We start from the raw sequence: 57,671 nt of genomic DNA on the forward strand, positions 1-57,671 counted from the left end.
CTTTGACTTCGACAGAAGAAGCGAAGCAGCCGTAGGATATGGCTTCTGGAGCTAGACAAATCACTTCAAATGAATGTATGAACGTTATCTAGTTTTGAAGGAATGAATCCTTCATCATAGTCTAGTGGCGATAGCGAAGAGGTCACACCCGTTCCCATACCGAACACGGAAGTTAAGCTCTTCAGCGCCGATGGTAGTTGGGACTTTGTCCCTGTGAGAGTAGGACGTCGCTAGGCACTAAAAGATCAACCAATATGGTTGGTCTTTTTTGTATTCATAGGAGTTTTGATGTGTGAAGGTATATCACGAGGTTAAAAAATGATAAATGATATACCGCAAAAGAGTCTAACGGTATATCACGAAGCCGAAAAACGATAAATGATATACAATAAATGCTTTATTTTCAAGTTTATCTCATCTAAATTTCTTACGGATCCTTTTATTTACCTTAAACCAACAAAGCCCCAAGTAACGGTAAAAGAAGCGCAGCAACCCAGAGTGGCGGGAATAGTTTTCTTGATTTTTTTACTTTTTTTGACGGTAGACTAATTTTATATATACTTCTATGTAAACAATTCATGACTGCAAAGATGATGGAGGTTCCAATAAAACTATATAATAGTGTGACCATGTAATAGGCTATTTTTTTATCCGCAAACGGGATCTTAGTTATTAAATATGTCAAAACCAAGGATACCAGGGCGAGAAAAAGCAATGTGCATATGTTCTTTATAAATAGTTTTGGCGACTTTGCAATTGCGTCGCTAACAGTAGTGTCTTCTATAACGATTATGTATGGGGTTAGGCTGTAAACTAGTACAATTAGAATACCTAATAGGGTTAATGGCCAAAAAACATGTGAAAGAAAGTAAAGTATTCCCCCGATTATAAATTCAATTATCGAGAATTTCACCATTCTATCGAAATAGTAAGGGGCTATTTTTAAGATTGAATATGTATTATCTGGTCCTTCTAAAAAGCATTTCATAGAGCCAAGATACATGCTGAGTGCATAGCTTTTTAAGAGAAGCATAGCAATGGTGGCTATGCTAGTAAGCACCCAATTTGAGGCTGTTCCCTGAAAAGTAAAATTTACCTTATCTATTAATGGGATCCCATAGGGTATTGGGAAATCGGTGAATTGAAAAGAAAAAAGGGTGAAACCAATATATACTCCTGTCACTCCGATGAATGTGAGAATTACGTTTACGATGAGTGGGATGAAGATTAGTCTTGGGTGGTAGATGGTATGATAAAGTCCTTTTGAAATATTCAAAGTATCACCTCAGGTTATTCTTTCCATATTCTATCATAATGGACCATGAAAAAACCTATTCCAATGAAGGAATAGGTTATTTTTTCTTTATTTTACCTGACCATTTTTTAAAGCCACCTTGGAGTTGGTAAAGTTCCTTGTAGCCTTTTTTACGAAGTAATTGTGCTGCACGACCACTGCGAACAGTGTTTTGGCAGTATAGGTAGACTGGTTTGTCAGGTCTGATTTCTGTTAATCGTTGTTTCATCTGGGATAATGGGATATTACGTGCTCCCAGAATATGACCCCCGTCAAATTCGTTTGGTTCACGCACATCGATCAGTTGTGCTTTACGGTATCCTTCACGAAACTGTTCCTCGGTTAAAACAGTTACTATTTTCTTTTGGTAGAAGAATGTGAAAAGTGCGTACGCGATGAGTGCACCTAAAACAATTAAAAGTATTTCCAAAATCAATCTACTCCTTTTTCTATCTCTCATTTTCTATTATATTCGTGTGGTCAAAAAGAATCAAAGGAATTCTCTGGAGGTTTTGATTTTGAAAATTAATATTTGTTCTGATAGACTAAGGAATGGCAAATAATATAGAACAAAGAGGGTTTCGTATGGAAAAAGAGGTATGGAGATTTATTGACTCTGGTCATTGTTCGCCGGAGTTTAATATGGCATTAGATGAAGCATTGCTTGATTGGAATAGCGAAGGAAAAATTCCGCCGACGATTCGTTTTTATGGTTGGAATCCCGCGACTCTTTCAGTTGGTTATTTTCAAAAAGTAGAAAAGGAAATAGATTTGGATGCTGTGAAAAAATATGGCCTTGGATTTGTTCGTCGTCCGACAGGCGGAAGAGGGGTCTTACATGATCAGGAACTTACTTATAGTGTGATTGTGTCGGAAGAGCATCCTGAAATGCCTAAAACGGTAACTGAGGCGTACCGTGTTATTTCTGAAGGTGTTTTGCAAGGCTTCCGTAAATTAGGACTTGATGCATATTTTGCGGTTCCTAAGACAGCTGAAGAACGTGAAGGATTAAAAAATCCGCGATCAGCCGTGTGTTTTGATGCGCCTTCTTGGTATGAGCTTGTTGTCGAAGGCAGGAAAGTCGCTGGGAGTGCGCAAACGAGACAGAAGGGTGTTATTCTTCAGCACGGATCAATCCTACTAGATATAGATGAGGATAAATTATTTGATCTATTTAAATATCCTAGTGACCGTGTCAAGGAAAGAATGCAGCGTAATTTTAAAAATAAGGCAGTTGCCATAAATGCATTAAGGGAGATTCCGGTTACGATCGAAGAAGCGAAGAAAGCTTTTAAAGAAGGTTTTGAGGAAGGACTAAATATTGTGCTCGAGCCTTATCAATTGACAGACGATGAAATGGACTATGTTCACGAAATTGAAGAAAGACGATATAAAACAGATGAATGGAATTTTAAAAGATAACGACTTTTTTTAGTCGTTATTTCCTTTGTAAAACGGAAAACTTTGGTATTACTGAGTTTGTTCTATTATAGCTAAATAGCAACCGACAAAATTCTTCAAAAAAGACGAAATAATTTAGTTTACCTAGTTTTTCCTCTGTTTTTCTTTGTATATTATACTATTTTTAGTTTGACAAAATAGATTTTGTTTTAACTGTTTATCAACATGTAGTAGTGTCGAAAATTATTTTAACACTATATATTGATTTTTGTGTTGTCTTTCATATGGATATATGATACTTTAATTTTATCACATTAAATTAAACATAATTGAATTAATAGATTTAAAGGGAGATGTGGGAATGACTGTTGTGCTAGAAAAAATGAATATTAATGTTGAAAGGTTGAACCAGGATATACGCCTTTTTCCTCAGGTCCATCCAATTACGGATGACATGAAGATTACGCATAAGGGCGTATCTAAGCTTGTAATGCTTGATCGGTATACCTTTAAGGATACTGAAAAGCTTACTCTTGCTGAAGGCGACTTTGTTGTTCTAACGATCAAAGAGGATCCAAAGTTTCCAGCACGTGGTTTAGGTTTCATCGTTGACATCGATTGGGAGCAAAAGACAGCACGGGTGCTAGTAGAAGAAGAGTATCGTGGTGTGCTGGACAACCCTGAGGAAGTGGAATCAGGGATTGTAAATCGTTCATTAGATGTTATTGAGAAGCCGCTTGAAATCTTCTATGAGCAAATCGCTAAGAGAAATGCGACTGGTTTGGCTTCTGTTGAGAAAACGGAGGAAAAGCGTCAGGAATGGTTTGAAAAGTTCTATCAAGAGCTAGTGAACCTAAACTTCATTCCAGCTGGCCGTGTTCTCTATGGGGCAGGTGCGGATACAGATGTAACATATTTTAACTGTTACGTAATGCCGTATGTTCAGGATTCTCGCGAAGGTATCTCCGAGCACCGTAAGCAGGTCATGGAAATCATGAGCCGTGGTGGCGGTGTAGGAACGAACGGTTCTACATTACGCCCACGAAACACACTAGCACGCGGTGTTAATGGTAAGTCATCTGGTTCAGTTTCATGGTTAGATGACATTGCGAAATTAACACACCTTGTTGAACAGGGTGGATCCCGTCGTTAACAGCTCGGCGACGTAATCTCGTGAATTGCTGGAACACCCTAAAGCTTTATCAGCTACAACGTGACTGGCAACAGTGAGCGTGAATGCTTGAAAATGATAAGGATGAAACAATGGGCAATCAGCAGCGAAGAGCCTTTGGAAACAAAGGTTAACGTTCAACGACTATTGAAACTTCCTAAAGTTTCCATTGTGATATCTGAATTAAGTAAGGAGGATTACGATTGGGAACAACGGAGGGAGTAAACCACATTCGACGGCGACGTAAATATGGGGCACGAGACAAAGAAAAATTAATCGAATTAATTATAAAACTTCATGACGAAGGCTACAGCCAAGTGGATATTGCAGATATGCTAAGTATTAATAGAGGAACAATTAAGCGATGGAATGATGAACTTCACTTTATCAATTCAAGGTTACCTGGGGAAGCGGGAAAATTAAAATCAAAAAAATATAATTACGACGAAAATTATTTTGCAACAATTTGTACCCCAAATCAGGCTTATATTGTAGGGTATATAACGGGAGATGGGACTATCTTCGATCGTAATAGTTCTAAAAGATTGGTTTTAGCTCTTGCTGAAACAGATAAGCAATTACTTTTTGATATTAGTGAAGAAATGAATATGAGAGAAGTTGTTAAATTCAGAAAGAAAAATGCTGAAAATGAACAAAATAAATTCTCATTGACCATCAATTCCACAAAAATGTGTGATGATTTAATAGCATTAGGGATTGGCCCAAGAAAAACTGGAAGTGAATCGTGGATTGATTTTGGAAACCATGAACTTCAATGGGCATATCTGAGGGGATTCTTTGATGCAGATGGCCATATAAGGGTATATCAAAGAAATGGTTATCAAAAAGCGCGAATGGGCTTTACCGGAAATCCTATTATGCTAAAATCAATTCTTAATTTTCTAAAGGCACAAGGGTTTGCAAAGAAAGTTAACTCTATCTCACACAAACAAGGTTGTTCTGATCTATATCTAAGTAGCATAGAAGAGTTACGCAATATTGGACAACAGCTGTATAGTCATGGTGATATAATATTATTTCGAAAGTATGAAAAATTTCTTTCTTTGATGATATAGTCTGATCTCATGTGAAAGCATGAGAGGATGGCAGAAATGACCATCCCCCTCAAAAGAGGAGTAACAAATCGGGAGCACAAATGATCATGTTACAATCGGATCACCCGGACATTATTGAGTTCATTATTTCAAAAATGCAAAATCCAAGAATACTTCGTTATTTAATGGAAAATACAGAAGATGAAACAATCAAAAAATACGCACAAGAAAAACTTAAATTCACTCCATTTACAGAGCAGGAAGTTCAAATGTACCAAGGTATTGTGAACTATAAACAAATTCCTGGTCTAGGTGGATTTAGTGAAAAAATCATAAAAGACGCTGAACAAAAATTAGTAACAGGCGGAACTTATAGTGTTCATAATTCTGAGTTTTTAACAGGTGCAAATATTTCAGTTTGTATCACAAAGGATTTCATGCAAGCTGTTGAAGGAGATGGCTTATATGAACTAAAATTCCCAGATGTAGAAAGCTACAATGCAGAAGAAATGAAACACTACAATGAAGAATGGCATAAGGTTGGGGACGTACGTGAGTGGGAAAAGCTTGGTCATAAAGTACGTGTGTACCGTAAGATTAAAGCAAAAGAACTTTGGAACCTAATCAATATCTGTGCAACTTATGCTGCAGAACCAGGAATTTTCTTCATTGATAATGCTAACGACATGACAAATGCACAAAGCTACGGTCAAAAAGTTGTTGCAACAAATCCGTGTGGTGAGCAACCTCTAGCACCTTACAGTGTTTGTAACCTCGCAGCTGTTAACTTAGCTGAAATGGTGGATAAAGACACAAAAACAGTTAATTTTGATAAACTTAAGCAAACTGTTGAAGTTGGAATTAGAATGCAGGATAACGTTATCGATGCAACTCCATACTTCTTAGAAGCGAATAAAAAGCAAGCATTAGGTGAGCGCCGTGTTGGTCTAGGTGTTATGGGATTACACGATCTGCTTATCTATTGTGAGACAGAATATGGTTCAGAAGAAGGAAATAAGCTGGTTGACGAAGTGTTCGAAACAATTGCAACTACTGCTTACCGTGCTTCAATCGAGCTAGCAAAAGAAAAAGGAAGCTTCCCATTCCTAGAAGGTAATTCACCAGAGGATGGCAATCGTATCAGAGAAGCTTTAATCAAAACTGGATATATGGAAAAGATGCCGGAAGATATTAAAGAAGGAATCATAGAACACGGTATTCGTAATTCACACTTACTAACCGTTGCTCCTACGGGTAAACAACTTGCCCCCTATATTCGTAAGAATGTAGCGTAAACTTGGCTGTATGCGGGAAACTCCGAGTATCCTTTTGTACCTGTGTGCCGACACGAAAAGGTAAAAATCAAAAGGTGCGGAAAATCCGCAGGGAAGGCGTGGCTGCCCCCTCAACGACTACACGCCGAGCAACCCTGTACAAAACGGGGTTGGTGATATAGTCTGGCCCATATGGCGACATATGGAGTGGGTACTAATAGTCCCACCCTCTATTGATGATAGAGAGTAACAAACGTGAGCACAGGAACAATGGTTGGCGTCTCTACAGGGTTAGAACCTTACTTCTCATTCTCATATTTCAGAAGTGGACGCTTAGGTAAGTTTATTGAAGTAAAAGCAGATATCGTTCAAGAATATTTAGATCAGCATCCAGAAGCAGATCCAAACAATTTGCCTAACTGGTTCGTTTCCGCAATGGAACTTTCACCAGAAGCACATGCTGATGTACAATGTGTCATCCAACGCTGGATTGACAGCTCCATCAGTAAAACTGTTAACGCACCAAAAGGCTATACAGTTTCACAGGTAGAAGCTGTATACGAGCGCCTCTACAAAGGTGGAGCAAAAGGCGGTACAGTCTACGTTGACGGAAGTCGTGATTCTCAAGTTCTTACATTAAAAGCAGAAGAGAATACTTTTGAAGATACAGAAGTGACAACAGAGCAAGAAGAAAAGCCAAAAAGCCGTGTAGTTCTAATGGATACAATCATGGATTTACGTCAAACTGACGTTACAATCGGATCAGAAGTGGGCGATACATGTCCAGTATGTCGTCAAGGGACTGTTGAAGACCTTGGTGGATGTAACACATGTACAAACTGTAATGCACAACTTAAATGTGGACTATAAGTAAACACGAAGAGGGAATCAAATCGATTCCCTCTTTTTTTATGCTCAACAATATTCGAACGTACTAATTCCCAAGCTATCTGATTACAAATGTATAAAGGCATTGTTTTTCTGCAGAACTCCCTTACATTTAAAAAGTAGGGGATTGGGAGGGGTTCCATGTTAATCGATGGCGTTTTTTCGGGTGGCGGCATTAAAGGCTTTGCGCTTATTGGCGCTTATCAAGCAATTGAGGCTAGGGGATTAACCTTTAAACGAATGGCTGGAACGAGTGCAGGTTCATTAATTGCCTCCTTGATTGCAGCGGGTTACACAAGTAGTGAGATTATTGACCTCATGGAAGAATTAAACCTCAGTGATTTTTTAGATCAACGAAAAGCCCTCTTACCCACACCTTTGGCTAAATGGCTTCTTTTATATTGGCGGCTTGGTTTATATAAAGGCGATATGTTAGAGAAATGGATTTATCAAAAGCTCCGCGCAAAGGGTGTCGTGACCTTTCAAAACCTTCCTCAAGGTCGTTTAAGAATAATTGCCTCCGACTTAACGAATGGACGAATCATGGTGTTGCCCGATGATTTAGAACGTTATGGCATTCATCCAGCATCGTTTCCAGTTGCTAAAGCGGTTCGGATGAGTTGCAGCCTCCCTTATTTTTTTGAACCTGTCCGTTTAAAAGACTATCAAGGAAACTCAATTGTTGTGGATGGCGGGGTATTGTCCAATTTCCCAATTTGGCTTTTTGATGAGGAAAAAAAGCTAAAAAAACGCCCTGTCCTAGGAATCAAGCTGAGCGGAAATAGTCAGCAGCAAAAACAAAATAAAATTAATAATGCCTTCGATATGTTTGGAGCCCTTTTCGAAACGATGAAAAATGCCCATGATGGACGCTATATTTCACGTCGGCATGAAAAAAATATCATTTTTATTCCAATTGAAAGTGGTTTGACTACAGAATTTGGTGTCACGGATGAAAAGAAGCAGGAACTTATTCGAGTTGGGAGAACCCGAGCAGAATCGTTTTTACGCACCTGGGGTTACTAAAAGAAGAATCAAAAAAACTTTATTCAGCCTATTGCTGAATAAAGTTTAAAACAATGCACGATTCTTCTTTTTTCCCTTTTTTCCTTCAATTACGGTTAGGTGTGTCGGATTCGTTTTTCGCTTTTTATGAATAGACGCTACATTCGACCGTTTTGTCGAACTTGTCGTAGGTTTCTTATTGCCCGCTCCCTGTGCCTTTCTGATACTTCCTGTTTTAAATCGCTTCCTTGATTGTTTAGCTGCGCGTAAATAAGCGGAATGTTCCATTCCTCCCATTCGTCGACTAATCACAAATTTATATAGAAGATAGATAATACCTATGAATAGGAAAATCATGCCTGCCTGCACGAGTAATGAACCCGGACGAGTGAAAAGAGTGTAAACAAATCCAAGTGCACCTAATCCTAGTAAAACCATGACGACTATATTTGATTTACGACGATTCATGAGATACACCTCCTGAAAACTATACTTATATTGTATTAAAAATCAATATTGTTGTTGCTCGTCTATTTCAATTATTAATTAATAATATAAAAATAATAAGTGCTTCTTCTATATATATTCTACAAGATATGTTAATAAACCTCTATGTTAACAACATCATTTATGACAATTTTATTTTTTATTCACTTAAACATTTACTATTGTAACCAGCAATTTCCAATGCTACACATTTTTCAGTAAAATAGATTAAAAAAGTTCTGGACATACTACCAAATGGAGGTGTTATCTGTGGCAGATGCTGAAAAAAAGAATCCAGAACTTGAACAAAACAAAAAAGAACGTGAGATGCCTTTGATTGGTAAGGTTGTTGTGATTGGTTTGTTCGGGGGTATTTTTTGGAGCCTGTTATCTTATTTTACGTATGTTTTTCACTTTACAGAACTGAGCCCTAATCTTGTCCTTAAGCCATGGATCCTTGGTGACTGGAAAAATCGTGTGTTAGGTCAGTTTATTGGAGTTGTAGTGATTGGTATTATATCAATCGGTGTAGCACTTTTATATTATGCTTTTTTAAAAAAATTTCAATCGATTTGGGTTGGTGCCGGGTTTGGTATTGTTTTATGGCTAATTGTCTTTTATGTGTTTAATCCAATCTTTCCGGATATTAAAACCGTTGCAGAACTAAAACGGGATACAGTTATTACTACAATATGCTTTTATATTCTATATGGTGTCTTTATTGGTTATTCGATTTCATTTGAGCATAATGAAATGCGGGATGAGAGGCAAGCAGAGGCCGTCTCTACAAATGAGTAGGTGATAATGGGAAAATTATGATAGAATGTTCTTGTTCGAACATTCTATTTTTAAGGGAGTTTTGACTCCTTGGCAATTGTACGAATTGTCGTAATAGGTGTTTGCGGCTACAAACTTGCTCTTTGTCGAAGTTAGAGCACTTAGGGGGAAAGCTAGATGAGTAAATTAGAAAAATTACGGGAAAGTTTTTCTGGCTTTGGAATCGATGGATTATTAGTTGCCAATAGCTACAACAGACGTTACATAACAAATTTCACTGGTACAGCTGGAGTAGCTCTCATTTCTGAAAATGGGGCCGTTTTTATTACCGATTTTCGCTATGTTGAGCAAGCAAATGAACAAGTAAAGGAATTTGACATTGTGCAGCACTCAGGTCCGATTATTGAAGAAGTTGCTAAACAAGCTGAAAAATTAGGAATTAAAAAGCTTGGCTTTGAGCAAGAGGACCTATCATATGCGACATTTACCGCATATGACAAAGAAGTGAAAGCCGAACTTGTTCCAGTTTCGGGTGCAATTGAAAAGTTACGCTTGATTAAGACAGAATCAGAGATTAAGATATTAAAGGAAGCAGCGGAGATAGCTGACGCCGCCTTTACATATATCTTAGATGTGATTCGTCCTGGTATTACAGAAATTGAAGTTTCAACTGAGTTAGAATTCTTTATGCGAAAACAAGGAGCCACTTCATCTTCATTCGATACAATTGTTGCATCAGGCTTTCGTTCAGCCTTACCGCATGGGGTAGCAAGCGACAAAGTAATTGAAAAAGGTGATTTTGTAACCCTTGATTATGGTGCATATTATAAAGGATATTGTTCTGACATCACTCGTACCGTTGCAGTAGGTACTCCTAGTGATGAACTGAAAAATATTTATGATGTGGTTTTAGAAGCTCAACTTCGTGGCATGGCAGGTATCAAGGCTGGCATTACAGGTAAAGAAGCCGATGCACTTACTCGTGATTATATTACGGAAAAAGGCTATGGCGAATATTTTGGTCATTCAACTGGCCATGGACTTGGTATGGAGGTTCATGAGCAACCTTCGCTATCTTTCCGTTCTGATAATGTGCTTGAGCCGGGCATGATTGTTACATGTGAACCAGGAATTTACATAGCAGGATTAGGTGGCGTGAGAATTGAAGATGATGTAGTTGTTAAGGAAAATGGAAACGAAACGCTCACTTTCTCTAAAAAGGAATTAATCATTCTTTAGACAAAGTTTTCGGAATTGAATTAGGAGGAAATAGTATATGATTTCAGTTAACGATTTTCGTACAGGTTTAACAATTGAAGTAGATGGCGGAATTTGGAGAGTAATGGACTTCCAACACGTGAAGCCTGGTAAAGGTGCCGCATTCGTACGTTCAAAGCTTCGTAATTTACGCTCAGGTAATGTGCAGGAAAAAACATTCCGTGCGGGAGAAAAAGTGGCAAAAGCGCAAATCGAAAACCGCAGAATGCAATATCTATATGCAAATGGCGATTCTCACGTATTTATGGACAATGAATCTTATGAGCAAATCGAACTGCCAGCATCAGCGATTGAGTATGAATTAAAATTCTTGAAAGAGAATATGGAAGTGCACATCATGATGTTCCAATCTGAAACACTTGGGGTTGAGCTTCCAAACACAGTTGAGCTTAAAGTTGTTGAAACAGAGCCTGGTATTAAAGGGGACACAGCTTCAGGCGGTTCCAAACCAGCTAAACTTGAGACAGGTTTAATTGTACAGGTTCCTTTCTTCATTAATGAAGGCGATGTGTTAATCATCAACACAGATGAAGGATCTTACATTTCACGTGCATAATAATAAATAATGATGAGGACTCACCGATTTCGGTGGGTTCTTTTTTTATTTTTGGATGCATCTTCGCAACCGCCCTATTCGGTATATCACTAAATCGAGAAACGATAAATGGTATACCGCAAATGCTCCTATCGGTATATCATTGAGTCGAGAAACGATAAATGGTATACCACAAATGCTCCTATCGGTATATCACAGAGTCGAAAAACGATAAGTGCTATACCGCAACCGCTTCTAGCGGTATATCACGGAGTCGAAAAACGATAAGTGGTATACCGCAACCGCTCCTATCGGTATATCACGGAGTCGAAAAACGATAAATGGTATACCGCAAACACTCCATTCAAGCAACTCCTCAAAATTTCTTCTTCTGAAAATCCCCCCACAAGCATAGGTTGTACAAAAGAAAATGAAATTGGGTGGGGACTTCAATGAAACGAATGTTTTCGATGTTTGATTCTACTGTACTGACGATGGCTGGACTAAGGATCCTATCTGGATGCTTAGAGATCACGGCGGCCATTTTAATGCTGGTTTTTAATGATGTGAAAAAAGCCTTAGCTGTTAATGCGACACTTGCCATTTTCGGACCGCTTATTTTGATCGCGACGATGTCGATTGGTCTAATTGGCTTAGCGGATCAGTTGTCTTATTCAAAGTTACTATTCATAGGGCTTGGAGTTGCGTTTATTTTGTATGGAATCTTCCGGTAGAAATCTGCCTTCGTAGGCATAATGTGTCCAAGCTAGCATACATTGAATTATGAGAGAGAATATGAGGAGTTTACTATATGAAAGAAATAGTCGAGGTTTTACCGAAATCAATCGCTAATCTACTAGCTAAGTATCCTCCAGAACGAACAGACAAAATGGAAGAAATCCGAATCAGGGTCTCACGTCCGCTTGAAACCATTGAGAATGGAGTTCCGATTTTTCACAATTATAACGTCACTGGTGAAGACGCCATTCAGCTCCTGAACAAGCTTGGGCAATACTCCATATATACGCTTGAGGAAGAGCTGAAACGCGGCTATGTCACAATCCAAGGCGGGCATCGAGTGGGACTGGCTGGTAAGGTCATCACTGAAAATGGAATGGTTAAAGCCATTCGCGATGTAACATCTTTCAATATTCGGGTTGCCAAACAAAAAATCGGTGTTGCTGAACCACTTGCACCTTATCTCTATAACTCATATTGGAAAAACACGATTATCATTGGTCCGCCGCAAACCGGTAAAACAACGTTATTAAGGGACCTTGCAAGGATGATCAGCTCGGGAATTGAAACAAGACGTATTCCCGCAATGAAGGTAGGAATTGTTGATGAGCGTTCTGAGATTGCTGGATGTGTAAAAGGCGTTCCACAAGCATCTCTAGGACCAAGAGTGGATGTCCTGGATGCCTGTCCAAAGGCAGAAGGCATGATGATGATGATCAGATCAATGAGTCCTGATGTTCTAATAGTGGACGAGATTGGTAGAGAAGAGGACAGTCAGGCAATTTTGGAGGCTGTAAATGCTGGTGTAAGTTTAATTGTCACAGCACATGGTCATCAAGTTTCCGACCTCTTAAAGCGACCGTCTTTAGAAAAAATAATTAATGCAGGAGTTATTGAGAGATTTGTAGAGTTATCACGCACAAATGGTCCAGGTACTGTAAAAGCCATCCTTGGTCCAACTGGAAAGCAACTTTTACCAAAAGCGAGCGTGAAATAAATGATAAAAATATTTGGTGCTATTTTAATATTACTTGCAACAACATGGGCTGGGTTTGAAGCAGCGCGAAAGTTAAGTGAGAGGCCACGCCAGCTGAGGATGCTAAAAACCGCTTTGCAATCACTAGAAGCGGAAATCATGTATGGGCATGTCCCGTTAATTGATGTTGCTACACATCTATCACGGCAAATCCCTAAACCGATTTCCTATTTTTTCGAGGGGTTTGCAAAACGGCTTCAAACTGGCGAGGTTAGTGTAAAGGTAGCATGGGATGAGAGTCTGAAAGAAGTGTCCAAGCAGACTGCATTTCACCAAGGAGAAATTGAGATTCTTCAGCAGTTTGGTGAGACGCTTGGGCAGCATGACAGAACCTCACAGCAAAAACATATTAAACTTGCGATTACCCATCTTGAGAGAGAAGAAAGCGATGCAAGAGATAGACAATTCCGGTATGAAAAAATGGTGAAAAGCCTGGGCTTTTTGTCAGGATTATTAGTAGTCATTTTATTGATTTAGGGGGAGAAGAAGCGCATGGGAGTGGATGTAAATATTATTTTTCAAATAGCCGGTGTAGGAATTGTGGTTGCCTTTCTCCATACAATCCTAGATCAGATGGGTAAAAAGGAGTACGCCCAGTGGGTTACATTGTTGGGCTTCATCTATATTTTGTTTATGGTTGCAACAATCGTAGAGGACCTCTTTAAAAAGATTAAAGCTGTATTCCTCTTTCAGGGATAAGGAGGGGATGAGCGATTGAGATTATACAAATCGTTGGATTAGGTTTAATTGGAACCTTTCTAGCACTCATTGTAAAAGAACAGAAACCAACCTTTGCCTTTTTGCTAGTCGTGTTTATCGGATGTGTCATTTTTCTCTTTTTAGTCGGAGAAATTGCAGATATCATTCGGATGCTCGAAAAGGTCGCGATTAACGCAAATGTGAACACTGTGTATGTGGAAACCATTCTCAAGATCATTGGAATAGCGTACATCGCTGAATTTGGAGCACAAATTACCAAAGATGCAGGTCAAGGATCCATTGCCTCAAAGATTGAACTTGGAGGAAAAATTTTAATTTTAGCAATGGCGATACCAATTTTAACAGTATTAATAGAAACAATCATTGGACTTATTCCTAGTTAAATCATTGGAACAAATGTTTCAAGGGGGGTGATTGGCGTGACTGGTACCAGAGTCTTTTCTTTCCTGGCTTTATTGCTTTTCTTTTTTTCTTTGCCTCAATTTGTACAAGCATCACCCTCACAACAAGAAATCATCGACGAACAAATTCAACATCAGGTTGAGGAACAGCTCGAAACCCTCGGCATTGATGAAATAAAACAATACTGGGATGAAATCGTAACCGAATACGGGGGGTATCTCCCTGAAAGTCAAAAGGGCAGTTTGCTGGATTTCATCCGGGGCGAGAAGGAGCTATCACTGAAAGAATGGCTGCTTGGACTCGTCAAATTCGTGTTTCACGAGATAATTGCAAACGGAAAACTTTTGAGCACACTGATTATGCTTACGATTTTTAGTATGTTTTTACAAACCCTGCAAAATTCATTTGAAAAAAGTGCTGTCAGCAAGGTGGCGTATTCGATTGTCTACATGGTGTTAATCATCATCGCGCTAAATAGCTTCCGCGTTGCCATTATGTACACGGAGCAAGCAATCCAGTCGATGATCAATTTTATATTAGCGCTAGTGCCGTTATTGCTTGCCTTAGTAGCATCCTCAGGAGGAATTACGTCTGCGGCATTTTTCCACCCGCTCATTTTATTTTTAATGAATACAAGCGGGTTGTTGATTCAATATATCGTGTTACCGCTGTTATTTATGTCGGCCCTGCTGAGCATCGTGAGTACATTAAGTGACCAGTACAAGGTGACAAAGCTTGCCCAGCTGCTTAGAAATGTGAGTATTGGAATCATTGGTGTCTTCCTGACCATCTTTCTTGGAGTGATATCCGTACAGGGGGCCACCACAGCAGTTGCGGACGGGATAACGATACGGACAGCAAAATTTATTACCGGTAATTTTATCCCTGTCATTGGCCGAATGTTTACAGATGCCACAGATACGGTTATAAGCGCCTCGGTCATTTTGAAAAATACAGTAGGGATTTTTGGGTTAGTCATTTTACTATTAATTGCTGCATTTCCGGCGATTAAAGTGCTATCCCTGGCAATTATTTATAAGCTGGCAGCAGCACTCTTACAGCCGCTTGGCGGTGGGCCGATCATCGCCTGCTTGGATATCATCAGTAAAAGTGTGATTTATATTTTTGCAGCATTAGCTATCGTGTCACTTATGTTTTTCTTAAGTATCACGGTTATTATCGCTGCTGGAAACCTGACCTTGATGGTGAGATAGAAAAGTGTAAGGCGCCTGCTTATCGGCGACAAGCATAAGACGAGCGCTGACAGAAGGTATTTTTTACCTTCCGAAGCGATTGGCTTATGACCTCGAGCCCATGGCGCCTGGAACTAGACAAAAGATTTAGGAGGTGAGGACACTGAGTTTTATTGCCGAATGGGTCACAAATATTATTTTATTTATTTTACTTGCCACAATTATGGACATGCTGTTGCCGAGTTCGAGTATGCAAAAATACGTGAAAATGGTAACGGGTCTGTTATTAATCCTAATTATCTTAACTCCATTGTTCTCCCTGTTTAAATCTGATTTGGATCAGGCATTGTTAAATATGAACTTAAAACCGGTTCAAACTGAAAAAAATCTAGAAAATTTAATAGATTTGAAGAAAAAAGAAATACAAGCCTCACAACGTGCATATGCTTTAGAAACAGTGCAAGTCCAAATGAGAAACGATGTTGAAGAGGAGTTGATGACGAAACAATCCAATCTAACAGTTCAAAAAGTTAATATACTCCTAAATAGTGAAATCGAAAACAATGACACTGTTACTTATGATGACATTCAATCAATCGAGGTGGTGTTATCAGAAGAGACTGCCGAGCCAGATGATGTCCCAGTGGTCAAACCGGTTGAGATTAATACCTCCAAGCAGATTAAACCAGTGTATAAAAAAGCAGATCAAACCAATGTCAAAGCAATCGCAAAATCATTATCCACCAGATGGGAAATGGACTCAGAAAAGATTGTAGTCACTGTGGAAGGGGGGAAAGAGTCGTAGATGGAAAAGAAAAAAGGAATTTTGAACACACTCAAAGGGATATTCCCTGGGTCCAAGGATGACCCGCCAGATAAAAAGGGAAACAAGAAAAACCAATATTTATTACTTTTATTAGCAGCTGGAGTAGTCTTTATGTTAATTAGTAATTTATTCGGTGACAAACCATCATCTTCTGTTTTGCCTGCTTCTTCGCAAGAAGTGAGCAGTAAAGATGAGCCAACTTTTGGACAGCAGAAGGATGATGACCTGACAATGGCGATCTCCAAATATGAGGATCGTTATGAAAACGAGCTCAAGGAGGCGCTTGAAGCGATTGCGGGGGTAGAGGATGTCATCGTTTCGGTGAGTGTAGATGCTACTGAAACAAAAATACTTGAAAAAAACACCGTCACCCAAAGCCAAATCACAAATGAGGAGGATAGGGATGGCGGAAAACGACAAGTTGAGGACATTACAACAGATGAGCAAGTTGTCATCATCCGCAGTGGAGATTCAGAAACGCCAATCATCCTGAAGATTGAAAAGCCGGAAATTCGAAGTGTTCTAATCGTTGCTAAGGGTGTTGAGAACGCGAAAATAAAACAAATGGTAGTTGAGGCAGTTACAAAAGGATTTGATGTTCCAAATCATAAAGTAGCAGTTGTACCAAGGAAAACGAAGGGGGATTAATAAAATGTTATTGAAAAAACAAACGGTATGGTTATTAACAATGTTAAGTCTAGTTGTTGTGTTATCTGTGTATTATATTACAACACCTGAAAACAACAATAATGTGGCAGTAGAGCAGGATGAGCAAAAGGATACTGAAAAAGAAAATGTGGAAACAGCCACTGAAGATAAAAATGTAAGTAAAACTGAAAATAAAGAAGGTGCAAGCGTTACTGTTGAAGAGGATGAAAATGGCAATGTGATTTCATCGATTGCAGATGATGAAATGTTTGCTGAGTTACGTCTGCAAATTGATGAGTATCGCAGTAAATTAAGAAGCAATTTGGAAGCACAAACAGCTTCTACTGAGCTTACAGCTGACCAAAAGCTTAAGGCTTATGACGAAATCACGAAGCTAGAAGAAATCAAAACAAAAGAGAAAATTATTGAAACGATGATTAAAAGTAATAACTACGAGGACGCTCTAGTTCGAGTAGAGGGTGATAAAATTAGAATTATAGTTAAATCAAAGGATAGCTCTAGTAAACAGGCCAACGATATTTTACGTCTTGTTCGCAGCGAGATAGGTGACCTTCAAAATATGGCAGTACAATTTGAATTAACTGGTGAAAAAGAAAAGTAATCCATATCTTCAAAGCACGGTAATATCCGCCGTGCTTTTTTTGTTTTCATAAAACAATGAAATTCAGGGAAAGTTTTGTTATGATTTGTATATCGATGATAACGTTTTCGATAAAAAATCTGCACAATATATTGAAATGAACCTTTTAAGTATCGTATCATATTAGTATGTGGTACTAATACTAGCAATAAAATGCTACCTATAACATTATTCTGAAGAAGTCTCCCACTTCTTCAGAATAATGTTAAGTCTCCGGCGGATGTCACAGATTTTCAAAGGTATCTTTTCGAGCTTGCTCGAAAAAATCTGGGCACAAATCCGCCAAGGCGCATTTGATTAGGAAATATATTTTGAGTTATTCACAAGGAGTGTAACGAATGTATAAAATTCAAGAGCTACGCGAGCTTATTAAGTTAGTTGATCAATCAAATATTGACGAGTTTACATTTGAGAGCGAAGGCTCAAAAATTAAAATGAAAAAAAATAAAGAAACAGCTGTTCAAACAGTTGTTGAAAGCAAGGTGCAAGCACAACCTGTTGCTCCAGTTGTTGCTGAAGCAGCTCAACCTGCTGTACAACCTGCACAACCGCAAGCCCAGCCGGCAGAGCCCGTTGCAGCTGCACCAACAGTTGATGAAAACTTACATAAAATTGTTTCACCGATGGTTGGTACTTTCTATGCATCTCCATCACCAGATGCTGATGTTTATGTTCAAAAAGGTGATAAAGTAAAAGAAGATTCTGTTGTTTGTATCGTTGAAGCAATGAAGCTATTCAACGAGATTGAAGCAGAAGTGAATGGAGAAATCGTTGAAATATTGGTAGAGAATGGTCAGCTTGTGGAGTATGGCCAACCATTATTCTTAGTAAAAGCATAAATCCTTGTTCAAAAGGAGGGTGAAGAGGACCGGGTCGACAAAAACGCCACGTCCTGTGGCATTATCGACACTAGCACATCCTGTGCGTCGAAATTTCAAGGCGGCGCAGCTTTGAGTACCGGAGCGTATGTAGTTAATACGCGAGGAACGGAGAAGCAAGACAACGCGGAAATTCGATGCGTCATATTCGGCCGATTTTTTGAACATCACATAAATGAGGAGCGACCGTATGTTAAAAAAGATCTTAATAGCAAACCGTGGAGAAATAGCTGTTCGTATCATTCGAGCATGTAAAGAGCTTGGAATTGAAACGGTAGCTGTTTTCTCGGAAGCAGACCGTGAATCACTCCACGTTCAATTAGCAGATGAGGCCTATTGTATTGGTCCTAAATCATCAAAAGATAGCTATTTGAATTTTACAAATATTATTAGTGTTGCAAAGCTAACAGATTGTGAAGGTATTCACCCCGGATATGGCTTTTTAGCAGAAAATGCAGATTTTGCAGAGCTTTGCCGTGAAGTTAACCTAACGTTCATTGGTCCAAGTCCTGAAGCTATAAACAAAATGGGAACAAAGGACGTTGCTCGTGAAACGATGAGAGAAGCGGGAGTACCAATCGTGCCTGGTTCTCAAGGAATCATCAAGGATTCGGGTGAAGCGATCGCCCTTGCAAATGATATGGGTTATCCTGTCATTATTAAAGCCACAGCTGGTGGGGGCGGAAAAGGGATTCGTGTTGCGAGAGATGAGGAAGAACTCGTTAAGGGAATCAACATCACTCAGCAAGAAGCGGCAACTGCCTTTGGTAACCCTGGCGTGTATATTGAAAAATATATTCAAGATTTCCGCCATGTCGAGATTCAAGTATTAGCCGATAACCATGGAAATGTGATACATTTAGGAGAGAGAGATTGCTCCATTCAACGTCGTTTGCAAAAACTTGTTGAGGAAACTCCATCACCTGCCCTCAATGAAGCAACAAGGAAAAAAATGGGTGATGCTGCTGTTAAAGCGGCAAAAGCTGTTGACTATTCAGGAGCGGGAACAATCGAATTCATCTATGATCACATTAATGACAAATTCTATTTCATGGAAATGAATACAAGAATCCAGGTTGAGCATCCCGTCACAGAGATGGTAACTGGAGTGGACTTAATTAAAGAAATGATTTACGTAGCATCTGGTAAAGAGCTTTCATTAACTCAAGAAGATGTAACATTTAATGGTTGGGCAATTGAATGTCGAATCAATGCGGAAAATCCAGAGAAGAATTTCATGCCTTCGCCTGGAAAAATCGAAATGTATTTACCACCAGGTGGTCTTGGGGTAAGAATAGACTCAGCAGCGTATCCTGGCTATTCAATACCTCCGTATTACGATTCCATGATTGCAAAGCTCATTACTTATGGGGCAACGAGGGAAGAAGCAATTTCAAGAATGAAGCGTGCCCTTAGCGAATTTGTAATTGAAGGTGTGCACACGACAATTCCTTTCCACCTCCGACTTATGAATCATGAAAAATTTGTAGGCGGGGACTTCAATACAAAATTTCTTGAATTGCATGAGGTTATGTAGTAGTACAATTAAGTATAGATCTATTATAGGAGGTGCTTGCTGATGACAGCGGAAACGAATATTTTAGAAATGGATCAAGGCAGCAATGGTCTTGGTAAGGTTGAAATCGCACCAGAGGTAATTGAAGTGATTGCAGGTATTGCTTCTTCAGAAGTTGAAGGAGTCGCATCAATGAGAGGGAATTTTGCTTCAGGTGTTGTTGAGAAACTTGGAAAGAAAAATCATGGAAAAGGTGTTAAAGTCGAATTAACAGAAACAGGCATTATTGTTGATGTATTCTGTGTCATGAACTTTGGCGTTTCCATTCCCAATGTTGCTCGTCAAATTCAGGACAATGTACGTCAAGCTTTATTGAATATGACTGCTCTAGATGCAAATGAAGTAAACATCCACGTTGTAGGTGTCTTATTTGAATCCCAAAAACCTGAAGTTCAGGTGGAAGAAGAGATGTAATGAAAAAAGTGTCTGATGGCAAACGCTATCAGACTTTTTTCTTTTTTATCCTCTATATTAGGGTTGGTTTTTATTTTGAAATTATTTTATGATATTATCATGGTATTAGACTGTTAGTGGGACAAATAAGTTTTACTATACATAAAGGAGAAATAAAATGAAAAGACGTACAGCAAGACAAAAGGCTCTACAATCGTTATTCCAGGTGGATGTAAGTGAAAGTGATCCGAAAGAAGCGATTGAAAGTGTACTGGAAGAAGATTCTTCAGATCCTTTCCTTGAGCAGCTCGTTCATGGAGTTGTCGAACATAAAGAAGAAATTGATACCTTATTACGAGAGCATCTTGAAAAATGGAATCTTGAAAGACTTGCAAATGTAGACCGCTCCATATTAAGAATCGCTGTTTTTGAAATGAAGTATGTAGATGAAATCCCAGTAAAAGTAAGTATGGATGAAGCGATTGAACTTGCAAAAGAATTCGGGGATGACAGCTCAAGCCGTTTTATTAATGCGATTCTATCGAAAATAAAAGATACAATAGTGAAATAAACGTACCTTTATGCTTTGAAATAAGAGAAATCCAACAAATGATTGAATGTATAAAAGGGAGAGTTGAAAAATGGCAGCAGAGATTATTAGTGGGAAAGAATTAGCACAAACAAAACGAAACGAACTTGCTGAGGAAGTACAAAAATTAGCACAAGAGGGAATCGTTCCGGGTTTAGCTGTGCTATTGGTAGGGAATAACCCAGCTTCAAGATCCTATGTAAAAGGTAAAGATAAAGCATGTAAAGAAACGGGTATCCATTCCCTAATGCTAGAATATCCGGATACTATCACCGAAGAATTTTTACTAGGAGAAATTGACCGCTTAAATCAGGATCCTTCTATCCATGGAATTCTTGTTCAATTACCTTTGCCAAATACAATTAATGAAACAGCTGTTATCGAAAGAATCTCACCTGAAAAAGATGTGGATGGGTTCCATCCGATTAATATCGGAAGAATGATGATTGGACAAGATGCCTTCCTCCCATGTACACCATATGGAATTATTGAAATGGTGAAATCAATACAGATTTCAATTGAAGGTAAGCATGTTGTTGTTGTTGGAAGAAGTAATATTGTTGGAAAGCCAGTTGGACAGCTTTTCCTTAAAGAAAATGCGACCGTGACATATTGTCATTCGAAAACGAAAAATTTAAAAGAAATGACTCTTCAAGCTGATATTTTAGTGGCTGCTGTTGGTAGAGCGAATTTTATTCCAGGGGATTATATTAAAGAAGGTGCAGTTGTAATCGATGTTGGCGTAAATCGCCTAGAATCAACTGGTAAGCTTGTTGGCGACGTTGTGTTTGATGATGCGAAGGAAAAAGCAAGCTATATTACTCCAGTACCAGGTGGAGTGGGCCCAATGACAATTACAATGCTACTGCATAATACTGTTCAATCTGCAAAAAAATCTGCCCTTCTGTCAAGAAAGTAGGGATCGGGTAGAATGGATCAGAATCGTTATTTAACGGTAGCAGCCCTAACCAAGTATATTAAGCGTAAATTTGATGCCGACCCTCACTTACAGGATATTTGGGTAAAAGGGGAAATCTCAAACTTTAAAGCGCATAGCCGCGGGCATATGTATTTTACGATTAAGGATCAGCAAGCACGAATTCAAGCTGTCATGTTTGCTGGCTACAACCGTGAATTGAAGTTTACTCCTGAGAACGGGATGAAAGTGTTACTTCGCGGTGAGGTCACTGTATTTGAATCGAACGGAAATTATCAGCTCTATGTAAAAGAAATGCAGCCAGACGGGATCGGAAATTTATACTTAGCCTATGAAGAAATGAAAAAGCGTCTTGAGGCTGAAGGACTTTTTTCACAACAGTATAAAAAGCCTATTCCCAAAATCCCGCACTATATTGGAATTGTTACTTCGCCTACTGGTGCTGCAATCCGGGATATTATTACAACGATTAGACGGAGATTTCCTATCGCTAAGGTAATTGTGTTTCCTGCTTTAGTCCAAGGGGTTAATGCCGGACCTTCCGTCGTAAAGGCGATTCAACAAGCGAATGAATTTGGAAACATTGATGTCCTTATTGTTGGACGCGGTGGAGGCTCGATTGAGGAGCTTTGGGCTTTTAACGAAGAAATAGTGGCACGAGCGATTTTTCAGTCTAAGGTTCCGATTATTTCAGCGGTAGGTCATGAGACTGATGTAACGATTGCCGATTTTGTTGCTGATTTACGTGCACCAACACCAACAGGTGCTGCGGAATTGGCTGTTCCGCATTTGGCGGAGCTTTCAGAACGTTTATTAGTGAGACATACACGTTTATTACGTGCTATGAAGGAAAAATTGGTAAATGATACGAAACGATTAGATACATTGAAAAAATCCTATGCTTTTCGTTTTCCAAAGAATCTCTATCAACAAAAGGAGCAACAGCTTGATCGGTTGGTAGAACGTTTGGAAAGAGAAGGAGTAATGGCTTTCTCTCGTAAGCAGGAGGAATTTCAAAGGCTAAAGCTAAGATTACTGCATAACCATCCAAGTGAAAAGCTTGTTCAAGCAAAGCATAAGCAGGACTATCATACGAAAATGCTTGTAAAGGAATTTACACAAATTTTAAAGCAGAAGCAATATGTTTTTTCATCAACTCTTGCAAAGCTTGAAGCTCTTAGTCCGTTAAAAATCATGGACCGCGGATATAGCCTCGTATACGATCAGGAAGAACATTTAGTGAAAAGTGTACAGCAAGTGGAATCGGGGAATCGAATAAAGGTAAAGCTTACGGACGGTCATCTTGATTGTGAAGTAATTGAAATAGAGGAGAGACAATAAATGAGTGAAGAAAAGGTATTATCCTTTGAGGAAGCAATGGAACAGCTCGAGCAAATTGTTGGGCGTCTTGAAGAAGGGGATGTCCCTTTAGAGAAAGCAATCACTTATTTCCAAGATGGAATGAAGCTATCAAAGCTTTGTCATGATAAGCTTCAGCATGTTGAAAAGCAAATGGAGCAAATTTTGCGTGAAGATGGCGAACTTGAGCCGTTTACGATTCAGGAGGAAGAATAGTGAGGCAGCCAACTGAGGTAGAGCAATTTTTAAACATACAAAAGAATAAGATCGAGGAGCAGCTGCCGAAGTATATTTCTCATTTATCAGCCCCGGAAATCATCAAGGATGCCATGGACTATTCCCTGGAAGCGGGTGGAAAACGAATTCGTCCATTATTGTTATTAGGCACGCTTCATTCCTTTGGAAAAGATGAGAGTATTGGTATGCCGACTGCGTGTGCAGTTGAAATGATTCATACGTATTCCCTTATTCACGATGATCTTCCGAGTATGGATGATGATGATCTTCGCAGAGGGAAGCCCACCAATCATAAGGTGTATGGAGAGGCAGTCGCAATTTTAGCGGGGGATGCGCTTCTGACATACAGTTTTCAAGTAATTACTGAGTCCATGAAAGACCATATATCTGCTGAAAAGAAGCTTTTGCTCGTTACAGAATTAGCGAAAGCATCTGGACCTGAGGGAATGGTTGGCGGACAGGTTGCTGATATGGAAGGTGAAGGAGCTGTCCTGAACCTGGAAGAGTTGGAATACATTCACCGCCATAAAACTGGAAAATTATTAGCATATAGCGTAATTGCAGGGGCGATACTTGCAGATGCTACTAGTGAACAGCTTGATAAGCTATCCCAATTTGCACATCATTTAGGCCTGGCTTTTCAAATTCGGGATGATATTTTAGATATTGAGGGCACTGAGATTGTTCTTGGGAAACCGGTCGGCAGTGATACAGGTAATCATAAAAATACATATCCTGCTTTATTAACTCTTGAGGGTGCAAAGGAAAAATTAACCTTTCATATAGATGAAGCAAAACGGTTTTTATATAGTGTTGATATGAAACATGATATACTAGACTATATGTGCAATCTAATCGCATCTAGAGATCATTAAATATACTTTTTGAACAACCTCTAAAAGTATATTTAAGGCGGAATAGTAAATGAAAGTGAGTGAAACCTTTGGATCTTCAAAGTATTAAAGACCCTAAGTTCCTTAAAAATATGTCATTAGACGAATTGAATACATTGAGTCAGGATATCCGTCAATTTTTAATAGAGAAATTATCTAAGACTGGTGGACATATTGGCCCTAACCTTGGAGTTGTTGAGCTGACAATTGCTTTACATAAGGAGTTTGACAGTCCAAACGATAAATTTATTTGGGATGTGGGTCACCAGTCATATGTGCATAAAATTTTGACGGGACGGGCTTGTGAATTTGATACATTGCGTCAATATAAAGGGCTATGCGGGTTTCCGAAGCGTGTTGAAAGTGAGCATGACGTTTGGGAAACAGGACATAGCTCAACAAGTCTTTCCGCTGCTATGGGGATGGCTGTTGCGCGTGATGTTAAAGGAACGAAGGAATTTGTCGTTCCCATTATTGGTGATGGTGCCTTAACGGGTGGAATGGCATTGGAAGCGTTAAATCATATTGGACATGAAAAGAAAGATATGATTGTGATTTTAAATGACAATGAAATGTCGATAGCGCCAAATGTAGGCGCTCTTCATCATGTTCTTGCGAGATTAAGAACTGCTGGTAAATATAATTGGGTTAAAGATGAACTAGAGCTTTTACTGAAGAAAATTCCAGCTGTTGGCGGAAAGCTTGCAGCAACCGCTGAGCGAGTAAAGGATAGTCTTAAATATCTGCTTGTATCTGGAGTCTTCTTTGAGGAGCTTGGATTTACGTATTTAGGACCGATTGATGGGCATAATTTTGAAGATTTATTTGAAACCCTTGAATATGCAAAGAAAACAAAGGGTCCAGTCTTAGTCCATGTCATTACAAAAAAAGGAAAGGGCTATACCCCTGCTGAAACTGACAAAATCGGAACATGGCATGGTACAGGCCCATATAAAATTGAAACAGGCGATTTTGTTAAACCTAAAAATGCACCTCCAGCATGGAGTGCCGTTATTAGTGAGACAGTTCGGAAGCTAGCCAAAAATGATCAGCGTATTGTTGCGATTACACCTGCAATGCCTGTAGGTTCAAAGCTAGAAAAGTTTGCGGAGGAATTCCCGGAACGTATGTATGATGTGGGAATTGCCGAACAGCATGCAACTACAATGGCGGCTGGTCTTGCAACACAAGGTATGAAGCCGTTTCTTGCCATTTATTCGACGTTTTTACAAAGAGCATATGACCAAGTCGTGCACGATGTGTGTCGTCAAAACCTAAATGTATTCATTGGAATCGATCGTTCGGGTTTAGTTGGAGCAGACGGAGAAACACATCAGGGAGTATTCGATATTGCATTTTTAAGACATATCCCTAATATGGTCATCATGATGCCAATGGACGAGAATGAAGGTCAACACATGGTAAATACGGCAATTCATTATGATGAAGGTCCGATTGCTCTAAGATATGCAAGAGGAAATGGCCTTGGAGTCGATATGGATGAAGAGCTAAAGCTGATTCCAATCGGTTCATGGGAAATCGTGAAACCGGGAACAGATGCTGTTATTTTAACGTTTGGAACAACAATACCAATGGCACTTGAAGCAGCAGAGCGACTTGAAAAAGAGGATATTTCCGTAAGAGTGGTGAATGCTCGCTTTATTAAACCACTTGATAATGATATGATGCATCAAATTTTAGGATCAAATCTTCCTGTTTTAACAATTGAGGAATCAGTGCTGATGGGTGGATTTGGCAGTTCGGTACTGGAATTTGCTTATGATCATGAATATCAAAATGTTAAAATTGATCGAATGGGAATTCCAGATCAATTTATTGAGCATGGAAACGTCAACGATCTGCTCGCCGAAATTGGCATGACAACGGAAAATGTCGTTGAACGTATTCACAAGCTCGTACCTAATAAGAAAAGAGTGTAAGCATGGGTACAAAAAAAGAAAGACTCGACGTTTTATTAGTTGAACGTGGCTTGATTGAAACAAGAGAAAAAGCAAAACGTTCCATCATGGCTGGTCTCGTCTATACAAATCAGGAACGACTTGATAAACCTGGAGAAAAAGTAGAAATTGATATACCTCTTACTGTTAAGGGAAACGTTATCCCTTATGTAAGTAGGGGTGGGTTGAAACTCGAGAAAGCCTTAAAAGTTTTTGATTTAAATATTAAAGATAAAATCATGATTGATATTGGCTCCTCGACTGGCGGATTTACGGATTGTGCGCTTCAAAATGGCGTTAAGAAGTCATATGCCCTAGATGTCGGGTATAACCAGCTTGCGTGGAAGCTTCGTCAGGATGAACGTGTAGTCGTGATGGAAAGGACCAATTTCAGGTATGTGACTCCCGCAGACCTCCAAAGCGGTTTACCTGAGTTTGCAACAATTGATGTGTCCTTTATCTCATTGCGCTTGATATTACCTGTGTTAAAAACACTTCTCGTTCCTAACAGTGATATTGTGGCTCTTGTTAAACCGCAATTTGAAGCAGGGAAAGAACAAGTTGGCAAAAAGGGGATTGTTCGTGATCCGAAAACGCATGAGGCTGTGCTGACGCATATTATCGAATTTTCCTTAAAGGAAGGGTATGATTGCATCGATTTATCATACTCGCCTATTACTGGCGGAGAAGGAAATATCGAATTTTTACTTCATTTACGTTGGAATGGACCCGCAGAAGTTGGGGAAAACAAACTCCCTGTTAGTGAACAAGAGATTGTTGAAAGTGCACATGCAAACTTAAAGAATGATAAATCATAAATGTTAAGGGGATAGCCATTGCGCTGTCCTCTTTCTTCGTTAAATAAATTATTACCTCTCTCGCATTGTTAACCTTAAAATCAGTAAAAAAAATGTACAATCTTGTCAGAATCGGCTAACATAGGAGGTAATATAACACGTTTATGAGAGAGAGGAATACATGATGAATAAGGGTCAACGACATATTAAAATCCGTGAAATCATTACGAGCAATGATATTGAAACACAGGATGAAATTGTTGATATTTTAAAAAGTGAGGGGTACAACATCACCCAAGCAACCGTATCCCGAGACATAAAAGAACTCCATTTAGTAAAGGTTCCGATGATTGATGGTCGTTATAAATACAGTTTACCAGCAGACCAACGTTTCAATCCGCTTCAGAAGCTTAAGCGTTCATTGATGGATGCTTTCGTAAAGATTGATTCAGCAGGCCATATGCTTGTGATGAAAACCCTTCCGGGGAATGCAAATGCGATTGGTGCATTAATCGATCATTTAGATTGGGAAGAAATTTTAGGGACAATTTGTGGAGATGACACCTGCTTAATCATCTGTAAAACTCCGGAACAAACCGAAATTGTGTCTAAACGATTCCTAGACATGCTGTGACAGTGAAATAAGGAGGTGCAGGAATTGTTAGCAGAATTATCAATCAAGAATTTCGCCATTATTGAATCACTTTCTGTATCATTAGAAAAAGGTTTAACGGTCCTGACTGGTGAAACCGGAGCGGGGAAATCCATCATCATCGATGCGATTCATTTATTGGTGGGTGGCAGAGGATCCGCAGAATTTGTCCGCTATGGGGAAGAACGTGCAGAAATTGAAGGTCTTTTTTTAATAGAAGATGACACTCATCCATGTTACGCAAAAGCTGAAGAGTTCGGAATAGAAATTAGCGAGGGAATGATTGTCTTACGAAGAGATATTTCAAAATCAGGAAAAAGTGTTTGCAGGATTAACGGTAAACTCGTTACGATTGCTATTCTCCGTGAATTTGGGAGAACTTTAATCGATATTCACGGCCAGCATGAACACCAGGATTTGATGAATCAGGAACGGCATATCGATATGCTTGACCAATATGGCGGAGATTCGATTAAACAAGCATTACATGAATACCAAGCGGTTTATAAGAGTTTTTTAAATATAAAGCAACGGTTAAAAAGCTTTAATGAAAATGAACAAGAGATGGTACATCGCCTTGATTTAATCCAATTTCAATTAAATGAGATTGGAAAAGCAAAACTAAAGCCGAATGAAGATCTGGAACTAACCGAGGAAAGAAGAAAGATTTCAAATTACGAAAAGATCTTCAAAGCCCTTCAAAATAGCTATAACGCGCTTTATGGAGACCAAAAAGGTCTTGATTGGGTTGGACTGGCTATGAATCATTCCGAAGATGTCATGGATATTGATAAAGAATTAAAGAACATTCATGAAATCATCTCCAACAGCTTTTATCAATTGGAGGAAATTTCCTATAAAATACGTGATCAGCTGGATGAATTGGAGTTTGATCCTGAAAGACTGGACTTTATCGAAGGCCGTTTAAATGAAATCGCTCAGTTAAAGCGAAAATATGGACAATCAGTTGAAGAAATTCTAGAATATGCAGCAAAAATTGAGGATGAGGTTGACACGATTCAAAATCGAGAGCAGCATATTGGGAAGCTAAAAGAAGAGCTTGAATCCATTCTGGAAGATGTAAAGCTTGAGTCTGAAAATGTTTCTCAGCTTCGAAAAAGGCTTGCAAAAGAGCTTATTGCAAAAATTACGAGGGAATTGAAAGACCTTTATATGGAAAAAGCGAAATTTGATATTAATTTTTTTGAAGAATCACCTATTAAATTCACTTCAAATGGGAAAGATGATATTGAATTTTATATTTCGACGAATCCTGGTGAACCACTAAAACCATTAGCAAAGGTTGCTTCTGGCGGGGAACTATCAAGGATAATGCTGGCAATTAAAAGTATTTTTTCAAAACACCAAGGTGTTACCTCCATTATTTTTGATGAGGTTGATACTGGTGTAAGCGGTCGTGTAGCACAAGCGATTGCTGAAAAAATTTATGGAGTATCTGTTGGCTCTCAGGTTCTATGTATTTCACACCTTCCGCAGGTTGCGGCAATGGCTGATACCCATTTATTTATAGCGAAGGAAACGATACAAGGAAGAACGACAACGTCAGTTACCCCGTTAGATGAGACCGAGAAAATAAAGGAAATTAGTCGTATGATTTCGGGCGTTGAAATTACCGATTTAACGAAAGAACATGCAAAAGAGTTGTTAACCCTTGCAAAAGAAAGCAAACTTGCACGACAAATGGTAAATCACTAAATGCAGATTAGCTTTATACAAAGTTAAGAGCGATTTTTATTTGTAATGCTATCCAAAATGGGTAGCTTTTTTAATCTCTAAGTTGTTATAAATGTGACCCCGAAAGGCCAAATTAAAGAATGTAGCCATAAAATTTCGAGAGCAAATTCGCTAAGGCGCATTTGATTAGGAATATGGCGTGGGATAGGAGCGAGGAGAGTGAAAAGTAAATGAAGACAGATAAAATTAGATATATAATTGGTACATTTCTCCTTGTTTCATTAATGGCTTTAGGGTTTTACAAGCCGCTTAAAGAATATATAGAAATTCCTAAACACCTTACTCTATTTGAAGGTCAAGATTTCACAGTCCAATCCTCATTACCAGTCACCACATCTATTCAGGATTCCAATTTTGCTTTTTCATCAGCAGCCCGGGATCAACAGATCTCAATAGCTGCCAATGAAAATGGTGAAGGTGAGATGATGGTTGAATTTGCTGGTATTCCAGTTAAAAAGGTAAATGTTAATGTATTATCTGACTTTAAGGTTATACCTGGAGGTCAATCAATTGGGGTGAAACTCAATACCCTTGGTGTGTTAGTTGTTGGTCACCACCAAATTGACACAGATGATGGAAAAAAGTCCCCAGGTGAAATTGCTGGAGTACAGGTTGGAGACATCATTAAAGAGATCAATGGTAAAAAAATTGAAAAAATGAGTGATGTAGGACCATTTGTTCAAGAATCCGGTAAAACCGGTGATCCATTAAACCTGGTAATTGTTCGAGACAACGAGGATATTAATGCGAAGCTAATGCCGCTAAAAGATAAGAATGATGAGGCATATCGAATTGGTCTCTATATACGCGATTCAGCTGCCGGTATTGGGACGATGACCTTCTACCACCCTGATACGAAAAAATACGGGGCATTAGGCCATGTAATCTCTGATATGGATACGAAGGAGCCAATCGTTGTATCTGATGGCCAAATTGTAAGATCCACGGTTACTTCTATTGAAAAGGGAAGCAATGGTGATCCTGGTGAAAAGCTTGCGCGTTTTTCAGCAGATAAGGAAATCATCGGGAACATTAAACGAAATAGTCCGTTTGGCATTTTTGGTGAGTTAAACAAACAAGTGAATAACGGCATAATGGATAAGCCGCTTCCAATTGCACTTTCACATCAAGTAAAGCCTGGACCTGCAAAAATTTTGACAGTTGTAGAAAACGACAAGGTTGAGGAATTTGATGTTGAAATTGTGAGTGTTGTTCCTCAAAAAATTCCTGCGACAAAAGGAATGGTTGTTAAAATTACGGATAAACGCTTATTAGATAAAACAGGTGGTATCGTTCAAGGGATGAGCGGCAGTCCTATCATTCAAGACGGTAAACTAATTGGAGCAGTGACACATGTATTTGTAAATGACCCGACAAGCGGATATGGTGTTCATATTGAATGGATGTTAAGTGAAGCGGGTATTGATATTTATAAAAAGGAACAAAAAAAGGCGAGCTAACAGCTCGCTTTTTTCTTGTCTAGCACAAGCGCCTAGCCCCTCGAGGTCACAAGCTAATCGCTTCGAAAAGGCAAAGAACGCCTTTTTGTCAGCGCTCATCTTGTGCTTGTCGGGGCTGATCAATGCGCTTGCGCTTTTCTTTTAATATTTTCTATCGCCAAATGTTCATGGAGATTATATAATAAAATCAAATAAAGATTTTTCGACAAAACCGAAATTTCATCAATAATTTATGGCGTAATTAGTCGAATACTTAAGTATAATGGAGAATAATTTATTTTTCAATAAATTTTTCCTATTTTTTTAAAAAAATAGAGGAATTCTTATTGCATTGTCGAATTCTTTCTTTAGAATAAGAATATATACAAATTTTCTGGATTTAAGCTTGAGGAGGAAATAATTTGAAGAAAATACAAGTTTGTGTGGTTGATGATAACAGAGAACTGGTAAATTTACTTGACGAATATTTATCTAGCCAAGATGATATAGAAGTCTTAGGTGTAGCTTATAATGGCCAGGATTGTCTTAACATGCTTCAGGATAAACAGCCGGATGTTCTGATTTTAGATATTATTATGCCTCACCTGGATGGCTTAGCTGTTTTAGAAAAGTTACGCGAATTGAATCTTGAAAAACAACCCAATGTCATTATGTTAACAGCTTTCGGTCAAGAGGATGTGACGAAAAAAGCCGTCGATTTAGGCGCAGCTTATTTTATTTTAAAGCCATTTGATATGGAAAACCTTGCAGATCGCATCCGTCATGTAAGTGGAAAGACTGCTCCAGTGATTAAACGAAATCAATCCAATCCAATTGGCCGTACACAGCCAGAAAGCAGCCCGAAAAACCTAGATGCGAACATCACAAGTATTATTCACGAAATTGGAGTTCCTGCGCATATTAAAGGATATTTATACTTAAGAGAAGCAATCTCAATGGTATACAATGATATTGAATTATTAGGATCCATCACAAAGGTTCTTTATCCGGATATCGCAAAGAAATTCAATACAACTGCAAGCCGCGTTGAGCGTGCGATTCGTCATGCCATTGAAGTTGCGTGGAGCCGTGGCAATATTGATTCTATTTCTAATCTTTTCGGATATACAGTAAGTATGTCAAAAGCAAAGCCTACAAATTCCGAGTTTATCGCAATGGTCGCAGATAAGCTTCGTCTTGAGCACAAGGCTTCTTGAGAGGGTAAGAATTATTAGTTGAACTCATACTTCATATTAAAATACACCGCTAATCACGTAAGCGGTGTATTTTTTGCTATTTATTTTCTTCTTATTTCTCTTCTTCTCTTTTCTCGAGTTCCATCATTTTTTGAACAAGAATATGCTGAGGCATATGCATAATTTGTTCAATTGGGACATTTAATGCTTTAGATAAACGTAATGCTGTTTCAGCAGAAATTTGCAAAGGTCTCATATTTTTTTCTCCCTTAAATAAAATTAATCTATAATGGAAGTATACCAAAAAAAGGAGATTATCAATGATGAAAACGAAAATTTTTGGGCATAGGGGTTCGGCCGGAACGCACCCGGAAAATACAATGATTTCGTTTAAAGAAGCAGCAAGAGTCGGTGCTGATGGAATTGAATTAGATATTCAGATGACGAAGGACGGTGTCATTGTTGTCATTCATGATGAAACCGTCAAACGAACAACGAATGGAAAAGATAAGGGTTGGGTTAAGGATTATACATTAAAACAACTCAAAAAAATGGATGCAAGCTATAAGTTTAAGGATCAGTACGGAATATGCGAAATTCCGACACTTGAAGAGGTGTTTGATTGGGCAAAATCAAACCAGCTGCTAATTAATGTTGAATTTAAAACCGGACTCGTCGCTTATAAGGGCATAGAAGAGAAAACCTTGAAAATGATTAATGACTATGGACTTGAAGACCGAATTGTTTTATCCAGCTTTAATCATTATAGTTTAGTGAAGTGTCGACAACTATCAAGTACAATTGATTTGGCAATTTTGTATATGGAAGGTCTTTATGAACCTTGGGATTATGCAAAACGCCTTCATACAAATGGAATCCATCCATATCATCAAACAATTAACAAAGAAATCGTTGATGAATCAATACGTAATGGAATTGCGGTTCGTCCGTTTACGATCAATGATGAGAAAAAAATGAAGGAATTCATTGATTATGGTTGTTCTGCAATTATTACAGATCATCCGAAAATGGCCGCAGCTTTGATTAAATAGACAAAAATAATCCTGCTCAAAAAAGCAGGATTATTTATTTTGCTCTCCAGCTGGGGAGCTTTCTTTATTAAATTTGTCTTGAACTTTATTTCTTTTACGATCGCGATGGAGTATGAAACCACCGATAAAGGATAAACCGGCCAGGAAGAAAATTAGACCGATAATAGCTTGAAGAATTAAGTTTGGAATCGGGCTGTGTAACACACCAAAAAACATATCCCTCATAAATTTAATCCCAACCCCAGCAATGATTCCGGGTATTAAGAGCACGATAAGTGCTAGTATACGCTGCATATTAAAAATTCCTTTCAAGTGGTTGTTCAAAAAGTCCGGTAAAAATGACACATCGAATTTCTTTGTTGGCTTGCTTTTCCGTTCCTTGGAAAAGAAAACCACTTTTCCGGCGTGCAAGATCGTCTGCTCACGTATTAACAGCATACGTTCCGCTACTCAAAGCTGCACCGCCTAGAACTTCTTGGTCCTTTTTATCCTCCTTTTGAACACGTACTTCAAATAAAACTGCCTACTTTTAATTTAAGCTATTAATAAAATTTGTCAAGATGGAGGTTTCAGGTTATTATAAAGGTGTGCATTTTTTTGCAAAGGGAATACTGAGGGTATGTAAAATATTGCAAAACCCTACTTTGCGATTGGGAGGTGTCTTTGGTTATGCAGAAAGTTATGGTCGATTTGATCTTAGATTCAACCCATGATGGAATGGTTGTCATTGATATAAATAGCCAAGTCATCTTATTAAATAATAGTGCATCAAGGATGATTGGTGTTGCGAAGGAGGAAGCAATCGGTAAGCATGTTTTCGAATGCATTCCGGAAAGCCGATTACCTGAAATTCTTTCAACAAGGGCGATTGAAGTTAACCAGGAATTTGTTTTGAAAAATGGACGAAAAATCATTACAACTCGAATACCGGTGGTTAATGAATCAGGAATGCTGCTAGGTGCATTCGCTGTTTTTAAAGATATTACTGAAGTTGTAGAGCTTGCTGAAGAAATTACAAATTTAAAAGAAATACAAACCATGCTTGAAGCGATTATCCAATCCTCTGATGAAGCTATTTCTGTTGTCGATGAGGATGGACGCGGAATCTTAATAAATCGTGCATACACCCGAATAACGGGTCTTGAAAAAGAACAAGTCATCGGAAAGCCTGCAAATGCTGATATTTCCGAAGGAGAAAGTATGCACATGCAGGTGTTGAAGACGAGAAGACCTGTTAGAGGGGCTCGAATGAAGGTGGGTCCTTACAAAAAAGATGTGATCGTAAATGTTGCGCCAGTCATAGTGGATGGCAGGCTCAAAGGGAGTGTCGGAGTCATACACGATGTGTCTGAAATTAGCCAGCTTACATCTGAATTGAATCGGGCTAGACATATCATTCGGTCCCTTGAAGCAAAATACACATTTGATGATATCATTGGTTCCTCAGAAGAAATGGAATTTGCAATTGAACAGGCAAAACTTGGAGCAAAAACTCCAGCTACTGTTTTACTTAGGGGAGAATCTGGGACAGGCAAGGAATTATTTGCACATGCTATACATAATGAAAGTAAGCGAAAATATAACAAGTTTGTTCGTGTCAACTGTGCTGCGATCTCAGAATCACTTTTAGAAAGTGAGCTTTTTGGGTATGAAGAAGGGGCTTTTTCAGGAGCAAAGCGCGGTGGAAAACGAGGCATATTTGAGGAAGCGAACAATGGCAGTATTTTCTTAGATGAGATAGGGGAGCTGTCATTAAATACTCAAGCAAAATTACTTAGAGTTTTGCAGGAAAGAGAGATAAGACGAGTCGGGGGAACGAAGTCGATTCCGATTGACGTACGAATTATTTGCGCTACAAATGTAAATTTAGAAAAAGGAATTGGAAATGGGACCTTTAGAGAGGACCTCTACTATCGTATAAATAAAATTCCCATTCAGATTCCATCACTGCGAATGAGAAAACAGGATATCCATCCACTCGCAGAGCATTTGCTGCTTAAAATTAATCAGGATTATGGGCGGACGGTTGAAGGATTAACGGAACAAGCAATTCATTATTTATATGGTTATGATTGGCCTGGTAATGTTAGGGAGCTTGAAAATGTGCTTGGCAGAGCCGTAATCTTTATGAACTATCAGGAAAGACTAATTGATGTAAAGCATATCCAGCCACTACATCAAAAAACGGAAAAAGCGCCTGATCGTGATCCATTACCAGAAGCTGAAATTAAGGATGTTCCTTTATCCGATTTAGTGGAAAAATATGAAGCAAAAGTTATATCAGAGGTATTGGAGTTAAATGGCGGAAATAAAACGGCTGCTGCCAAATCATTAGGGATATCACTAAGAAGTCTATATTATAAGCTGGAAAAATATCAACTTGCAAATTAGAGCACGCAAATAATTGCAAAAAATGCAAGATGTTGCAAGGTATTTTCGGAAAAAGTAATCCAAATAAAGCGCTTTCAATTATTTTATGTTGGCACGATAATTGCATGAATAAATAGTGTATAAAACTAAGTGAAGGGGACTTTGATTAAAAAGAAGGTAAAGTCAGATGAAACTAATGAATCTTATCAATAATGCAAAAGCTCAAACCCAGGTTACCGTTGCGGTAGCAGCTGCTGAGGATGAAGAGGTCCTTGAAGCAGTTGTCGAAGCCGTTAGTCACGGGCTTGCCCGTTTCTTATTGTTTGGTAATCGAGAAAAAATTGACCAAATCCTATCTGGAATTAGAGGATTTTCAGCAGGGCGTGAAGCACTGAATGTCGTACATTCACCCTCGCAGGAAGAGTCAGCAAAGGATGCTGTAAAAGCAGTTCATTCTGGAGAAGCAAATGTATTAATGAAAGGGAATATCCCAACATCAACTATTTTAAGTGCTGTGTTGCATAAAGAATATGGACTGCGTACTGGGAAAGTTCTATCACATGTTGCAGTCTTTGAAGTCCCTGATTATGATCGCTTTGTCATCGTAACAGATGCAGCGATGAACATAGCGCCTGGGCTTCAGGAAAAGGTGCAAATCTTAAACAATGCGGTCAAGGTAGCAAATGCAATTGGGATAAACATGCCAAAAGTAGCGCCGATTGCAGCTGTTGAGGTTGTAAATCCAGCGATGCAAGCAACACTAGATGCGGCTGTTTTAACCCAAATGAACCACCGTGGCCAAATTCAAAACTGTATCGTTGATGGACCATTAGCACTTGATAATGCTATTTCAACTCATGCAGCTGAGCACAAAGGAATCACGAGTGCAGTAGCTGGACAGGCTGATATTTTGCTAGTTCCAGCAATTGAAGTTGGAAATGCATTATATAAATCATTGGTTTATTTTGCCAAAGCAGAGGCAGGGGCGATTATTGCAGGTGCGTCTGCACCAATTGTTTTAACTTCTAGAGCTGACACTGCAAAAAGCAAATTATACTCATTAGCATTGGCAGTATGTACTGCAAACAAATAATCATTAATTAGTCAATCTTGGGGAGGAACTAACACAATGGAAATCTTTTCTTACATGGAAAAATTTGATTATGAGCAATTGGTATTCTGTCAGGACAAACAATCCGGTTTAAAGGCGATTATCGCTATTCACGATACAACATTAGGCCCGGCACTTGGTGGAACTCGCATGTGGACATATGCTTCAGAGGAAGCAGCAATTGAGGATGCTTTAAGACTTGCAAGAGGAATGACCTATAAAAATGCAGCTGCCGGATTAAATCTTGGTGGAGGAAAAACAGTTATTATCGGTGATCCGCGCAAGGATAAGAATGAAGAAATGTTCCGGGCATTTGGACGATATATTCAAGGACTTAATGGACGTTATATTACAGCTGAAGATGTGGGTACAACTGTTGCTGATATGGACATTATCCACGAAGAAACTGATTTTGTAACAGGGATTTCACCTGCGTTTGGATCTTCCGGAAATCCTTCTCCAGTAACAGCATTTGGTGTATATCGCGGAATGAAGGCAGCAGCCAAAGAAGCATTTGGATCTGACTCACTCGAAGGTAAGACAGTTGCTGTTCAAGGAGTCGGAAATGTAGCGTACACACTTTGTAAATACCTTCACGAAGAAGGCGCAAATTTAATTGTAACTGATATCAATAAAGAAGCTGTTGATCGTGCTGTTAGAGATTTCGGAGCGAAAGCAGTAGACCCCAACGAGATTTATAGTGTGGATTGTGACATTTATGCTCCTTGTGCACTAGGTGCAACAGTAAACGATGAAACGATTCCCCAATTAAAAGCAAGAGTTATTGCGGGTTCAGCAAATAATCAGCTAAAAGAACCACGTCATGGTGACATGATTCATGAGTTAGGAATTGTTTATGCTCCCGATTATGTGATTAACGCTGGCGGGGTTATCAATGTAGCAGACGAATTATATGGATACAATCAAGAGCGTGCGCTTAAGAAGGTTGAATCGCTTTACGATACCATTGAAAAAGTCATTGAGATCGCAAAAAGAGACGGAATTCCAACCTATCAGGCTGCAGACCGTTTGGCAGAAGAGCGCATTGAGAGAATGAGAAATTCAAGAAGCCAATTTTTACAAAACGGGCACCACATTTTAAGTCGCAGGAAATAAGAAAAGCGCAAGCGCCTTGGGAGTGGAACATCGACTAACTACTGCCACGTCCTGTGGCAAACATCGATGTCAGCACATCCTGTGCAAGTCCGACAAGCACAAGACGAGCGCTGATAGAAGGCGTTCTTTGCCTTCAGAAGCGATTGGCTTGTGACCTCGAGGGGCTAGGCGCCGGAGCTAGACATTAAAACTGAACGGAGAATGTGGGAAAGCTGACTAAGCTTTTCCTCATTTGTCCAACCGTAGGACTGGATCTAGTACTGGAGGTTTCAATATTGCTTGACAAAGAATACAGGATTCTCGTTATTAATCCAGGATCAACATCAACGAAAATCGGCGTCTATGATAATGAACGTTCTGTTTTTGAAAAGACAATTAGACATGACCGATCAGAATTAATGGCATATGACAATATTATCGATCAATATGAATTTCGAAAAAAAACCATTCTAGAAACACTCGATAATGAGGGTATAAATATCTCAAAATTAAATGCTGTTTGCGGTAGAGGTGGCTTACTAAAGCCGATACAAGGCGGGACCTACAAAGTAAATGATGAAATGCTTCATGATTTACGAATTGGTTATGCAGGGCAACATGCCTCTAATCTTGGGGGTATTTTGGCATATGAAATTGCATCTGGGTTAAATATTCCGCCATATATTGTCGATCCCGTCGTTGTTGACGAACTTGAGCCGATTGCTAGAATTTCAGGATTTGATTTGATTGAGAGAAGGAGTATTTTTCATGCTTTGAATCAAAAGGCAGTTGCAAGAAGAGTTGCAAAGAATCTTGGGAAAACCTATGAAGAAATGAATTTAATCGTGACCCATATGGGTGGTGGAATTACAGTTGGTGTTCATAGACGCGGTAAAGTGATCGACGTAAATAATGGGTTGCATGGTGACGGACCATTTAGCCCAGAACGAGCTGGGACGGTTCCTGCAGGGGATTTAATCGACCTTTGCTTTTCTGGTCAGTACTTCCGTGAAGAAATTATGAAAAAACTTGTTGGTCAAGGCGGATTAGTTGGTTATCTTGGGACAAATGATGCAATAGAAGTTGAAAAAATGATTGAAAATGGAGACGACAAGGCCCGTTTAGTCTACAAAGCAATGGCGTATCAAATATCCAAAGAAATCGGTGCAGCGAGTGCAGTCCTATCAGGACGTGTGGATGCGATCATTTTAACCGGCGGATTAGCCTACGGAAATGAATTTATCTCTGAAATTTCGAACCATGTCAATTGGATAGCGGATGTCATCATCCAACCAGGTGAAAATGAATTGCAGGCATTAGCAGAGGGTGCATTACGTGTGCTTCGCGGGGAAGAGAAGGATAAAGAATACCCCGGTAAGCAACTCTGGGCCCCTGTCTTAAAATAAGTGGAATTAAGAAGGTGAGCAGGTCATGTCAAAGGAATACGATTTAGTCATTTTGGGCGGCGGTACCGGCGGGTATGTTGCTGCCATTCGTGCATCACAGCTTGGACTGAAAGTGGCAGTTGTAGAAAAAGGAAAGCTTGGCGGTACATGTTTGCATGCGGGTTGTATTCCAAGTAAAGCTCTTTTAAGAAGTGCTGAAGTGTATGCAACAACGAAGAGAAGTGAAGAATTCGGTGTCATCACGAAGGATGTTTCACTCGATTTTTTAAAGGTCCAGGACCGGAAAAATAAAATCACTGAACAGTTATATAAAGGTGTTCAACATTTAATGAAACAAGGAAAAATTGATGTAATTGAAGGCTTCGGACGAATTTTAGGACCGTCTATTTTTTCACCGATTCCTGGAACTGTTTCAGTTGAAATGAACAATGGAGAAGAAAATGAAATGCTGATTCCGAAAAACGTCGTCATCGCAACAGGATCCAGACCGAGGTCTTTACCTGGACTCGAAATTGATGGGGAATATGTGTTAACTTCTGATGAAGCACTACAAATGGATTCTCTTCCAAAGTCTATTATCATCGTTGGGGGAGGCGTGATCGGAATTGAATGGGCATCTATGCTTCATGATTTTGGAGTAGAAGTAACCGTGCTTGAGTATGCAGATCGGATTCTGCCGACAGAGGATCATGAAATCTCAAAGGAAATGCAGCGTTTGCTAAAGAAAAAAGGCGTAAAGCTTGTCACTGGAGCGAAAGTCTTGCCTGAGACCCTTGAAAAGGGGGAAGGGATTACGATCCAGGCTGAGCATAAAGGTGAAGCTAAATCTTTTTCAGCTGAAAAGGTGCTTGTATCTGTCGGTCGACAAGCAAATGTTGAAAATATTGGTCTTGAAAATACGGAGATTGTTTTGGAAAAAGGATATATTACAACAAATGAATTTTTCCAAACAAAGGAATCCCATATTTATGCGATTGGTGATGTAATTGGAGGTTTCCAGCTTGCACATGTAGCATCACACGAAGGGATCGTCGCAGTAGAGCATATTGCAGGTGAAAATCCATCACCAATTGATTATTCGCTCGTATCTAAATGTGTATACAGTAGTCCTGAGATTGCAAGTGTTGGTTTTACAGAAGAAGAAGCAAAAGAAAAAGGATTTACTGTTAAGGTAGGTAAGTTTTCATTTAGAGCAATCGGGAAGGCGCTTGTATTTGGTGAGTCTGATGGGTTTGTCAAACTTGTGGTTGATCAGGCAACTGATGATTTACTAGGTGTTCATATGATTGGACCGCATGTGACAGATATGATTTCAGAGGCGGGTTTAGCGAGAGTACTAGATGCAACTCCTTGGGAGATTGCACACACGATCCATCCGCATCCAACATTATCTGAAGCAATTGGGGAAGCTGCCTTAGCTGTTGATGGTAAGGCAATCCACGCATAAATTATTCGCTTCATTAATATTTTTTAATATAGTGAGGTTGTCCAATTGAATACATTTTGATTTTTTAAGGAGGTTTTTTCATGTCCGAAAATCGTCATCAAGCTTTGGGGTTAAGTGATGAAGCGGTTCTTGAAATGTATGAAACAATGCTGCTGGCTAGAAAAATAGATGAAAGAATGTGGTTGTTAAACCGCGCTGGAAAAATTCCATTCGTTATTTCCTGCCAAGGACAGGAAGCAGCTCAAGTAGGTGCGGCATTTGCGCTTGATCGCGAAAAGGATTATGTATTGCCATATTACCGTGATATGGGGGTTGTTCTAACTTTTGGAATGACTGCAAAAGACTTAATGCTTTCTGGTTTTGCTAAGGCAGAGGATCCGAATTCAGGCGGACGTCAAATGCCTGGTCACTTTGGACAAAAGAAGAATCGTATCGTCACGGGTTCATCTCCTGTAACGACACAAGTTCCACATGCAGTGGGTGTAGCGCTTGGAGGAAGAATGGAAGGAAAGGATTTAGTCTCGTTTGTGACGTTCGGAGAAGGTTCTTCGAATCAGGGAGATTTCCATGAAGGCGCGAATTTCGCAGCAGTTCATAAGCTTCCGGTCATCTTTATGTGTGAAAATAATCAATACGCTATTTCTGTTCCATATGAAAAGCAGGTAGCCTGTGAAAAAATTTCTGACCGTGCCATTGGGTATGGAATGCCTGGTGTAACAGTGGATGGAAATGACCCACTAGAAGTATATAAGGTCGTTAAAGAAGCAGCAGATAGAGGTCGTCGTGGCGAAGGACCGACCTTAGTTGAGACCATCTCGTATCGTCTAACTGCACACTCTTCTGATGATGATGATCGTGCATATCGTGAGCAGGAAGAAGTGGCTGAAGCGAAAAAGAAAGATCCAGTCCTTTCATTTGCTCACTATTTAAAGGAAGCTGGCGTCTTAACTGATGCGAAGGAAAAGGAAATTGGAGATCGTATTGCAGGACTTGTCAATGAAGCGACCGATTATGCAGAAAATGCACCATATGCAGAGCCGGAATCTGCTCTTAAACATGTATATGCGTAAACAGTAAGGGGGAAAAAGAATGCCTGTAATTTCATATATTGATGCCGTAACAATGGCGATTCGTGAAGAAATGGAACGAGATCCTAAAGTGTTTATTTTAGGAGAGGATGTAGGGAAAAAAGGTGGCGTATTTAAAGCAACGAATGGACTTTATGAGCAATTCGGCGAGCAGCGCGTGATGGACACTCCTTTAGCTGAGTCGGCAATAGCTGGTGTTGGAATAGGTGCGGCGATGTATGGCATGAGACCTATTGCGGAAATGCAATTTGCTGATTTTATTATGCCAGCGGTCAATCAAATTATCTCTGAAGCTGCTAAAATTAGATATCGTTCAAACAATGATTGGAGTTGCCCAATCACGATTAGAGCCCCTTATGGTGGCGGAGTACATGGCGCACTTTACCACTCACAATCTGTGGAAGCTGTATTTGCAAACCAACCTGGCTTAAAAATTGTGATGCCTTCTACCCCTTATGATGTTAAAGGCTTGCTAAAGGCCGCTATTCGTGATGAGGATCCGGTATTATTTTTTGAACATAAACGTGCATATCGCTTAATTAAGGGTGAAGTTCCTGGGGACGATTATGTATTGCCAATCGGTAAGGCTGATGTAAAGCGTAAGGGTGAAGACATTACAGTTATTACGTACGGCTTATGTGTTCATTTTGCTTTACAGGCTGCAGAGCGTCTTGCAAAGGACGGAATCCAAGCACATATCCTTGACTTACGTACGGTATATCCGCTTGATAAAGAAGCGATTATCGAAGCAGCCTCAAAAACAGGTAAAGTTTTATTGGTAACGGAAGACAATAAAGAAGGAAGTATTATGGGTGAAGTTGCTGCTATCATTGCAGAAAATTGCTTATTTGATTTAGACGCCCCTATCAAACGACTTGCCGGCCCAGATGTGCCAGCAATGCCATATGCGCCAACTATGGAAAAATACTTTATGGTAAATCCGGATAAAGTAGAAAAGGCTATGAGAGAGCTCGCAGAATTTTAAGTGTTCTGGCTATTCAGAGGAGGTTTTATGATTGGCAACTGAAAAAATAATAATGCCCCAGCTTGGTGAGAGTGTTACAGAGGGAACGATTAGTAAATGGCTTGTAGCAGTTGGGGATACTGTAAACAAATACGATCCTTTAGCTGATGTGATGACCGATAAAGTAAATGCAGAGGTACCTTCCTCGTTTGCAGGTACGATTAAAGAGTTAATTGCGGAAGAAGGGGAAACGCTAGCGGTTGGTGAAGTGATTTGTGTCATTGAAACCACAGGCGGTGGAACTGAACAAGTAACACCTCAAGCAAATCTACAAGAGGAAACTCCTGAAAAGACTGTGAATATGTCTGCTGAACCAAGTGATACTTCGAAAAAACTACGTTATTCACCAGCGGTTCTAAAGCTTTCTCAGGAACATAATATTGATCTTACACAGGTACAAGGGACGGGTGCAGGCGGAAGAATTACCCGTAAGGATCTCCAGAAATTAATTGAATCTGGACAGATTCCGACAGCAGGAAAGCAAGTTGAAAATGTGGCACCTCAACCTACCAGCCCACCGGTGACAAGTGTACAAACTTCTAAGCCAACCCCAGCACCTAATGTACCTGTAACGGTTGGAGATGTTGAAATACCAGTAACAGGAGTTCGAAAAGCAATCGCAGCGAATATGCTTCGTAGCAAGCATGAGATTCCTCATGCATGGACAATGGTTGAAGTGGATGCTACAAATATGGTTCAATACAGAAATTCACTTAAGAATGAGTTTAAGCAAAAGGAAGGCTTCAATCTTACTTTCTTTGCTTTCTTTGTCAAAGCTGTTGCACAAGCTTTGAAGGAGTTTCCGCAAATTAATTCAATGTGGGCCGGGGATAAAATTATCCAGAAGAAGGATATTAATATTTCAATCGCGGTTGCCACCGATGATGCTTTGTTTGTCCCGGTGATTAAGAACGCTGATGAAAAATCAATCAAAGGGATTGCAAGAGAAATCACGGACCTCGCTGCTAAAGTTCGTACTGGAAAACTTTCAGCAGATGATATGCAGGGCGGTACTTTCACCGTGAATAACACGGGTTCATTTGGATCTGTTCAGTCAATGGGGATAATTAATTATCCGCAGGCTGCTATTTTACAGGTCGAATCGATCGTTCAACGACCGGTGATCATCGACGGCATGATTGCCGTTCGTCACATGGTGAATCTCTGTATGTCCCTTGATCATCGTGTATTGGATGGACTTGTATGCGGCCGCTTCTTAGCACGAGTCAAGGAAATCATCGAGAATACCACGAACGAAAATACATCTATCTACTAAAGACATTGCTCAGGCAGTGTCTTCTTTTTATTTCATTGCGACAATCTTCTAACTATACTAAAATTAATGTATAGGTGAAAACGATTTCGAAAAAGGGGGAAGCCTTGTGACGAAGCAATCGAAGGAATACCAAAATAGTACCTTCCCATCCATAGATTACGAGACATGGAAACAGGAAGCTGAAAAATCATTAAAAGGAAAACCCATTGAAAAATTACATAAAAAAACCTACGAAAAAATTACACTGAAACCGATTTATACAAAAGAAGACGTTCAGCAAATACCATTTCTAAAAGACATGCCTGGAGAAGGATCAAGGGTACGTGGTTCAATACATACGGGTTATGTGAAGCGCCCATGGCATGTCAGTCAGGAAATTGACGTAAAAACACCAGATGCTTTTAACACTGCAATAAAAGACGCTCTTCAAAACGGCCAAACCATGATTCATTTTACATTGCAACCGCAAAATAGCTCGGGTGAGGGCCTTGCATTACATAATATGGAGGACATCGAAAAGGCATTCGATGGCATCTCGCTATCTAATACGCCACTCCTAATAGATGCCGGTACCGAATTATTGCCATTTTTATCACTAATTAATTCTTACGAAAAAACAAATTCCATTCAAGGCACAATCGGGATAGATCCGCTTGCGATACTAGTTCAAACAGGTCAGTTATCTATGAAACCAGAATCTGCTTTTGACCAATTAGCGGAATCCGTCAAATGGGTGAAGGAACATCAGCCGAGTGTAAGGACGATTCTTGTAAAAGGCGATCCGTACCATAATGGAGGCGCAAATGCAGTTCAGGAACTTGCTTTTACAATTGGATCAGGAATTGAGTATTTAAGCGAACTGCTTGAGAGAGGGCTTTCTGTAGATGATATTGCACAACATATGACATTTTCTTTTTCAATTGGCTCAAATATTTTTATTGAAATCGCAAAATTAAGGGCTGCAAAAATTCTTTGGACAACCATCATTGAAGCATACGGGGGCAATGAGGATTCAGCAAAAATGCAGATTCATGCAAGAACATCTGCATTTACAAAAACGGTTCATGACCCATATGTCAATATGCTCCGCTCGACGATAGAAGCATTTTCTGCGATTGTAGGCGGAATTGATAGTCTTCATGTTTCAGCTTTTGATGAACCGATTAAGGACTCAGATTCTTTTTCAAGAAGAATTGCCAGAAACACACAAGCGATTCTTCGCGAGGAATCCTTCCTAAGTAAGATCATTGATCCCGCCGGCGGCTCTTGGTATGTGGAAACTATCACAAATGAACTGGCAGAAAAAGCATGGGAGCTGTTAAACGAAATCGAATCCCAAGGTGGAATGCTTGAATCTTTGAAAGCAGGGAGTATTCAAGAGAGTATATTGTCAGTTTTACAGGAAAGACAAAAAAATGTGAACCACCGAAAAGATAAAATAGTCGGTACGAATATGTATGCAAATATCCAGGAAAAGTCAATCAGCATCACGAAAGTAAAAGAAACAGAAGGAAGCACAGAAGCAGCTATTTCTATCAAACGAATCGCACCAGTAAGAATCTCGGAAAACTTTGAACAGCTTCGGAAGGCATCTGAAAGCTATCTCCAAACTTCTGGTGAGCGACCTAAAGTTGGTTTATTGAATTTAGGTCCCATTCCAGAGCATAAACCGAGAGCTGATTTTATTACCGGATTCTTTGAAGCGGGTGGCTTCCAAATTGTGAAAAACGAAGGATATTTAACGGTAAAAGAGGCAATCGATGGCGCAAACGCTATGAATCTTCAAACCTATATTATTTGCGGAAAAGATGAAACGTACAACGAAGTGGCACCGGAATTATGTAGTGAATTAAAAAATTCGAACGCTGATATTCGACTTTATATAGCCGGGAAACAAGAAAATGAAGCAGTTTATCGAAACGCAGGAATAACCGATTTTATCCATATCGGTACAGATTGTTTTGCATTTTTACATCAATTACAACAAGAAATGGGGGTGCGCTAATATGGCTAAAAGACTTGATCTATCCAAAATAAAGTTAAAAATATCCAATACATCTTCACTTGAAAATTGGAGAAACAAAGTAGAGGAAGAAATCAAGCAGTCTTTTGAGGATTTGCTATTTGAAACAAATGAACAAATTGCGGTAAAACCTTTATATACAGAGGAAGATATCGACGGGATGACTCATCTTGATTACATGCCTGGTATTCCTCCGTTTTTAAGAGGTCCATATCCTACGATGTATGTAAACCGCCCTTGGACTGTTCGGCAATATGCTGGTTTTTCCACAGCAGAGGAGAGTAATGCTTTTTACCGGCGAAACCTTGCAATGGGGCAAAAGGGACTGTCTGTTGCCTTTGACTTAGCTACACACCGCGGCTATGATTCGGACCACCCTCGTGTTGTAGGTGATGTCGGTAAAGCGGGGGTTGCGATTGATTCAATTCTGGATATGAAGACATTATTTGATGGAATTCCACTTGATCAAATGAGCGTCTCAATGACGATGAATGGTGCAGTACTTCCGATTATGGCGTTTTATATTGTTACAGCAGAAGAGCAGGGCGTTCCTACTGAAAAATTATCGGGAACCATACAAAATGATATTTTAAAAGAATATATGGTGAGAAATACATATATTTATCCGCCGGAAACGTCAATGAAGATTATTTCAGATATTTTTGAGTACACGTCAATGAATATGCCAAAATTCAATAGTATAAGTATTTCTGGGTACCATATGCAGGAAGCAGGTGCACCAGCAGATCTTGAACTAGCCTATACCCTAGCAGATGGGTTGGAATATGTTCGAACGGGTATTAAGAAGGGAATTGATATTGATTCCTTTGCTCCCCGGTTGTCTTTCTTCTGGGCGATCGGCATGAACTATTTTATGGAGGTTGCGAAGATGAGAGCAGCACGACTCATTTGGGCGCAAATGATGAATGCTTTTCATCCTAAAAACCCGAAATCACTTGCATTAAGAACACATTCACAGACTTCGGGTTGGAGCCTAACCGAGCAAGATCCATATAATAATGTGACGAGAACATGCATCGAGGCATTGGCTGCTGCTTCTGGACACACCCAATCCTTGCACACAAATGCTCTGGATGAAGCCATTGCACTTCCAACTGACTTTTCTGCCCGTATCGCTCGAAATACGCAGTTATATTTACAGGACGAAACGGGAATTTGTAATGTGATCGATCCATGGGGCGGCTCCTATTATGTCGAGACTTTGACTAATCAGCTCATGGAGCGGGCATGGGAACATATTGAGGAAATAGAATCACTTGGCGGAATGACGAAAGCAATTGAAACGGGTCTTCCAAAAATGCGAATCGAAGAAGCATCAGCAAGAAGGCAGGCCAGAATCGATTCCGGTAAAGAAACAATCATTGGTGTGAATAAATATCGATTACAAAAAGAAGATCCACTTGATATTTTAGATATCGACAATACAGCTGTTCGACTAAAACAAATTGAAAGACTTAGTGAACTAAAAGCTTCACGTGATGACAGAGAAGTGGAAGAGGCGTTGACTAAGATTACGAGAGCAGTTGAAACAGGTGAAGGAAATCTGTTGGAGCTAGCAGTTAATGCGGCAAGAGCTCGTGCAACTCTTGGAGAGATTTCAAATGCGGTTGAAAAGGCATCGGCACGGCATAAAGCTGTTATTCGGTCAATTAGCGGGATTTATAGTACCGAATATTCAAACGAGGACGAGATTATGAATGTGAAGAATATGACAGATGAGTTTTTAGAAAACGAAGGAAGACGTCCAAGAATTCTGATTGCAAAAATGGGGCAGGATGGGCATGACCGTGGAGCAAAAGTCATTGCTACAGCTTTTGCGGATTTAGGATTTGATGTTGATATTGGCCCATTGTTTCAAACACCTGAAGAAACAGCATTGCAAGCTGTGGAGAATGATGTTCATGTGATTGGAATGAGTTCTCTTGCAGCGGGTCATAAAACATTACTTCCACAGCTAACCCGCGAACTAAAGAAACTGGGGCGAGAAGATATTATTGTAATTGCTGGAGGAGTTATCCCTGCACAGGATTATGATTATTTAAAAGAGCAAGGAGCTGCTGCTATATTTGGACCGGGTACAGTCATTCCAGTTGCTGCACAAAAAGTAATCGAGGAAATTTATCTTCGCCTAGGATATGAGGAAGAAGGCAATGACTGATAAAAAAAATCGACCTGAATGGGTGCCGGAAAACGCCTCTGATGGTTTTACAACAGAAATTGTGAAGGGAAAAGACCCAGCTAGCGCATCTGACAGCGGTCGTAAATTTGTTAAAACGAAAGGGCGATCAACTGAAGAGTATGTAGAAGGAATCCGCAATGGCAATCGTGCCGTTCTTGCACAAGCCATTACTCTTGTTGAAAGCAACGCAAAACGACATGAAGACCAGGCACAGGCAGTCATAAATGAAATTCTTCCACACACTGGAAATTCAATCCGAATCGGGATTACTGGGGTCCCGGGAGCGGGTAAAAGTACGTTTATCGAAAGCTTTGGTTCGTATCTTTGCGAACAGGGGCATCGGGTTGCTGTTTTAGCTGTTGACCCAAGCAGCAGTATTACGGGCGGAAGTATACTTGGTGATAAAACACGCATGGAGACACTTGCCCGGAATAAAAATGCATTTATTCGTCCGTCTCCATCAGGAGGGACTCTTGGTGGTGTAAATCGAAAAACAAGAGAAACGATTTTACTTTGTGAAGCAGCAGGGTTTGATGTGATTCTTGTGGAGACGATTGGTGTTGGGCAAAGCGAAGTTGTGGTTAGGAGTATGGTGGATTTTTTCCTTCTCCTCGTATTAACCGGTGCAGGGGATGAATTACAAGGTATGAAAAAAGGTGTCATGGAGCTTGCTGATACTTTATTGATTAATAAAGCAGATGGTGAAAATCGCCAGAAGGCTAAGGTAGCACGCGGAGAGTACAATCGTATTCTGCACCTTCTTCAGCCTGCAACAAAAGGCTGGTCATCAAAGGCTTATACAGTTTCCGCACTCTATCATGAAGGAATGGAAGAAACGTGGAAAATTGTCCGGCGATTTATGGAGACAACGAAAGAATCCGGAGTGTTTATGGAGCGCAGAAACTCACAAACAAAGGACTGGATTTATGCAATGATAAAGGATTATCTTGAAACAAGCTTTTTTACCAATCCCTCCGTTAAAGCGCAGCTTCCTTTGCTCGAAAACAAGGTTGTGCAAGGAGATTTGAATGTAACGATGGCTGTGAAGGAATTAATTCAACTTTTTGAAGCATAAAGAAAGAAGGAGAGATTTCGCTCTCCTTCCATCTAGGGAGTTTAGGGGTATGATCTAGATGTATTTATAGAATACCCGAATATGAAATTTTTAAACGTCATTTACAGTATCTTAAATTTGAAAAACTATGTTCTAAATTGATATTATGAAACTAAGCAAGATATTTTTTTGAAGGAGTGGACAATATGGAAGTAGATTTCAATATGTTTATGAATGATATAGTGCAAACAGCTCGAAAAGAAATTTCAGAAGCTGGGTATCAAGAATTAAAAACACCTGAAGAGGTTGACGAAGCTCTTAACAAGAAAGGGACAACATTAGTGATGGTAAACTCAGTTTGTGGATGTGCAGGAGGGATTGCAAGACCAGCCGCAGCCCATTCAGTCCATTATGATAAGCGCCCAGATCAATTAGTAACCGTATTTGCCGGTCAAGATAAAGCGGCAACAGAAAAAGCAAGATCCTATTTTGAAGGTTTTCCACCATCTTCCCCGTCATTTGCATTAATGAAAGACGGAAAGCTTGTTAGAATGATTGAGCGTCACGAAATAGAAGGACATGAACCAATGGATGTCATTAATAAATTGCAAGAATCCTTTGAAGAATATTGTGAGGAAGTATAAGAGGCCATTATGGCTTCTTTTTTTTGCGATAAAAAGCTAATAAAATATGCATAATAAAGGAGTGTGATTTTAGATTATTGCTTTATCTCTTTATATTAGTAAAGTATTAAAATGGGGTTTTTGCAGTATCCTTTAGATTCAAACTTTTCGCTAAATGCACTTGTTTGTAGAATAAAGAATACGTTAAACGCAAATGATAGAATTATGAATCAATTATTATTTTTAAAAAACATATTGTATATTTATACAGATGTGTTAAAATACAATCTATCGAATAATTATGAGAAACGACATAGGGGGAAAACATAATGAAAAAGTTTTTACTAGCATCATTGATTACTATTTTATCTCTTGCAGTTCTAGCTGCTTGTGGGACAAGCGATGACAATGCAACAGGTTCTAAAGAAGGAACGGATGCTAAGAAAGTATTAACAATGGGAACATCTGCTGACTTCCCGCCATTTGAAACAATTGACGAGAAAACTGGTGAATTTATCGGATTTGACATAGAGTTAGCGAAGCAAATTGCGGATAAACTTGGATATGAGCTAAAAATTGAAAACATGGATTTCGGTGGTCTTATTAGTGCATTACAAGCAGAACGTCTTGATTTTATCATCTCAGGTATGTCAGCAACTGCTGAACGTAAGGAAAGTGTTGATTTTTCTACGGAATACCATAAATCAGGCGAAATGTTTGTTACATTAAAAGATTCTGATGTAAAGAAACTTGAAGATTTAGACGGTAAAAAGGTTGGCGTACAATTAGGTTCCATTCAAGAAGAAGGAGCTAAAAAAATTAAAAAAGATACACTTAAAAATCTTGAAATTTCAGCATTAAACAAAGCTCCAGAATTAATTCAAGAATTAAAATCAGGAAGAATCGATGCTGTTTATTTAGATAAAACAGTTGCCGTTGGTTTCATTGAAGAATTAGACCTAGCTGGATTTGATGATCCAACTGAAGCTTCACCAGGCATGGCGGTTGCATTTGCAAAAGGCAGCGAGCTTACTGAAGAATTTAATAAAGTGTTAGAAGAAATGAAAACAAATGGTGAATTAGAAAAACTAGAGAAACAATGGATTGAAGAATAATCATCATAAATTTTTGGTAGAAATGAGGTGTAAGGCATGGGTTTGGATATTGATTTTTCCCGAATCGTGCCTTCAATTCCGTTTATACTAGAAGGGATCGGCATTACAGTATCCTTTGCACTAGTATCGGCAATTTTAGGTTTAATTCTTGGGACAATTTTAGCGGTATTTAAAATTAGCAAGGTTTCATTTTTAAAGTGGTTTGCGAATATTTATACGTCCATATTCAGAGGAACACCACTTATCCTTCAATTGGTTTTAATCTATTTTGCGGTTCCGCAGCTTTTTCAATATGATATTGATAAATTTGCGGCTGGAGTTATTGCATTCGGATTAAATTCAGGTGCTTATATTTCTGAGATCATTCGAGCAGGAATTCAGGCTGTTGATAAAGGCCAACAAGAAGCGTCGGAAGCACTTGGCATTTCGTACCGTCCGATGATGTTGGATATTATTCTGCCGCAGGCTGTGAAAAATATATTACCTGCACTTTTAAATGAATTTGTAACCTTAACGAAAGAATCAGCACTTGTAAGTACAATTGGATTATTGGATATTATGAGACGAGCTCAAGTTGTCGGATCGAATACATTCCGCTATTTTGAACCATTATTAATTGCTGGTTTAGTTTATTGGATAATTGTTACAATCCTCACATTCCTAGGAGGAAGACTTGAGAGGAGGTTGCGTCGTAGTGAGTAATGATCATATTAAAGTAGAGGGACTTCATAAATCTTTTGGCAAGCTTCATGTGTTAAAAGGGATTACGACCACTTTTAAACAAGGTGAGGTTGTTGCCATAATTGGGCCTTCTGGTTCAGGAAAATCTACATTTCTAAGATGTTTAAATTTACTTGAAAAACCAACTGAGGGACAAATCTGGGTTGCGGATGATGAAATCACAAATGCAAAGACGAATATTACGAAGGTACGCCAGCATATCGGCATGGTGTTTCAGCATTTTTATCTGTTTCCACATAAGACTGTACTTCAAAATCTAACGTATGCCCCAATGAAGGTAAAAGGGGTATCGAAGAGTGAGGCAGAAGCGAAGGCTCAGGAACTGTTAAAACAGGTTGGTTTATCGGAAAAGGCCAATGAATATCCAAATCGTCTATCTGGAGGTCAAAAGCAAAGGGTTGCGATTGCAAGAGCATTGGCAATGGAACCTGAAATTATGCTGTTTGATGAGCCAACTTCTGCACTAGACCCTGAGATGGTTAAAGAGGTTCTTAGTGTTATGAAGGGATTAGCTGATACAGGGATGACGATGCTCATTGTAACCCATGAAATGGGGTTTGCTCGTGAAGTAGCAGACAAAGTGCTCTTTATGGATGATGGAGTAATTGTTGAACAAACAACACCTGATGAGTTTTTCACGAATCCAAATTCCCAACGTGCTAAGGATTTCCTAGAGAAGGTCCTTTAAAAGAATGATCACTGTGATCATTCTTTTTTTCGTTAATTTAGCCATACTAAGATTTGTAATGGTGTTTTAGTTTCTCTAAAAAAATCGTAGGAGCCGATTATGTTTAAAATAGGTTATCGAACTTTAAAAACTGCAATAGGTACAACTATTTCCATATCTATCGCAAAGCTAATCGGACTAGATAGTTTTGCATCTGCTGGAATCCTAACAATTTTATGTATTAAGGTAACCAGAAAAAAATCGCTTGAGAGTTCTTGGGAGCGATTTGTTGCGTGTGTTCTGGGAATCATATTTTCGTTTGTATTTTTCGAAGGAATAGGGTATCATCCCTTAACCATCGGCTTGTTACTCCTGTTTTTTATCCCTACTGTGGTTGCGGTACGAGCGAAAGATGGGATTGTAACAAGTTCCGTCATTATTTTACATATATTTTCAGCTGGGAATGTAACTTTAGATTTGATTGTGAATGAACTTGGGTTAATTATTATTGGAATTGGTGTTGCGCTACTCGTTAATCTATATATGCCGAGTGTTGACAATCAACTTAGGGTGTACCAACAAGAAATAGAAACTCTTTTTGGAAATATATTAAATGAAATGGTTCACTATCTGCGAACAGGTGAAAGTATTTGGGATGGTCAGGAGATAACGGCTATTGAAGATTTATTAAAGAAAGCGAAAAGAATTGCATATAGAGATGTTGAAAATAACCTAATGCGAGATGAAAACTTATATTATACGTATTTTGATATGAGAGAAAAGCAATTTGAGATTCTACAAAGGATGTTACCTACTATAACTTCAATTACCCAGTCGGTTGAACAGAGGGACATGGTTGCTGACTTTATTATGGAGGTCAGCCAATCCATCCATCCGGGTAACACTGCAGTTATATTTTTGAAGAAACTTGAAGCAATGCGCAAAGCGTTTAGAGAAATGCCATTGCCAAAAACTCGAGAGGAATTTGAAACAAGAGCTGCTCTTCTTCAATTTATTAAAGAAATGGAAGAATATCTAATCATAAAAAGACTATTCAAAGGGCTTCCGACATAATGAAAGGGTAAAGGTGACCAACTAGGTCACCTTGTCTTACATTATAGGTTTGAATTAAAACCACATACCTACTCCTGCTAACAGAGTCGTAATTACCATTACACCAATCATTAAATATACAACAATTTTTTGAGTTTTACGGGACATGTCACCTACTCCTTTCTGCTTGCTTCTTTATTATATTTTACCGTGAAACCCGAAGTTGGACAACTATCTAGTAAAAATCATTAAAACTGAAAATAAACAATTTTTGATGAGCTTATGCTAAAATAGTCTTAGTACACCTAGAAAGCGTATACAATTTTTGAGCGAGCGCTCGCTTGAGGAGTGAAAGCATGATTAAAAAAATTGACCACATTGGAATAGCTGTTTCATCAATTGAAACTTCCCTTCCTTTTTACACGAACGTTCTAAACCTCCAGGTAGAAGGAATTGAAGAAGTAGAATCAGAGAAAGTAAGAGTTGCCTTTATCAAAATCGGAGAATCGAAGCTGGAGCTATTGGAGCCATTATCACCAGAAAGTCCAATTGCTAAATTTATAGAAAAACGCGGTGAGGGAATACATCATATCGCATTGGGTGTAACATCCATCGAAGAGCGTATTCAAGAAATAAAGGAACATGGCATTCGAATGCTTGCTATGGAGCCAAAGCTTGGGGCAGGCGGTGCAAAGATTGCCTTCATGCACCCAAAGTCTACAGGTAATATCCTATATGAGCTTTGTGAGAAACCTATCAAGGGGGATACAAAATAATGGTAGATATCTATGAGAAAATTGACGAACTCTATGATCGTCGTCGTGAGGTAGAATTAGGCGGCGGAGACGAAAAGATTGATAAACAGCATGAAAAAGGAAAATTAACCGCTAGAGAGCGGATTGATTTATTACTTGATAAGGGAACCTTTGTGGAATTGAATCCATTTATCGAGCATCGTAGTATTGATTTTGGACTAGCCGATAAAAAAGGGCCTGGCGATGGTGTCGTTACTGGCTATGGAAAAATTAACGGAAGACCGGTTTATTTGTTTTCTCAGGATTTTACTGTATTTGGTGGAGCACTTGGGGAAATGCATGCGAAAAAAATTGCAAATGTCATGGACCTGGCTGCTAAAAATGGTGCACCCTTTATTGGCTTAAATGATTCAGGTGGTGCAAGAATTCAAGAGGGTGTCGTCTCCCTTGACGGCTATGGTCACATTTTTTATCGAAATGCGATTTATTCGGGAGTCATTCCGCAAATCTCTGTCATTATGGGACCATGCGCGGGCGGGGCCGTGTATTCTCCAGCGATTACCGATTTTGTCTTTATGGTGGAAAAGACGTCACAGATGTTTATAACTGGGCCGAAAGTCATTGAAACCGTTACAGGTGAAAAAATAAGCTCAGAGGATTTAGGTGGAGCAAGCGTACATAATTCAATCAGCGGGAACGCACATTTTTCAGGAGAAACCGAAGAGGATGTTTTGCAGCAGGTAAGGGCTTTAGTGAGCTATCTCCCTCAAAATAATGAAGAAAAATCACCCATTCTACCTGTACAAGAAGATGACGATTATCGGCCCGATTTGACAGATGTGATCCCATTTGATGCAGTCAGACCCTATGATGTTCGCAAAGTAATTGAACAAGTAGTTGACGAAAATTCATTCATGGAAGTTCACAAAGATTTTGCGAAAAACATCGTTGTTGGGTTTGCAAGAATAAAAGGTGAAGTTGTCGGTTTAGTATGTAATCAGCCGAAATATATGGCCGGAGGGCTTGATATTGATTCATCTGATAAAGCTTCAAGATTTATTCGTTTTTGTGATTCCTTTAATATTCCGCTGATCACATTTGAGGATGTAACAGGCTTCTTCCCCGGGGTAAAACAGGAGCATGGCGGAATTATAAGACATGGAGCAAAGATTTTATTTGCGTATTCAGAAGCCACAGTGCCTAAGCTAACAGTCATTCTAAGAAAGGCATATGGCGGGGCATATGTAGCTTTAAATAGTAAATCAATTGGAGCTGATTTAGTTTATGCATGGCCAAATGCCGAAATTGCGGTAATGGGTCCACAAGGAGCTGCCAATATCATTTTTGCTCGTGAAATTAATGAAAGTGATGACCCGGAAAAAACGCGCGCAGCTAAGATTGAGGAATACCGTGAAAAGTTTGCTAATCCATATGTTGCAGCGAGTCAAGGAATGGTAGATGATGTCATCGATCCTCGCGAAACGCGGATAAAAATTATTCAGGCTTTAGAAATGCTTCGAAATAAAAAAGAATCCCGTCCAAAGAAAAAGCATGGAAATATTCCATTATAGGGCGGAGTATTTGATTTTTGATGATATTGTGATAGTCTAATTTCATTAGACCTATTCATCTTGGAGGTACATAGTTATGATAAATCAAGAAAGACTTGTTAATGAATTTTTAGAGTTAGTACAAGTGGACTCTGAAACAAGATTCGAAACTGAAATTGCAAAAGTGTTAAAAGAAAAATTCACTGCATTAGGTGTACATGTGATCGAGGATGACACAACCGGTCAAACTGGACATGGGGCAGGGAATTTAATTTGTACGCTTGAAGGAAAAAAGAATGATGTAGATACCATTTATTTTACATCCCATATGGATACAGTTGTTCCAGGTAAGGGGATTAAGCCGTCCATAAAGGATGGTTATATTGTCTCAGACGGTACAACCATTTTGGGAGCAGATGATAAAGCAGGATTAGCTGCAATGTTCGAAGCGATTCGTGTTATAAAAGAAAATCAAATTCCGCATGGTAAAATAGAATTTATTATTACAGCCGGTGAAGAATCCGGTCTTATGGGGGCAAAAGCTCTAGACCCTTCTATGATTACTGCGAAATACGGCTATGCGCTTGATAGTGATGGCAAGGTTGGCAACATTATTGTTGCTGCACCAACACAAGCGAAAGTGAAGGCAACTATCATTGGAAAAACAGCACATGCCGGTGTTGCCCCTGAAAAAGGTGTTTCAGCGATTACAATGGCTGCAAAATCAATTTCCAGAATGCCTTTAGGTCGAATTGATGAAGAAACAACTGCTAATATCGGTCGCTTTGAAGGTGGAACACAAACGAATATCGTTTGCGACCATGTTGAAATTTTAGCAGAAGCCCGTTCATTAATTACAGAAAAAATGGAAAGCCAAGTTCAAAAGATGAAGGAAGCTTTCGAATCTGTAGCAGCTGAAATGGGCGGTCGTGCAGATGTCGAGACAACGGTCATGTATCCAGGATTTAAGTTTGCAGATGGCGACCATGTTGTTGAGGTTGCAAAACGAGCAGTTGCGCGAATTGGACGTCAAAGTGAACTGCAACAAAGCGGTGGTGGCAGTGATGCAAACGTCATCGCGGGTCATGGTATTCCAACCGTAAATCTAGCTGTTGGTTACGAAGAAATCCATACAACAAATGAAAAAATGCCGATTGAAGAACTTGTTAAAACGGCGGAACTCATTGTTGCGATTGTCGAAGAGGTTGCGAAATAAGAACAAAAGCGCAGCGCCTTGAAGTTGAACGTCAACTAAAACCTGCCACGTCCTGTGGCAAACGTAGACGTCAGCACATCATGTGCAAGTCCGACAAGCATAAGACGAGACGGCTAGAAGGTTGCCCTTTGACCTTCTTGACGGATTGGCTTATGACCTCGAGGGGCTAGGCGCTGAAGCTGGATGTTGAATTTTAAGTGGAATTCCGTTTAATAAGGGAGTTCCTCTTTTTTTGTTTCTTTTCCAAATCGGGTAAAGTATGATAGAAAGAGAAGATTTTTGTTATTTTGGTAGAGGTGAAGTCAGATGGAAGATCAAAAAGTTGTCGTTTTTTCGGCAGGTAATGAGGAATTTGCTATCCCTGTGTTAAATGTGATTTCCATAGAAAGAGCACAGAAGCTTAATGCAATACCGCAAATGCCAAACTATATGCTAGGTGTTCTAACGATTCGAGATGAACTAGTTCCCATTATAGATACGGGAATTATTTTATTTAATAAAACTACAAATCATACGGAGAAAACGAGGATTATCGTTTCCAAATCGGATACACTTTCAGTTGGATTACTTGTTGATGATGCAAAAGAAATAATCGATATTCCTCAAGATCAATTGAAGCCATTACATGTAACGTACCAGTTCTCCCCATATATAACTGGAATTGCGACACTTGAAGATAGAATGATAACATTACTAGACCCTGCAAAACTATTTGATGGTCTAGACGGATTCGATACGATAGAGGAACATATTCAAAG

Annotated in this window: 56 protein-coding genes, 1 rRNA gene and 3 pseudogenes (1 of these 60 running past the window's edge); 54 read left to right on the plus strand and 6 right to left on the minus strand. The window is 39.3% G+C overall.

The features are described from left to right. Positions 1-120 precede the first annotated feature (120 nt). Positions 121-236 (plus strand): 5S ribosomal RNA (gene rrf / locus LKW28_RS17275). 212 nt (positions 237-448) lie between these two features. On the opposite strand, the gene LKW28_RS17280 is transcribed toward rrf, so the two are convergent. Together LKW28_RS17280 and LKW28_RS17285 are read right to left on the minus strand one after the other, a co-directional pair. Beyond that, positions 449-1,276: a hypothetical protein gene (locus tag LKW28_RS17280; protein WP_229141661.1), complete on the minus strand. Its 828-nt coding sequence runs from the start codon at positions 1,274-1,276 to the stop codon at positions 449-451. 76 nt (positions 1,277-1,352) lie between these two features. Continuing rightward, a complete protein-coding gene (locus LKW28_RS17285) occupies positions 1,353-1,754 on the minus strand; it encodes a rhodanese-like domain-containing protein (protein WP_229141663.1) in 402 nt (133 codons plus the stop codon). 125 nt (positions 1,755-1,879) lie between these two features. Between LKW28_RS17285 and LKW28_RS17290 the strand changes: the two genes are divergently transcribed. The 6 genes and pseudogenes from LKW28_RS17290 (at position 1,880) to LKW28_RS17315 (ending at position 8,109) form a co-directional block, all read left to right on the plus strand. Continuing rightward, on the plus strand, positions 1,880-2,716 hold the full coding sequence (locus LKW28_RS17290; RefSeq protein WP_229141664.1) for a lipoate--protein ligase family protein: 837 nt from the start codon (positions 1,880-1,882) through the stop codon (positions 2,714-2,716). Between the two features lie 340 nt (positions 2,717-3,056). Next, a pseudogene (locus LKW28_RS17295) lies at positions 3,057-3,845 on the plus strand (ribonucleotide reductase N-terminal alpha domain-containing protein); the annotation flags it as partial. A gap of 224 nt (positions 3,846-4,069) precedes the next feature. Beyond that, the gene (locus LKW28_RS17300) at positions 4,070-4,942 is read left to right on the plus strand and encodes a helix-turn-helix domain-containing protein (RefSeq protein ID WP_229141666.1); all 873 of its coding nucleotides are present in this window, start codon (positions 4,070-4,072) and stop codon (positions 4,940-4,942) included. Between the two features lie 68 nt (positions 4,943-5,010). Further along, positions 5,011-6,174: pseudogene (locus tag LKW28_RS17305) on the plus strand (ribonucleotide-diphosphate reductase subunit alpha); the annotation flags it as partial. Between the two features lie 279 nt (positions 6,175-6,453). Continuing rightward, positions 6,454-7,065, plus strand: a pseudogene (locus LKW28_RS17310) (ribonucleotide-diphosphate reductase subunit alpha); the annotation flags it as partial. A gap of 159 nt (positions 7,066-7,224) precedes the next feature. After that, positions 7,225-8,109, plus strand: a complete 885-nt coding sequence (locus LKW28_RS17315) for a patatin-like phospholipase family protein (protein ID WP_229141668.1) — start codon at positions 7,225-7,227, stop codon at positions 8,107-8,109. A gap of 45 nt (positions 8,110-8,154) precedes the next feature. Here LKW28_RS17315 and LKW28_RS17320 read toward each other — a convergent pair whose 3' ends face one another. Then, positions 8,155-8,556 (minus strand): SA1362 family protein, encoded by a 402-nt coding sequence (locus LKW28_RS17320; protein WP_229141670.1) that lies wholly within the window; start codon positions 8,554-8,556, stop codon positions 8,155-8,157. 273 nt (positions 8,557-8,829) lie between these two features. Between LKW28_RS17320 and LKW28_RS17325 the strand changes: the two genes are divergently transcribed. The 26 genes from LKW28_RS17325 (at position 8,830) to spo0A (ending at position 32,068) form a co-directional block, all read left to right on the plus strand. After that, the gene (locus LKW28_RS17325; protein WP_267498051.1) at positions 8,830-9,372 is read left to right on the plus strand and encodes a YqhR family membrane protein; all 543 of its coding nucleotides are present in this window, start codon (positions 8,830-8,832) and stop codon (positions 9,370-9,372) included. Positions 9,373-9,528: 156 nt separating this feature from the next. Continuing rightward, positions 9,529-10,590, plus strand: coding sequence for a M24 family metallopeptidase (locus LKW28_RS17330; protein ID WP_229141673.1), 1,062 nt, complete (start codon positions 9,529-9,531; stop codon positions 10,588-10,590). A 37-nt stretch (positions 10,591-10,627) separates the two neighbouring features. Then, positions 10,628-11,185 (plus strand): elongation factor P, encoded by a 558-nt coding sequence (gene efp / locus LKW28_RS17335; RefSeq protein ID WP_229141675.1) that lies wholly within the window; start codon positions 10,628-10,630, stop codon positions 11,183-11,185. Positions 11,186-11,616: 431 nt separating this feature from the next. Beyond that, positions 11,617-11,898 carry a YqhV family protein gene (locus LKW28_RS17340; protein ID WP_229141677.1) on the plus strand — a complete coding sequence of 94 codons (282 nt, stop codon included), beginning with the start codon at positions 11,617-11,619 and terminating at the stop codon, positions 11,896-11,898. Positions 11,899-11,975: 77 nt separating this feature from the next. Beyond that, complete coding sequence (spoIIIAA, locus tag LKW28_RS17345; RefSeq protein ID WP_229141678.1) at positions 11,976-12,899, plus strand: stage III sporulation protein AA; 924 nt, start codon at positions 11,976-11,978, stop codon at positions 12,897-12,899. After that, positions 12,900-13,415, plus strand: a complete 516-nt coding sequence (gene spoIIIAB, locus LKW28_RS17350) for a stage III sporulation protein SpoIIIAB (RefSeq protein ID WP_229141680.1) — start codon at positions 12,900-12,902, stop codon at positions 13,413-13,415. A 15-nt stretch (positions 13,416-13,430) separates the two neighbouring features. Next, entirely contained in the window at positions 13,431-13,637 is a 207-nt protein-coding gene (gene spoIIIAC, locus LKW28_RS17355; protein ID WP_010284588.1) for a stage III sporulation protein AC, read from the plus strand. A 14-nt stretch (positions 13,638-13,651) separates the two neighbouring features. After that, positions 13,652-14,041 (plus strand): stage III sporulation protein AD, encoded by a 390-nt coding sequence (spoIIIAD, locus tag LKW28_RS17360; protein WP_083497253.1) that lies wholly within the window; start codon positions 13,652-13,654, stop codon positions 14,039-14,041. 36 nt (positions 14,042-14,077) lie between these two features. Then, positions 14,078-15,274, plus strand: a complete 1,197-nt coding sequence (gene spoIIIAE, locus LKW28_RS17365) for a stage III sporulation protein AE (RefSeq protein WP_229141681.1) — start codon at positions 14,078-14,080, stop codon at positions 15,272-15,274. 133 nt (positions 15,275-15,407) lie between these two features. Beyond that, on the plus strand, positions 15,408-16,058 hold the full coding sequence (spoIIIAF, locus tag LKW28_RS17370; RefSeq protein WP_229141682.1) for a stage III sporulation protein AF: 651 nt from the start codon (positions 15,408-15,410) through the stop codon (positions 16,056-16,058). Next, positions 16,059-16,727: a stage III sporulation protein AG gene (gene spoIIIAG / locus LKW28_RS17375; protein ID WP_229141684.1), complete on the plus strand. Its 669-nt coding sequence runs from the start codon at positions 16,059-16,061 to the stop codon at positions 16,725-16,727. It abuts the gene before it with no gap. A 4-nt stretch (positions 16,728-16,731) separates the two neighbouring features. Further along, the gene (locus LKW28_RS17380) at positions 16,732-17,349 is read left to right on the plus strand and encodes a SpoIIIAH-like family protein (protein ID WP_229141685.1); all 618 of its coding nucleotides are present in this window, start codon (positions 16,732-16,734) and stop codon (positions 17,347-17,349) included. A gap of 377 nt (positions 17,350-17,726) precedes the next feature. Further along, complete coding sequence (accB, locus tag LKW28_RS17385; protein ID WP_229141687.1) at positions 17,727-18,227, plus strand: acetyl-CoA carboxylase biotin carboxyl carrier protein; 501 nt, start codon at positions 17,727-17,729, stop codon at positions 18,225-18,227. 229 nt (positions 18,228-18,456) lie between these two features. Further along, positions 18,457-19,803: an acetyl-CoA carboxylase biotin carboxylase subunit gene (accC, locus tag LKW28_RS17390; protein WP_229141689.1), complete on the plus strand. Its 1,347-nt coding sequence runs from the start codon at positions 18,457-18,459 to the stop codon at positions 19,801-19,803. 42 nt (positions 19,804-19,845) lie between these two features. Continuing rightward, on the plus strand, positions 19,846-20,256 hold the full coding sequence (locus tag LKW28_RS17395; RefSeq protein ID WP_229141690.1) for an Asp23/Gls24 family envelope stress response protein: 411 nt from the start codon (positions 19,846-19,848) through the stop codon (positions 20,254-20,256). A gap of 157 nt (positions 20,257-20,413) precedes the next feature. Then, positions 20,414-20,806, plus strand: a complete 393-nt coding sequence (gene nusB, locus LKW28_RS17400; RefSeq protein ID WP_229141692.1) for a transcription antitermination factor NusB — start codon at positions 20,414-20,416, stop codon at positions 20,804-20,806. A gap of 70 nt (positions 20,807-20,876) precedes the next feature. Continuing rightward, positions 20,877-21,743: a bifunctional methylenetetrahydrofolate dehydrogenase/methenyltetrahydrofolate cyclohydrolase FolD gene (gene folD / locus LKW28_RS17405; RefSeq protein ID WP_229141694.1), complete on the plus strand. Its 867-nt coding sequence runs from the start codon at positions 20,877-20,879 to the stop codon at positions 21,741-21,743. A 12-nt stretch (positions 21,744-21,755) separates the two neighbouring features. Next, complete coding sequence (xseA, locus tag LKW28_RS17410) at positions 21,756-23,102, plus strand: exodeoxyribonuclease VII large subunit (protein WP_229141695.1); 1,347 nt, start codon at positions 21,756-21,758, stop codon at positions 23,100-23,102. Beyond that, entirely contained in the window at positions 23,103-23,336 is a 234-nt protein-coding gene (locus LKW28_RS17415; RefSeq protein WP_229141697.1) for an exodeoxyribonuclease VII small subunit, read from the plus strand. After that, positions 23,336-24,232: a polyprenyl synthetase family protein gene (locus LKW28_RS17420; protein WP_229141699.1), complete on the plus strand. Its 897-nt coding sequence runs from the start codon at positions 23,336-23,338 to the stop codon at positions 24,230-24,232. Before LKW28_RS17415 ends, LKW28_RS17420 begins: the two co-directional genes overlap by 1 nt. Before the next feature lie 68 nt (positions 24,233-24,300). Beyond that, entirely contained in the window at positions 24,301-26,190 is a 1,890-nt protein-coding gene (gene dxs, locus LKW28_RS17425; protein ID WP_229141700.1) for a 1-deoxy-D-xylulose-5-phosphate synthase, read from the plus strand. A 2-nt stretch (positions 26,191-26,192) separates the two neighbouring features. Next, positions 26,193-27,026: a TlyA family RNA methyltransferase gene (locus LKW28_RS17430; protein WP_229141701.1), complete on the plus strand. Its 834-nt coding sequence runs from the start codon at positions 26,193-26,195 to the stop codon at positions 27,024-27,026. Positions 27,027-27,189: 163 nt separating this feature from the next. After that, positions 27,190-27,639, plus strand: coding sequence for a transcriptional regulator AhrC/ArgR (gene ahrC, locus LKW28_RS17435; protein ID WP_229141702.1), 450 nt, complete (start codon positions 27,190-27,192; stop codon positions 27,637-27,639). A 24-nt stretch (positions 27,640-27,663) separates the two neighbouring features. After that, positions 27,664-29,373 carry a DNA repair protein RecN gene (gene recN / locus LKW28_RS17440; RefSeq protein WP_229141703.1) on the plus strand — a complete coding sequence of 570 codons (1,710 nt, stop codon included), beginning with the start codon at positions 27,664-27,666 and terminating at the stop codon, positions 29,371-29,373. Positions 29,374-29,582: 209 nt separating this feature from the next. Beyond that, positions 29,583-30,872: a SpoIVB peptidase gene (gene spoIVB / locus LKW28_RS17445; protein WP_229141704.1), complete on the plus strand. Its 1,290-nt coding sequence runs from the start codon at positions 29,583-29,585 to the stop codon at positions 30,870-30,872. A 401-nt stretch (positions 30,873-31,273) separates the two neighbouring features. Continuing rightward, entirely contained in the window at positions 31,274-32,068 is a 795-nt protein-coding gene (gene spo0A, locus LKW28_RS17450) for a sporulation transcription factor Spo0A (RefSeq protein WP_229141705.1), read from the plus strand. A 91-nt stretch (positions 32,069-32,159) separates the two neighbouring features. On the opposite strand, the gene LKW28_RS17455 is transcribed toward spo0A, so the two are convergent. Beyond that, positions 32,160-32,303, minus strand: a complete 144-nt coding sequence (locus LKW28_RS17455; protein WP_229141706.1) for a YycC family protein — start codon at positions 32,301-32,303, stop codon at positions 32,160-32,162. 67 nt (positions 32,304-32,370) lie between these two features. Between LKW28_RS17455 and LKW28_RS17460 the strand changes: the two genes are divergently transcribed. Beyond that, positions 32,371-33,099: a glycerophosphodiester phosphodiesterase gene (locus tag LKW28_RS17460; RefSeq protein ID WP_229141707.1), complete on the plus strand. Its 729-nt coding sequence runs from the start codon at positions 32,371-32,373 to the stop codon at positions 33,097-33,099. Positions 33,100-33,129: 30 nt separating this feature from the next. Here the strand turns inward: LKW28_RS17460 and LKW28_RS17465 are convergent, their stop codons facing one another. Beyond that, positions 33,130-33,393 carry a DUF2627 domain-containing protein gene (locus tag LKW28_RS17465; RefSeq protein ID WP_229141709.1) on the minus strand — a complete coding sequence of 88 codons (264 nt, stop codon included), beginning with the start codon at positions 33,391-33,393 and terminating at the stop codon, positions 33,130-33,132. A gap of 375 nt (positions 33,394-33,768) precedes the next feature. On the opposite strand from LKW28_RS17465, the gene LKW28_RS17470 reads away from it, so the two are divergent. From LKW28_RS17470 to LKW28_RS17545, 16 genes are all read left to right on the plus strand, one after another. After that, on the plus strand, positions 33,769-35,490 hold the full coding sequence (locus tag LKW28_RS17470) for a sigma-54 interaction domain-containing protein (RefSeq protein ID WP_229141711.1): 1,722 nt from the start codon (positions 33,769-33,771) through the stop codon (positions 35,488-35,490). 166 nt (positions 35,491-35,656) lie between these two features. Then, positions 35,657-36,562 (plus strand): phosphate butyryltransferase, encoded by a 906-nt coding sequence (yqiS, locus tag LKW28_RS17475; RefSeq protein WP_229141712.1) that lies wholly within the window; start codon positions 35,657-35,659, stop codon positions 36,560-36,562. A 36-nt stretch (positions 36,563-36,598) separates the two neighbouring features. Further along, positions 36,599-37,696: a Leu/Phe/Val dehydrogenase gene (bcd, locus tag LKW28_RS17480; RefSeq protein WP_229141714.1), complete on the plus strand. Its 1,098-nt coding sequence runs from the start codon at positions 36,599-36,601 to the stop codon at positions 37,694-37,696. Between the two features lie 275 nt (positions 37,697-37,971). Further along, on the plus strand, positions 37,972-39,081 hold the full coding sequence (gene buk, locus LKW28_RS17485; protein WP_229141715.1) for a butyrate kinase: 1,110 nt from the start codon (positions 37,972-37,974) through the stop codon (positions 39,079-39,081). 25 nt (positions 39,082-39,106) lie between these two features. Beyond that, positions 39,107-40,528 carry a dihydrolipoyl dehydrogenase gene (gene lpdA, locus LKW28_RS17490; protein WP_229141716.1) on the plus strand — a complete coding sequence of 474 codons (1,422 nt, stop codon included), beginning with the start codon at positions 39,107-39,109 and terminating at the stop codon, positions 40,526-40,528. Positions 40,529-40,608: 80 nt separating this feature from the next. Next, entirely contained in the window at positions 40,609-41,598 is a 990-nt protein-coding gene (locus tag LKW28_RS17495; RefSeq protein ID WP_229141718.1) for a thiamine pyrophosphate-dependent dehydrogenase E1 component subunit alpha, read from the plus strand. Positions 41,599-41,617: 19 nt separating this feature from the next. After that, positions 41,618-42,601 carry an alpha-ketoacid dehydrogenase subunit beta gene (locus LKW28_RS17500; protein ID WP_229141719.1) on the plus strand — a complete coding sequence of 328 codons (984 nt, stop codon included), beginning with the start codon at positions 41,618-41,620 and terminating at the stop codon, positions 42,599-42,601. 52 nt (positions 42,602-42,653) lie between these two features. Continuing rightward, positions 42,654-43,916, plus strand: coding sequence for a dihydrolipoamide acetyltransferase family protein (locus LKW28_RS17505; protein WP_420708902.1), 1,263 nt, complete (start codon positions 42,654-42,656; stop codon positions 43,914-43,916). A gap of 106 nt (positions 43,917-44,022) precedes the next feature. After that, the gene (locus LKW28_RS17510; protein WP_229141722.1) at positions 44,023-45,921 is read left to right on the plus strand and encodes a methylmalonyl-CoA mutase family protein; all 1,899 of its coding nucleotides are present in this window, start codon (positions 44,023-44,025) and stop codon (positions 45,919-45,921) included. A 1-nt stretch (position 45,922) separates the two neighbouring features. Beyond that, positions 45,923-48,118 carry a methylmalonyl-CoA mutase gene (gene scpA, locus LKW28_RS17515; RefSeq protein WP_229141723.1) on the plus strand — a complete coding sequence of 732 codons (2,196 nt, stop codon included), beginning with the start codon at positions 45,923-45,925 and terminating at the stop codon, positions 48,116-48,118. Further along, the gene (gene meaB / locus LKW28_RS17520; protein WP_229141724.1) at positions 48,111-49,214 is read left to right on the plus strand and encodes a methylmalonyl Co-A mutase-associated GTPase MeaB; all 1,104 of its coding nucleotides are present in this window, start codon (positions 48,111-48,113) and stop codon (positions 49,212-49,214) included. Before scpA ends, meaB begins: the two co-directional genes overlap by 8 nt. Positions 49,215-49,399: 185 nt before the next feature. Further along, on the plus strand, positions 49,400-49,837 hold the full coding sequence (locus tag LKW28_RS17525; protein ID WP_229141725.1) for a BrxA/BrxB family bacilliredoxin: 438 nt from the start codon (positions 49,400-49,402) through the stop codon (positions 49,835-49,837). A gap of 308 nt (positions 49,838-50,145) precedes the next feature. Next, positions 50,146-50,931: a transporter substrate-binding domain-containing protein gene (locus LKW28_RS17530; RefSeq protein WP_229141726.1), complete on the plus strand. Its 786-nt coding sequence runs from the start codon at positions 50,146-50,148 to the stop codon at positions 50,929-50,931. Between the two features lie 42 nt (positions 50,932-50,973). Continuing rightward, positions 50,974-51,633, plus strand: a complete 660-nt coding sequence (locus LKW28_RS17535) for an amino acid ABC transporter permease (RefSeq protein ID WP_229141784.1) — start codon at positions 50,974-50,976, stop codon at positions 51,631-51,633. Further along, positions 51,626-52,360: an amino acid ABC transporter ATP-binding protein gene (locus LKW28_RS17540; protein WP_324255045.1), complete on the plus strand. Its 735-nt coding sequence runs from the start codon at positions 51,626-51,628 to the stop codon at positions 52,358-52,360. The genes LKW28_RS17535 and LKW28_RS17540 overlap by 8 nt, the downstream gene beginning before the upstream one ends. A gap of 99 nt (positions 52,361-52,459) precedes the next feature. Next, positions 52,460-53,413 (plus strand): aromatic acid exporter family protein, encoded by a 954-nt coding sequence (locus LKW28_RS17545; protein WP_229141727.1) that lies wholly within the window; start codon positions 52,460-52,462, stop codon positions 53,411-53,413. Between the two features lie 54 nt (positions 53,414-53,467). Here the strand turns inward: LKW28_RS17545 and prli42 are convergent, their stop codons facing one another. Next, positions 53,468-53,560: a stressosome-associated protein Prli42 gene (prli42, locus tag LKW28_RS17550; protein ID WP_229141728.1), complete on the minus strand. Its 93-nt coding sequence runs from the start codon at positions 53,558-53,560 to the stop codon at positions 53,468-53,470. Between the two features lie 188 nt (positions 53,561-53,748). Between prli42 and mce the strand changes: the two genes are divergently transcribed. The 4 genes from mce to LKW28_RS17570 form a co-directional block, all read left to right on the plus strand. Further along, positions 53,749-54,168 carry a methylmalonyl-CoA epimerase gene (gene mce / locus LKW28_RS17555; protein ID WP_229141730.1) on the plus strand — a complete coding sequence of 140 codons (420 nt, stop codon included), beginning with the start codon at positions 53,749-53,751 and terminating at the stop codon, positions 54,166-54,168. After that, positions 54,168-55,718: an acyl-CoA carboxylase subunit beta gene (locus LKW28_RS17560; protein ID WP_229141731.1), complete on the plus strand. Its 1,551-nt coding sequence runs from the start codon at positions 54,168-54,170 to the stop codon at positions 55,716-55,718. The genes mce and LKW28_RS17560 overlap by 1 nt, the downstream gene beginning before the upstream one ends. A gap of 76 nt (positions 55,719-55,794) precedes the next feature. After that, entirely contained in the window at positions 55,795-56,913 is a 1,119-nt protein-coding gene (locus LKW28_RS17565; protein WP_229141733.1) for a tripeptidase T, read from the plus strand. A 306-nt stretch (positions 56,914-57,219) separates the two neighbouring features. Further along, on the plus strand, positions 57,220-57,671 hold the 5' portion of the coding sequence (locus tag LKW28_RS17570; protein WP_229141734.1) for a chemotaxis protein CheW. 10 nt of this gene lie beyond the right edge of the window; only the first 452 of its 462 coding nucleotides appear in the window; it begins with the start codon at positions 57,220-57,222; its stop codon lies beyond the right edge, outside the window.

Origin of the sequence: Bacillus sp. REN16, assembly GCF_020731355.1 — a bacterium.
GTDB lineage: Bacteria > Bacillota > Bacilli > Bacillales > Bacillaceae_L > Ferdinandcohnia.

Bases quoted from the DNA above. Each gene is read 5' to 3' on its own strand.
- LKW28_RS17285 (WP_229141663.1), bottom strand. From the start codon at position 1,754: ATGAGAGATAGAAAAAGGAGTAGATTGATTTTGGAAATACTTTTAATT.
- LKW28_RS17290 (WP_229141664.1), top strand. From the start codon at position 1,880: ATGGAAAAAGAGGTATGGAGATTTATTGACTCTGGTCATTGTTCGCCG.
- LKW28_RS17315 (WP_229141668.1), top strand. From the start codon at position 7,225: ATGTTAATCGATGGCGTTTTTTCGGGTGGCGGCATTAAAGGCTTTGCG.
- LKW28_RS17320 (WP_229141670.1), bottom strand. From the start codon at position 8,556: ATGAATCGTCGTAAATCAAATATAGTCGTCATGGTTTTACTAGGATTA.
- LKW28_RS17325 (WP_267498051.1), top strand. From the start codon at position 8,830: ATGGAGGTGTTATCTGTGGCAGATGCTGAAAAAAAGAATCCAGAACTT.
- LKW28_RS17330 (WP_229141673.1), top strand. From the start codon at position 9,529: ATGAGTAAATTAGAAAAATTACGGGAAAGTTTTTCTGGCTTTGGAATC.
- efp (WP_229141675.1), top strand. From the start codon at position 10,628: ATGATTTCAGTTAACGATTTTCGTACAGGTTTAACAATTGAAGTAGAT.
- LKW28_RS17340 (WP_229141677.1), top strand. From the start codon at position 11,617: ATGAAACGAATGTTTTCGATGTTTGATTCTACTGTACTGACGATGGCT.
- spoIIIAA (WP_229141678.1), top strand. From the start codon at position 11,976: ATGAAAGAAATAGTCGAGGTTTTACCGAAATCAATCGCTAATCTACTA.
- spoIIIAB (WP_229141680.1), top strand. From the start codon at position 12,900: ATGATAAAAATATTTGGTGCTATTTTAATATTACTTGCAACAACATGG.
- spoIIIAC (WP_010284588.1), top strand. From the start codon at position 13,431: ATGGGAGTGGATGTAAATATTATTTTTCAAATAGCCGGTGTAGGAATT.
- spoIIIAG (WP_229141684.1), top strand. From the start codon at position 16,059: ATGGAAAAGAAAAAAGGAATTTTGAACACACTCAAAGGGATATTCCCT.
- LKW28_RS17380 (WP_229141685.1), top strand. From the start codon at position 16,732: ATGTTATTGAAAAAACAAACGGTATGGTTATTAACAATGTTAAGTCTA.
- accB (WP_229141687.1), top strand. From the start codon at position 17,727: ATGTATAAAATTCAAGAGCTACGCGAGCTTATTAAGTTAGTTGATCAA.
- accC (WP_229141689.1), top strand. From the start codon at position 18,457: ATGTTAAAAAAGATCTTAATAGCAAACCGTGGAGAAATAGCTGTTCGT.
- LKW28_RS17395 (WP_229141690.1), top strand. From the start codon at position 19,846: ATGACAGCGGAAACGAATATTTTAGAAATGGATCAAGGCAGCAATGGT.
- nusB (WP_229141692.1), top strand. From the start codon at position 20,414: ATGAAAAGACGTACAGCAAGACAAAAGGCTCTACAATCGTTATTCCAG.
- folD (WP_229141694.1), top strand. From the start codon at position 20,877: ATGGCAGCAGAGATTATTAGTGGGAAAGAATTAGCACAAACAAAACGA.
- xseA (WP_229141695.1), top strand. From the start codon at position 21,756: ATGGATCAGAATCGTTATTTAACGGTAGCAGCCCTAACCAAGTATATT.
- LKW28_RS17415 (WP_229141697.1), top strand. From the start codon at position 23,103: ATGAGTGAAGAAAAGGTATTATCCTTTGAGGAAGCAATGGAACAGCTC.
- LKW28_RS17430 (WP_229141701.1), top strand. From the start codon at position 26,193: ATGGGTACAAAAAAAGAAAGACTCGACGTTTTATTAGTTGAACGTGGC.
- ahrC (WP_229141702.1), top strand. From the start codon at position 27,190: ATGAATAAGGGTCAACGACATATTAAAATCCGTGAAATCATTACGAGC.
- spoIVB (WP_229141704.1), top strand. From the start codon at position 29,583: ATGAAGACAGATAAAATTAGATATATAATTGGTACATTTCTCCTTGTT.
- LKW28_RS17455 (WP_229141706.1), bottom strand. From the start codon at position 32,303: ATGAGACCTTTGCAAATTTCTGCTGAAACAGCATTACGTTTATCTAAA.
- LKW28_RS17460 (WP_229141707.1), top strand. From the start codon at position 32,371: ATGAAAACGAAAATTTTTGGGCATAGGGGTTCGGCCGGAACGCACCCG.
- LKW28_RS17465 (WP_229141709.1), bottom strand. From the start codon at position 33,393: ATGCAGCGTATACTAGCACTTATCGTGCTCTTAATACCCGGAATCATT.
- LKW28_RS17470 (WP_229141711.1), top strand. From the start codon at position 33,769: ATGCAGAAAGTTATGGTCGATTTGATCTTAGATTCAACCCATGATGGA.
- yqiS (WP_229141712.1), top strand. From the start codon at position 35,657: ATGAAACTAATGAATCTTATCAATAATGCAAAAGCTCAAACCCAGGTT.
- bcd (WP_229141714.1), top strand. From the start codon at position 36,599: ATGGAAATCTTTTCTTACATGGAAAAATTTGATTATGAGCAATTGGTA.
- lpdA (WP_229141716.1), top strand. From the start codon at position 39,107: ATGTCAAAGGAATACGATTTAGTCATTTTGGGCGGCGGTACCGGCGGG.
- LKW28_RS17495 (WP_229141718.1), top strand. From the start codon at position 40,609: ATGTCCGAAAATCGTCATCAAGCTTTGGGGTTAAGTGATGAAGCGGTT.
- LKW28_RS17500 (WP_229141719.1), top strand. From the start codon at position 41,618: ATGCCTGTAATTTCATATATTGATGCCGTAACAATGGCGATTCGTGAA.
- LKW28_RS17505 (WP_420708902.1), top strand. From the start codon at position 42,654: ATGCCCCAGCTTGGTGAGAGTGTTACAGAGGGAACGATTAGTAAATGG.
- scpA (WP_229141723.1), top strand. From the start codon at position 45,923: ATGGCTAAAAGACTTGATCTATCCAAAATAAAGTTAAAAATATCCAAT.
- meaB (WP_229141724.1), top strand. From the start codon at position 48,111: ATGACTGATAAAAAAAATCGACCTGAATGGGTGCCGGAAAACGCCTCT.
- LKW28_RS17525 (WP_229141725.1), top strand. From the start codon at position 49,400: ATGGAAGTAGATTTCAATATGTTTATGAATGATATAGTGCAAACAGCT.
- LKW28_RS17530 (WP_229141726.1), top strand. From the start codon at position 50,146: ATGAAAAAGTTTTTACTAGCATCATTGATTACTATTTTATCTCTTGCA.
- LKW28_RS17545 (WP_229141727.1), top strand. From the start codon at position 52,460: ATGTTTAAAATAGGTTATCGAACTTTAAAAACTGCAATAGGTACAACT.
- prli42 (WP_229141728.1), bottom strand. From the start codon at position 53,560: ATGTCCCGTAAAACTCAAAAAATTGTTGTATATTTAATGATTGGTGTA.
- mce (WP_229141730.1), top strand. From the start codon at position 53,749: ATGATTAAAAAAATTGACCACATTGGAATAGCTGTTTCATCAATTGAA.
- LKW28_RS17560 (WP_229141731.1), top strand. From the start codon at position 54,168: ATGGTAGATATCTATGAGAAAATTGACGAACTCTATGATCGTCGTCGT.
- LKW28_RS17565 (WP_229141733.1), top strand. From the start codon at position 55,795: ATGATAAATCAAGAAAGACTTGTTAATGAATTTTTAGAGTTAGTACAA.